This is a genomic window from Enterocloster sp. 210928-DFI.2.20, assembly GCF_020554465.1.
Classification (GTDB): Bacteria; Bacillota; Clostridia; order Lachnospirales; family Lachnospiraceae; genus Enterocloster; species Enterocloster bolteae.
On record NZ_JAJCHK010000013.1, the window covers coordinates 1 to 57,671 of the forward strand.

Genomic DNA, 57,671 nt, shown 5'->3' on the forward strand with positions numbered 1-57,671 from the left:
CATAGAATTGGGGCGGGATTTTAACAAATCCCACCCCAACTATTGACAAAGAGCCCAAAAAAACAACTGCCTGCCATAATCACTTATGACAGCCAGTTGATTTTCCACTACATTAACACCTAATCCAACCAGTGAATTAGTTGTACTTACGCTTACGAGCAGCTTCAGACTTTTTCTTACGTCTTACGCTTGGCTTCTCGTAATGCTCTCTCTTACGAATTTCCTGCTGAATGCCAGCCTTTGCACAGTTTCTTTTGAATCTGCGTAAAGCACTGTCTAAGCTCTCGTTATCTTTAACAATTACGTTTGACATCGCTCACACCTAACCTCCCTCCAGTTGTGTAATTGTGCATAATACAACTGTTTGGGTATTTTTAGCACTGCTATGATTATAGCATAAAAATACCGTACGTCAAGAATTTTTTTATAATTCTTACATTTATTTTTAAATTTTATCTGCACATGTACTATTTTGTCTGTTCTTCCACTGTCTCAACCGCTTTTTTAAGAGCATCGTCGATACCTGCCGGATTTTTGCCGCCGGCCTGGGCCATGTTGGGACGGCCGCCGCCGCCGCCGCCCACAAGACCAGCTATGGCTTTAATCAGGTTGCCTGCGTGGGCGCCCTTTTTCTGGGCGGAATCTGTGGCTGTAGCCATAAGGTTTACCTTGCCGTCCTGCTCGCAGGCCAGTACAATGACGCCTTCTCCCAGCTTGTCCTTTAACTGGTCGCCTAAGTTTCTCATGCCGTTCATGTCCACTCCGGCCACCCTGGCTGCCAGAACCTTAAGTCCGTTTACTTCCTTGACCTGGCTCATAACATCTCCCAGGGAGTCATTGGCAAGTTTGCTCTTAAGCTTCTCATTCTCGGAGTGAAGGGTCTTAATCTCCTCCAGAAGGGACTGTATCTTGGAAGTCAGCGCGGACGGTGTTGTCTTGGCTGTCCTGGCCGCCTCCTGAAGCTCCTCTTCCACCTCCTGATAATGTTTCATAAGCCCCTCGGATGTAAGCGCCTCAATACGCCTTACACCGGCGGCAATACCAGCCTCGGAAATAATCTTAAAATATGCAATGGTGCCTGTATTCGGCACATGGGTGCCGCCGCAGAGCTCCGTGGAGAAATCTCCCATGCGCACCACGCGCACCTTATCTCCGTATTTTTCACCGAACAGAGCCATGGCTCCTGTTTTCTTGGCTTCCTCCAGTGTCATAACCTGGGTGACGACCGGAAGGGATGCCTGGATTTCCTGGTTCACCAGTTCCTCCACCTTCTTAATCTCATCCGGTGTCATGGCTGAAAAATGGGTAAAGTCAAAACGCAGCCTGCCAGCGTCCACGTAGGAACCAGCCTGCTCCACATGGTCTCCCAATACCTTGCGCAGAGCCTTCTGAAGCAGATGGGTGGCGCTGTGGTTTTTGCAGGTAAGAGCGCGGTTGTGGGCACATACAGACAGAGTCACGTTTTCTCCCACCTGGAACATGCCTTTTGTCATAACGCCCACATGGCCTACCTTGCCGCCCTGAAGGTGTATGGTGTCTTCAACCTTAAAGGCGCCGTTTTCATTGGAGATAACACCTGTATCTCCCTGCTGGCCGCCCATGGTTCCGTAGAACGGGGTCTGCTCCACGATGATGGTACCCTTCTGTCCGTCTGTAAGGGCCTGTACCAGCTCTTCTTCCGTGGTCAGGACCGTCACCCTGGAATCAGCCGTCAGCCTGTCATAACCAATAAATTCAGTGGTAACAGAAGGATCGATGGACTGGTATACAGTCACGTCCGCACCCATGTAATTGGTAGTCTTGCGGGCCTTTCTGGCCTTTTCCTTCTGTTCCTTCATGGCGGCGGCAAAGCCGTCTTCATCCACGGTGCAGCCTCTCTCTTCCAAAATTTCCTTGGTTAGATCCAGAGGGAATCCATAAGTATCATACAGTTTGAATGCATTGGCTCCGGAAAGACACTTGTTCCCGGTTTTCTGCATTTCATCCTGCATCTCACCCAGGATGCTCAGTCCCTGGTCAATGGTCTTGTTGAACTTTTCCTCTTCCTCAGACAGTACCTTGAATATCATGGCCTGCTTTTCTTCCAGCTCAGGATAGCCGTCCTTGGACAGCTCGATAACGGTCTCAGAAAGACCGGCCAGGAACCTGCCTTCAATCCCCAGCTTTCTCCCATGACGGGCAGCACGGCGCAGAAGGCGGCGGAGCACATAGCCCCTTCCCTCATTGGAAGGCATGATTCCGTCTGAAATCATGAAGGTACAGGACTTGACGTGGTCTGTGACAATACGCAGAGACACATCTGTCTCATGGTCCTTCTGGTATTCTGTATGCGCAAGCTGGCACACCCTGTCCAAAAGCGCTTTGTTGGTGTCAACGGTAAACAGGGAGTCAACGCCCTGAACCACCACAGCCAGACGCTCCAGCCCCATGCCCGTATCAATATTCTTATGCTCCAGCTCTGTATAATGGCCATGTCCGTCATTATCAAACTGGGTAAATACATTGTTCCATACCTCAATATAGCGGTCGCAGTCGCAGCCCACCGTGCATCCGGGCTTTCCGCAGCCAAAGGCCTCGCCTCTGTCGTAATATACCTCTGAACAGGGACCGCAGGGGCCTGAACCGTGCTCCCAGAAATTGTCCTCCTTGCCGAACTTGAAAATACGCTCAGCCGGAATCCCGATTTCCTTGTTCCAGATGCCGAAGGCCTCATCATCATCCAGGTACACGCTGGGATACAGCCTGTCCGGGTCCAGTCCCACCACATCGGTCAGAAATTCCCATGTCCAGTGGATGGCTTCTGTTTTAAAATAATCCCCAAAAGAGAAATTACCCAGCATCTCGAAGAAGGTGCCGTGACGGGCTGTCTTTCCTATATTCTCAATGTCGCCGGTGCGGATACACTTCTGGCAGGTGGTAACCCTGTTCCTGGGCGGAATCTCCTGTCCTGTGAAATATGGCTTCAGGGGAGCCATACCGGAATTGATTAAAAGCAGGCTGTTATCATTATGCGGCACCAGTGAAAAGCTTTTCATTGCCAGATGGCCCTTGCTCTCGAAAAATTCAAGGAACATCCGGCGCAGCTCGTTCACGCCGCGGTACTGTGGTTCTTTCACTTTATTTTCCTCCATATCATTGCTCTAATTACATAACCGTCATTTTACCATAACGCTATATAATTATCAAGACCGTCTTAACAAAAAAGAGAGGGAAAACCAATGATTTTCCATTGTTTTTCCCTCTTTCCCGCAATTCTCGATTCCGGTCATACGGACCGTTCTTTCCATATTTTCTCCTGTTACGGTGATGCCGGTTGAGAAGAATCCTCCTCTTCATAGAACACCCCGTTGGCCTCCTCATAGCGTCCTGCCAGTTCATAAGCCCTGTCCCTGGTCAGACTGGCCAATGTGGCCGCATAGCTGATTCCCTCCATGGATCCGCTGTTCCTGCCTGAACTCTCCGCCGCCCTGGCATCCCGGTTCTTAAGCCATTCCTGCTGCTCAGAAGCCAGCTTTGCAGCGTCCTCCTGGGACAGCATCTCCATAAGCGCATTGTAAATGGAATTCAGTTCACCTTCCCACAGCTTAAGTTCTGTTTCCGCCGAGGTCTTGATGGAATATACATTGGAGTCCGTTTCCTCCTCCCGCATCTTAAGAATCTGGGTATCCAAATCTTCCAGGCGTTTGCGGTAGTCTACTATGAGACTCACCTTATATTCCCTGGTCCTGGATCCTGTAAGAGGGGAAATAGGCATATTCTCTTCCGAAGCAGCGGCCCCCTCACCGGCGCCACCCGCAGTATCCGAAGCCATTGTTTCCCCAGCGGCATCCGCCATTGCAGGAGCTGCCTGGCCGGACGAAAAGGGCTCTGCTGCTGCCTTTGCTGCAGGAGCCTTTGCGTATGCTGCATCTCCGGAATCTGCACCTTTCGGAGCTGCGCTTGCAAGGCCTGCATCTCCTGATGCCGTGTTTCCCGAAGCTGTATTCCCCGGCCCTGCATCTCCCGTCATCCTGCGTTCCGCAGGTGTTGCGGGTGCTGCCCTGCCTGCTGCCGCCATACCTGTATCCGTTCCGCCTGCCTCTGTATCCTGCTGTCCCAAAGCCGGGGCAAAGGAAGGCGCTGCCGCCGTGTCTTCTGCCCCTGCTGTAATCTCAGCCATCATGGCCGCCCCCTGGCTGTTCACATAGTATTTGGTATAGTGGGTAACACCAGTTCCTATGAACAGGATACAGCCAATCACAATCCATATCCGTTTATCTTTCATCGCAACACATCCCTGCCATAATCTTGTATTTACCTTATCACAAAAAAGGAAGAAAAGAAACACGAAGATAAAAGGAGTAATAGATTGTAAGAGATATGTAAGAAAATCAGGAACAGATACAAATGCAAAAAAAGCGCTGCATCCCCTTTTTTCCATGTAATCCAGGGTTAAGCAGCGCCTTCTGCTTTTAAACTGCATCAGGGTAAAGCTTATTTATGCCTCCAGCCCCTGATCTGTCATCAGATTCCCACCATCTGCCGCAGAGGTGGCCAGAGCATCGCATTTCTCATTTTCAGGATGGCCTGCATGTCCTTTTACCCAGATGAATTTCACCTGGTGGGGTTCCTTTGCCTTTAACAGGCGTTTCCAGAGGTCGATATTCTTTACCGGCCCGCTTTTCCCGCGGTTCCATCCCTTTGCCACCCAGCTGTCAATCCAATGCTGGTTAAATGCGTCTGTCAGGTATTTGGAATCCGAATATAATTCCACCTGGCATGGCCTGTTTAATGCCTCCAGCCCTACAATAGCAGCCATCAGTTCCATCCGGTTGTTAGTGGTGCGTACATACCCGCCGGACATGGTCTTCTCATGAAGCTGGCCGCTGCTGTCCGTAAAATGAAGCACTGTCCCGTAACCGCCCGGACCGTCAGGATTTCCCCTGGCAGAACCGTCTGTGTAAATCTGTACCTTCGTCATGTGTCAATATCTCCTGTCAGTAACATTCTATCTGTCCCATTTATCGCACAGGGCAAGAATCTGTTCCGTAAAACGGGTCAGGTCCTTATTAGCGCCGCCCTCGTTGCGGTGAATCACATCCAACAGCATCTTGCCAGCATCCACCAGCCTGGTATAAACACCGCTGGCCCTGCGTTTGGCGGCAGTTTCCTTCTCAATGAGAACGCCCTCTGTCTCTTTAATCCAGAAGCCCTTTATAAGGTCAAACTGGGAACCTGAAAAAGGCGCCCTGGCTGTGAGTTTCAGCTGGGTATTCAGCACATCCGAGAAGGATACGCAGGATTCCTCGCTTCCGTGAACCACAAAAACATAATCCGGCTTTTTCTCAAACGCGGATATCCAGCTGATAAGCCCGTCCCTGTCCGCATGGCCGCTGATTCCATCCATGGTTTCTATATGAGCCCGCACATCAATTTCCTCACCGAATATCTTCACGGTCTGAGCCCCGTCCTGCAGAATTCGTCCCAGGGTTCCCTCGGCCTGGTATCCCGCGAACACAACGGAGCACTCCGGCCTCCACAGGTTATGTTTCAGATGGTGGCGTATACGGCCCGCATCACACATGCCTGCCGCTGATATGATGACCTTGGGCGTCATGTCAAAGTTTATGTTCTTGGATTCCTCACTGGTAATGGAGAGCTTCAGTCCCGGAAAATCAATGGGGTTGATTCCGCGTTCCACCAGGGCTTTTGTCTCCTCGTCATAGCACTCCAGCATATTGTCCTTAAACACATGGGTGGCTTCCACGGCCAGAGGGCTGTCTACATAGACCTCGAAGCTGTCATGGCCGGCCACAAGCCTTTCTTCCTTAATATGGCGTATCAGATACAATAACTCCTGGGTACGTCCCACTGCAAAGGCCGGTATGACCACGTTGCCCTGCCGGTCCAGAGTCTCCTGTATGATTCTGGCCAGACTGTCCACATGGTTTACATCCTTTTTATGATAGCGGTTTCCGTAGGTGGATTCCATAACAACATAATCCGCCTCCGTAATATACTGGGGATCACGGATCAGAGGCTTATTCTTATTACCAATGTCGCCGGAAAATACAATTTTTTTCTTGCTGGCGCCCTCAGTGGCCCATATCTCAATGGAGGCAGAACCCAGCAAATGTCCCACATCCGTAAAACGCAGGGTCAGATTGTCATTGAGCTTAAATACCTGCCCATAAGCCACACCTTCAAAATGCTTAAGCACATCCTCAGCATCCTGCATGGTATAGAGGGCTTCCACCTCGCCCCGGCCTGCACGTCGCGCTTTCCGGTTTTTCCACTCAGCTTCCATCTCCTGTATGTGGGCGCTGTCCTTAAGCATGATGCTGCACAGGTCGGCGGTTGCATAGGTGGTGATAACCTGGCCTCTGAATCCCCTGGCATGAATCCACGGAAGCATGCCTGCATGGTCAATATGCGCGTGCGTCAGAAGCACATAGTCAATTTCATGATACCCCACGGGCAGCTCCGCATTCTGGTATATGTTATTTCCCTGTTCCATACCGCAGTCTATAAGCACCTTGGTATTTCCCACCTCCAGAAAATGACAGCTGCCCGTTACCTCATGGTCGGCCCCGATAAATGTAAGTCTCATCTGCATTCTCCCCTCTGAGTATAATATAGTCTTGCCCCACAGAATATTCTGTCAATTATGGCTACAGTATATCATATTCCCCATAAGAATGCAAATCGTATTGCAATATTTGCACAATTTTCTGAGAATCGTCCTTCTCCCAACACGCATTCTATTATTGCTGATTTTAAATAATAATGCATATCATACCGCCATTGCTGTCATTGATAATTTTCTGCAGAGTATCCTGCAGCTTCAGCTGGCAGTCCTCCGTCATCTGGGACACCTTGGCCTGGATACCGTCCTCCACAATCTGTTCAATGGATTTTCCGAAAATATTGGTATTCCAGATTCCGTCGTCGCTCTCCCTGGCATTTTCCTTGATATAGGCAATCAGATCCTGGGCCTGCTGCTCGCTTCCCACAATCGGAGCGATCTCTGTCTCGATATGGGCCTTAATCAGGTTGATGGACGGTGCTTCCGCTTTCATCTTCACCCCATACTTGTTGCCGTGTTTGATGACCTGCGGTTCATCCAGCACGATTTCCGAGCGTTCCGGTGTCACCACTCCATATCCCTTTAACCGCACCTGGGTCAGAGCGTTCTGCACTTTTTCATATTCCTTCTGCATATTAGCCAGGCTGCTCAGGGTCTGCATGAGCTGGTACTCCCCTTCAATGGGCAGTCCCACATAGTCGCTGAGAATCTGGTAATAGTAGCTGTCATCCATATCCACCTGGACACCCACCCTGCCGTCCGCCATCTGCATATTTTTGACATTCATGGATCGTATGGTATCCGTATGCTGCTGTTCCAGTTCCCCGGACACATCCTTCATGTGTGTTACTTTCTGGATTACATTCCTGGCCGCCTGGATCACCTGGGCCTTAAGCCAATGGGTGGAAGGCAGGATCTCCAGCCATTTGGGAATATGGAAATCCATCTCAGTCACCGGAAACTCCTTCAGGACGCGCTCCAGGATATGGAAAACATCCTCCTTCTTGAGCTGCTCGCAGTTTACAGGCAGCACCGATACCCCATATGATTCAGACATTTCCCTTGCCAGCCTGGCAGTTTCGTCGGAATAGGGTTTGGTGGAATTTAAAAGTACCACAAATGGTTTGCCCAGCTTTTTCAGCTCGTCAATGGTCTGCTTTTCAGCTGCTATGTATCCGGGGCGTTTAATTTCCCCAATGGTGCCGTCTGTGGTTACAACGATTCCAATGGTGGAATGATCATTGATAACTTTTCTGGTTCCGATTTCCGCAGCCTGGGTAAACGGAATGTCATAATCAAACCACGGCGTCTTCACCAGTCGCTCCTCACCGTTTTCCACATGACCCGCTGCCCCGTCTACCATGAATCCCACGCAGTCTATGACCCTTACCTTGGCTTCAATACCGTCTGCCAGATTAATGCTGGCCGCTTCTTTAGGAATAAACTTGGGCTCTGTGGTCATGATGGTCTTGCCGGCCGCGCTTTGAGGCAGCTCATCCCGGCTCAGGTTGCGCAGGTTCTCATCCTCCATTGCAGGGAGCACCAGCAGCTCCATGAACCGCTTTATGAAGGTAGATTTGCCTGTGCGGACCGGCCCTACTACGCCTATGTAAATCTCTCCGCCTGTTCTCGCCTGAATATCCTTGTATACATTAAAATTGTCCATAAATATACCCCCTTGCTATGCTTTTATAGTATATGCAGGGGGGTATGAGTATATGACTGGTACAAAATCACCATGTATCAGGTCTATTCACGCAAAATCAACAGATAAAATCAGGCCGTCATCGCCGTACATTATATATAGCATATCTTACCAGGGGTGTCAAGGAACGAAGCAGGGGTTATCCGCCCCTGCTCCTTTCTCATATCCATGATTCATTTTTACATAATTCTTCCTGCCAGTGGACTATTATTACCTTTATTCGCTGAGATAAGCCTTTTTTACCTGATCATTGTTCATAAGCTCCTTTGCGTCTCCGCTGAGAGCAACATTGCCCGTCTCCAGTACATAGGCCTTATGCGCAATGGAAAGAGCCTTCTTTGCGTTCTGTTCCACAAGAAGCACGGTAGTCCCATCCCCGTTTATCTTCTGGATGATATCAAAAATCTCATTTACATAGATTGGTGAAAGTCCCATGGAGGGCTCATCCATAACAATCATCCTGGGGTGGCTCATAAGAGCCCTTCCCATGGCAAGCATCTGCTGCTCGCCGCCGGACAGGGTGCCTGCAAGCTGGTTCTTGCGCTCCTCCAGACGCGGGAAACGCTGGTATATCATCTTCAGAGTGGCTTCTATCTCTTCCTTGTCTTTTCTTGTATAAGCCCCCATTTTCAGATTCTGCAGCACCGTAAGGGTGGCGAACACCCGCCTTCCTTCCGGCACATGGGCGATTCCCATGCCCACCAGTTTATAGCCGGGAACCCTGGTTATGTCGGTTCCCTCATATACGATTTTTCCTGTCTTCGCGCTGATAAGCCCGGTGATGGTGTGCAGGGTTGTGGTCTTTCCCGCACCGTTGGCACCTATCAGAGCCACGATTTCTCCCTGGTTCACATCAAAGGAGATTCCTTTTATGGCCTGGATTACACCGTAGTATACTTCCAGGTCCCTGACTTCAAGCATAGCCATATTATACGCTCCTCCTATTCACCAAGATATGCTTTGACAACTTCCGGATTGTGAAGCACTGCGCCGGTCTCGCCCTGGCACAGGACCTGTCCGAAGTTGAGAACGGTCAGTTCTTCGCAGATACCGCTTACAAGCTTCATATCATGTTCAATCAGAAGGATGGTCATATCGAAATTATCCCTCACAAAACGGATGGTATCCATAAGCTCGGCTGTCTCATTTGGATTCATTCCCGCTGCCGGCTCATCCAGGAGAAGGAGCTTTGGCTCCGTGGCCAGGGCCCTGGCTATCTCCAGCTTTCTCTGCTTTCCGTAGGGGAGGTTGGAGGCTTTGTAGTCGCACTCTTCGTCCAGTCCGAATACCTTGAGCAGCTCCATGGCTCTCTCGTCCATTTGCTTCTCCACCTTAAAATAGTTGGGAAAACGGAAAATTCCGGCTGTGGTGGAATACCTGTAATGATTGTGAAGACCTGCCTTCACATTGTCCAGCACCGACAAATCCTTAAACAGACGGATGTTCTGGAAGGTCCTGGCAATACCGGCCTGGTTTATTTCCGTGGTTTTCCTGCCGGTAATGTTGACTCCTGCCAGCTCAATGCTTCCTGCATCCGGCTTATATACGCCTGTCAGCAGATTGAAAATAGTGGTCTTACCGGCTCCGTTGGGACCGATGAGACCGTAAAGCTGTCCCTTTTCTATGCTGATTTGAAAATTATCAACTGCCTTAAGGCCGCCAAAAGATATGCTTAAATTCTTAACTTCAAGTAATGCCATCTTATGCTGCCTCCTTTGCGGGTTTCTTATCTTTTCTGCTGAATTTTTCCGCCAAACGTTCACGCATCACCACAAACTGGGGTGCGGAGTTGAACAGCATGGCCAGAATCAGCACGATTGCGTACATAAGCATACGGTAATTGCTGAGTCCGCGCAGCATCTCCGGAAGGAGATACAGGATGACCGTCGCAATGACGGAACCGCGGATGTTTCCGATACCGCCCAGTACCACGTACACCAGAATCATGATGGACATGTTGTATCCGAAGTTCTTGGGCAGGGCTGTCAGGGTGGTCAGATTGTGGGCATACAGCACACCGGCAATACCTGCAAGTCCAGCGGAAATGGAAAATGCCAGCAGCTTGTACTTGGTGATATTGATGCCGATGGACTCCGCTGCAATGCGGTTGTCCCGGATAGCCATGATGGCACGGCCTGTGCGGGAGTTCACCAGATTCATGACAATGAACAGGGTGATAAGCACCAGGATAACACCTATGGTAAAGGTGGCTGCCTGGGGCGTTCCCGTAATGCCCTGGGCGCCCTTTATCAGGATTTCCCCACCCTCTCCCAGCTTTAAGGACATGGAATCCTTAAAGGAGATATGGAAGCCGGAAGCGTCCCGTCCCAGATAAACAGCATTGACCAGGTTCTTGATAATTTCACCAAAGGCCAGGGTCACAATAGCCAGATAATCACCTCTCAGGCGCAGCACCGGGATTCCGATAATGACGCCGAACAGGGCCGCTGTAACGGCTCCGATGAGGATGGCGATGACCATTCCAAGAGTCGGGTCAATGGCTCCCTTCATGCACTTTGAAAACAGGGCGCCGGCAAAGGCTCCCACGCACATAAAGCCTGCGTGTCCCAGACTCAGCTCTCCCAGGATACCCACGGTCAGGTTCAGGGACACAGCCATGATTACGTAGATACAGAAAGGAACAAGAAGTCCCTTCATAAGGCTGGATATATGCCCTGTTCCCACCAGGACCTGCATGATGATATAGGCAGCCACCACCATGCCGTATGTAATCATATTATTTATGAATGTCTTTCGTTTTGCGTTGCTCTTCATACCGGCACCTACACTTTCTCATTAATCTTCTTGCCCAGAATACCGGTAGGCTTCACCAGAAGCACGATAATCAGGACGGAAAACACAATGGCATCTGACATCTGTGAGGATATGTATGCCTTGGACAGAATCTCAATGACACCCAGCAGGATACCGCCGATGAAAGCACCCGGAATGGATCCGATTCCTCCGAATACAGCCGCAACAAAGGCCTTGATACCCGGCATGGAACCAGTATAAGGTGTAAGGGACGGGTAAGCGGAGCAGAGCAGCACGCCCGCTATGGCCGCCAGCGCGGAACCGATGGCAAATGTAAGGGCAATGGTGCCGTTTACATTGATTCCCATAAGGGTAGCCGCCCCCCTGTCCTCGGAAACCGCCAGCATGGCCTGTCCGGCCTTGGACTTGTTGATAAAGGCAGTGAGTCCAATCATGATGACGATACAGGAAAGGATGGTGACAATGGTCTCCCCTGTAATGGTCATCTCTCCTCCCGCCAGTTTGATGGCAGGCAGGGTCACCACGGAGGTGAAGGATTTGGTATCTGCTCCAAAGATAAGAAGGGCAACGTTCTGCAGCAGGTAGCTGACGCCGATTGCCGTAATGAGAACCGCAAGGGGAGAGGCGCCGCGCAGGGGCTTATAAGCAATCCGTTCAATGGTCATGCCCAACAGCGTACATACGGCCACCGCAAGGAGCACTCCCGCCATGGGCGGCAGTCCCATTGTGCTGACCGTGACAAATACCACGTAGCTGCCTATCATAATAACATCGCCATGAGCGAAATTCAGCATCTTGGCAATGCCGTAAACCATTGTATATCCAAGTGCGATGATGGCATATACACTGCCCAGGCTGATGCCGTTAATTAAATAGTTAATAAAGCCCATACCTACACCTCTTCGTCTGAAGTCTTTTTTAGTTTATCGCTATAAAGCGACAGATTATTCAAAATTATATCATATATCGTTACTATAAACAAGAGGGTTGTCATAGTGACAACCCTCTGTTGGGTTTTCTGGTTGGTTCTGGCCGGATTTAAAAGGCGGCAGATTACATTGCAGAGTAAGCTCCGTCCACTACCTTAACAGCCTTAGGCGCCTTGTGAGGCTCGCCGTCCTCAGTCCAGGTCATGCCCTCGCCGGTCAGGCCGTCTAATTTGATATTCAGCATGGATGCCTTTAACGCGTCACAAATCGTGCTGGCGTCTGCATCAGGAGTTACATTGGCGTCCTCAATAGCAGCCTTGATAGCGTAGATTGCATCGTATGCGTCTGCTGCAAACTGTACCGGAACCTCGTTGTAAGCAGCCTTGTAGCTCTCAACAAACTTAACGGTCAGGTCATCGGTAGCATCTGCCGCGAATGGTGTCAGGAGCATAAGTCCCTCTGCCAGCTTGGTGTCAAAGTTCTGAACCTGAAGGATACCGTCCATGCCGTCGCATCCGAAGAACTGCGGTGCAAAGCCCATGGTGCTGGCCTGCTGAAGGATCAGGGAAGCCTCGGTATAGTAAATTGGCAGGAATACCAGCTCAGCGCCTGCATCCTTGGCCTTCTGTAACTGGGTGGAGAAATCCTTGTTGCTGTCAGCGGTAAATGCCTCGGCTGCAACAATCTCAATACCCTGGTTTGCGGACTCTTCCGCGAACTTCTCATAGATACCGCTGGAATATACGTCGGAGCTGTCATAGATAACAGCAACCTTGGAAGCCAGCTTGTTCTCGCCTATGTACTTAGCGGATGCAGCGCCCTGGTCCGGATCGGAGAAGCAGATACGGAATACGTTGGGGTTAGCCGCACACTCTACAGCGGAACCGGATGGTGTAATCTGGAACATGTTGTCAGCTGCTGTCTTATCTGCAACTGCGATACATGGAGCGGAGGTAACCGTGCCCATCAGCACCTGCATACCCCAGTCCTTTAATGTATTATAAGCATTGACAGACTTCTCTGCGTCATGCTCGTCGTCCTGGAAGTTGAATTCAATCTGTGCGCCGTTTATTCCTCCGGCCTCATTGATTTCCTTTACTGCCAGCTCTGCGCCGTGCTGTACAGCCACGCCGTACACAGCCGCACCGCCGGTTACAGGGCCGATGCCGCCAATCTTGAACACGCCGCCTGCCGCACCTGCGTCAGCTGCTGCGGTATCTGCTGCCTCGCTTCCCTCTGCTTTTGCATCTGCCGCAGTAGTCTCTGCTGCTTTTGTGGTCTCTGCCGTATTGGAACCGCCGCATGCTGTCAATGACATAGCCATAACGGCTGCCAGGCCCAGACTTAAAAATCTCTTCTTCATAATTAGTTCCTCCTCTTGCCTTTAAAATATAAAGCTTTCTATATTATAGGTAGTCCGAATGGGTTTGTCAATCGTTTCATGAAAATTATGGTTTATTTTCGACGATATACCGAAAAATTAGAGCCAAAGCAGGTATAATCCGCCAAAAACAGGCTATTTTTTAGGGGAAGGCACCATTTCTGGTTCCCTTCCCCTATTTTTTATTCTTCCGACCACTCCAAATCTGAGTTTTCGATACGCTTATCCCTGAGCATCAGCTCCAGAACCGCTTCCTTTGCAGGCATGCCTCCGAACAGGATGGCATTGACCTGTTCCACAATCGGCATGGACACCTTGTACTGCTGCGACAGCGCCAGAGCCGCCTTGGCGGAATACACACCCTCCACCACCATCTTTACCTCTGCCATGGCTTCCTCCATGGTATAGCCCCGGCCAATCAGGATGCCTGCCCTGCGGTTGCGGCTGTGCATGCTGGCGCAGGTCACAATCAAATCCCCTATGCCTGTAAGTCCGGCAAATGTCTCCATCCGTCCGCCCATGTCAATGCCCAGGCGGGATATCTCCGCGATTCCCCTGGTAATGAGGGCAGCCTTGGTGTTGTCGCCGTATCCCAGACCGTCGGCCATACCGGCGGCCAGGGCAATCACATTTTTAAGGGCGCCTCCCAGCTCAATTCCCAGCACATCAGGGCTGGTATACACGCGGAATACCTCGCTCATGAAGATTCCCTGGACAAATTCAGCCACGCTGCGCTTATGGGCGCCGGCCACACATGTAGTGGGGAGGCCCCTGCTCACTTCCTCCGCATGGCTGGGCCCTGAAAGGACCGTCACCTCAGCCTCCGGCAGCTCCTCCTCAATAATCTGGGACAGGGTCATGAGGCTCTTCTCCTCGATTCCCTTTGCCACGTTTGTTATCACCTGGCCCTGCTTTATGTAGGGCTTCATCCTTTGTGATGTCTGCCTCACAAAAACCGAGGGAACAGCCAGTACCAGAAGGTCCTTATCCCTCATAGCCTCCTCAAGGTCATCCGTAAGCCCGATTGCTTCCGGGATCTTTACCTCAGGAAGATTGCGGTGGATACGTGTCTCCTTTAGTTCCGCTATCTCCTGCGGAATGGCGGACCATATCTGTACCGTATGTCCATTGCCGTTAAGTAAAACTGACAGGGCTGTGCCCCATGTGCCTGATCCGATTACACCGATTGATGCCATAACCTCACCGTCCATTAATTGTTTTTTTACTGTCCTTTGTATACTACTCTGTCTTTTTCTTAGCGCCTACCTTGTTCTCCCTGCCCTGTACCAGTCTGACGATATTCGCCCTGTGCCTCCAGAAAGCCATGGCCGCTATAACCGCAGAAACAGCGTAGAACTGGGGTCTGGCCTCGGGTGCCAGCCCGTAAGCCCCCAAATGGCCGAAATAGATGTTCCAGCACAGGAAAATAGCGGACACCACCAGGGAGCCCAGGGACACATACCTGGTCACCGCCACGATAAGAACAAAGGCCAGCAGGCAGACAGCTGTCAGCCGCCAGTCCAGCGAAAACATGATGCCTGCTGTTGCCGCAATCCCCTTACCGCCTTTAAACTTAAGATAAAAAGGAAAATTATGGCCCAGTATGACGCCGAAGCCCGCACAGAGTATCAGCACATAGATATACCCCGGCTGGGACCGGAAAAGAATCCTTACCAGGAAGCAGGGTATCACCGTTTTCAGGAAATCACCCATGAATACAATGAGACCTGCCTTTACTCCCATAACGCGCAGGGCATTGGTGCTTCCCGAATTGCCGCTGCCGTGCTGGCGTATATCAATTCCCTTGGACCTGCCGTAAATGAAACCGGTCTGGAATAAACCAAAGACATATCCCATGGCCAAACATATAATCTGTTCCACTCCTTAATCCCCCTTTCCTTACACCTACTGCTCTTTTCCTTTTCGTTCCCTGACAAGGAATTTTAGGGATGTCCCTTTAAAGCCGAAGGCATTTCTGATCTGGTTCTCCAGATACCTGGTATAAGAAAAATGCATCAGTTCCTTGTCGTTTACAAAGATCACAAAGGTTGGAGGCTTTACCGCCACCTGGGTCATATAGTAAATCTTAAGCCGTTTTCCCTTGTCGGAAGGTGGCTGCTGCATGGCCACTGCCTCTGTCATGATTTCGTTGAGAACGCCGGTGGCCACCCTCAGGTTCTGGTTCTGGCGCACCACGTCAATCATCTCAAAAAGCTTGGTCAGACGCTGTCCTGTTGCCGCGGATATAAAGAGATATTCCGCGTATGGGATGAAGGACAGGACCTCCTTGATTTTTCTGGTATATTCGTATATGGTCTTGTCCGTTTTCTCGATGGCATCCCATTTATTTACGGCTACAATGATTCCCTTGCCTCTCTCATGGGCGATTCCGGCAATCTTGGCATCCTGCTCCGTGACGCCTTCCGTGGCGTCTATGACCACAACCACCACATCGGCCCGTTCCACGGCGGACACGGTACGGATAATGCTGTAGCGCTCCAGTTCTTCCTTTATCTTGCTCTTGCGGCGCAGGCCGGCCGTATCTATGAATACATAAGGGGTGCCTTCATGGATAACCTCCGTATCCACCGCATCCCTGGTAGTGCCTGCTATATCCGACACAATGACGCGGTTCTCGCCCACAAGCTTATTAATAATGGAAGACTTTCCCACATTCGGCTTGCCTACCACAGCAATTCTCGGACGCTCGTCCTCTTCTTCCTCCATCTGCTCCGAGTCAAAGTGCTTCACCACTTCGTCCAGCAGATCACCAATTCCCAGCCGCGAAGCAGCCGATACAGCGACAGGCTCTCCGATTCCCAGATTGTAAAACTCGTAGACGTCATTGCCGTACTTGGCAACGCTGTCCACCTTGTTCACAGCCAGCACCACCGGCTTGTGGGATTTGCGCAGCAAATCAGCCACCTTTGAATCCGAATCCACCAGTCCCTGACGCACATCCACGATAAAAATAATCACATCCGCAGTAGAAATGGCAATCTCCGCCTGCTCCCGCATCTGGGAAAGGATGATATCCTTGGAATCCGGCTCGATACCTCCGGTGTCAATCAGCGTGAAATTCATATTCAGCCAGTCGCAGTCCGCGTAAATCCGGTCCCTGGTCACGCCCGGCGTGTCCTTTACAATGGAAATGGTATCTCCTGCTATGACATTAAACAACGTAGACTTTCCCACATTGGGCCTGCCTACGATTGCAACTATTGGTTTACTCATGTTTTTATAACCTCCTCATTCATGACCTTCCGTCACATCTGCCTGCGCACAATCCGGTATTCATCATCGGACTGGTAATAAGGACATGCGCTAACAGTACCTCTTAAAAAGCGCCCCATCTCATCCTCGTCCAGATTCACTTCACAGATATAGTAATCATTTTCCTCATCATATACGTAATTGCCGCAGCACTCACAGCTGGTCTTTTTGTTCTTTCCAGGTTTCATCTGAATCCATATCCTTTAACACAAATTCTTCGCATCCGCTTGATTTTACTATACCGGACCTGACTTGTAAAGCACTTTCTTATTAACCTCTATCATAGCAATATAACTTATTTTTGTAAATGCAAAGTTAATTTTCTAAAAAATGTTTGTGGAAATGTCTTGTTTTTTTTGACGAAATAGTATCAACCCCTTGACCCGGTCAAAGGGAAATGGTATAAATCATATGTGATATTCCCAAACAAATGATGATTCCAAAGGAGCAAAGCTATCATGGCTAACAATTTTGTATTCAAAGATTCCCTTCCCGTAGCGCCTTTAAAAATCGCTGCACTGGAAAGCTGTAAGGATCTTGCAGCCAAGGTGAACGACCATATTGTACAATTCAGGCGCAATGATATAGAGGAACTGATGCGCCGCAAGGAGGACCTTCACTACCGCGGGTACGACGTGGATTCCTATCTGCTTCACTGCAGCTGTCCCAGATTCGGAACAGGCGAGGGCAAAGCTGTCATCAATGAATCCGTAAGGGGCACAGATGTTTTTGTCATGGTGGATGTGATGAATTACAGCATTCCCTACACGGTAAGCGGTTATACCAACCACATGTCGCCGGACGACCATTTTCAGGATTTGAAGCGGATTATCGGGGCCTGCTCCGCAACCGCCCACAGGGTCAATGTGGTCATGCCCTTCCTATATGAAAGCCGCCAGCACAAGCGCAACAAACGCGAATCTCTGGACTGCGCCATGGCTTTAGAGGAACTGGCAGCCTTAGGCATGGAAAACATCATCACCTTTGACGCCCACGATCCCCGGGTACAGAACGCCATTCCGCTGATTGGCTTTGACAATTTCATGCCCACGTATCAGTTTGTAAAGGCCCTCTTTTCCCATGATTCCAACATCCGCATTGACAAGGAACACTTAATGGTGGTCAGTCCGGACGAGGGAGCCATGAACCGCGCCGTATACCTTGCCAACAACCTGGGTGTGGATATGGGTATGTTCTATAAACGCAGGGATTATTCCCAGGTAATTGGCGGCCGCAATCCAATTGTGGCGCATGAATTCCTGGGCTCTTCCGTAGAAGGCAAAACCGTACTTATTATTGACGACATGATTTCCTCCGGCGAAAGCATGCTGGACACCTGTAAGGAGTTAAAGGAACACAAGGCTGACAAGGTCATCGTCTGCTGCACCTTCGGTCTCTTTACCAACGGCCTTGAGAAATTTGACGAGTACTACCATCAGGGATATCTGGATTATGTCATCACCACCAACCTGAATTACCGTACCCAGGAACTGCTTAACAGGGAATGGTATCTGGAAGCCGACATGAGCAAATACCTGGCCGCTGTCATCAACTCCCTGAACCATGACCGCTCCATCAGCGCTTCCCTCTCTCCCACGGAGAAGATTCAGAAGCTGGTCCAGAAGCATCAGAACGGCGGATACGAGTATTTCCAGAGGCTTGTATAACCCCCTGCCACCATGCAGAAAATTTAACCCGGAAATCAATATTCAAAAATGCACAGTCCACGGCAGCGAAATGCCCGCCGTAAGGGACTGTGCATTTTTTATGTTTCTCTCTATGGTCACACCAGGTTCCAGGCAGCCGGGTCCGCGCCCTTCTTTTCCAAAATGGGATCTGTCCCCTGTTCCTTTACCAGTTCATACTCTTCGCCGGTAAGCAGCATCATCCACAGCAGGTTCACGGGCTCGTCCATGAACATGGGATAGGCAGGGCCTTCCTGTACGCCGCACAGGCCAGGGCTCAGAAGCAGAACACCTTCATAGCCTTCCACTCCGCTGCAGGGAATGGTATGGCCGTGTCCCAGCCAGCCCAGTTCCTTCCATGGCAGGGACGCCTGGGCCGCTGTATAGTTAAGCATGGCCATAATGCCTTCCTGGCTGCATCCCTTGGGAAAAGCCACTCCCAGTTCCATGCGGCGGTATTTCCATGTCTCATCCTGAAAATACTGTTCCACCTTTGGCTGGGCCAGGGCCCCGTTTCCAAGGGTAAACGCATACTGGCTGCCCTTTCGTTCTCCTGTCACCAGAGCCTTTGGCGGAAATCCGCCTCCGTCAATGGCATAATACTTTTTGTGGGGACCAAAAAATGCTTCCATGGCAGCCAGCTGTTCCTGCTGCATGGTCTCAAAATATCCTCCCCTCATAATGTCCCAGTACATCCGGCTGCGCTCCATCCGCTGTTCCAGAACAGGCAGCGCCTCCTGAAGCTCCCAGGCAAAGGGCGCCATACCCTTTGCGTATAGGGAATATCCCGGAAATTCCCGGCCGGCCCAGCCAGGAATAACCGCAATCATCCTGCCGTCCTCATACAGGGCTGCACCGTCTCCCTCCTCAAACCAGACCAGGGACAATTTTTCCCTGTCCAGGCAGATACCCGCAGAATCATGGGTCACGTATGCCCTGGGCATACGCGGGGCCATTCCCATCTTCATGGCCTCATAATCCATATCTTCCATGGCCGGAACCCGGTTGCAGATCCAGCAGTTGCGAATCTCTGCGTTCTCGCTTCCGGGATTCACCCAAAGGTAGAAATAGACCGCCTGTCCGTTGTCCTCCACAACAGCCTGTATGCTGCATACAGGAGACCACTCCTCCAATAATACATCCATATTGCCCCTCTTCCTTTCTCCTTCGCAGACCTCACGCTACTTAAGGCACAGAAACGCTGCCAGGTTTCCCCGCTCCTCCCCCACTTTCCGGTGTGAAAAGAGATAATCGCTGTTGCACATGGTGCAGATGTTAGTGATATGGATATTCTCCTGGTGTATGCCTGCCTCGCGGAAAATGATTTCATTGGCCTTCCACAAATCCAGCTGATACTTTCCGGGCCTTTTTCCTTGGCAATACAGCGCTTCCCGGTGTTCCGGCCCAAAGGCCTCCCTAAATTCCTCCACCACTTCACCGCCCACTTCAAAGCAGTCCCGGCAGATGCTGGGACCCACACAGGCAATCAGATCCTCCGGCTTTGTGCCGAAGGCTTCCTTCATGGCATCCACCGTCACCTGGCCCATGCGCTTAACCGTTCCCCTCCATCCGGAATGGCTGAGCCCAATGGCCCTGTTTACCGGATCCAACAGGTACAGGGGCACACAGTCCGCATAAAAGGTCACCAGGGTAAGCCCCGGCACATCGGTAATCAGACCGTCGATGTCCCTGTAATCCCGTTCCCTTACAACACCCTTTCCCGCATCCTCCAGCGTCACCCGGCGCAGGTTGACCGTATGGGTCTGGTGGGACACCACCATGCGGTCCCGCTCCACTCCCAGGGCGGCTGCCATACGCGTAAAGTTTTCCAGCACATCCTCCGCTGCGTCTCCTCTGCTGTAAGAGAAATTCATGGTGGAAAACTTTCCCCTGCTGGCTCCTCCCATGCGGGTGGAAAAACCATTGACGGCCAGCCCGGTATCATCCAGCGCCTTAAATGAGAGATAGGGAACGCCTGCACTTTCTTTTGTATCAAATACGCGGGACTTGTTCTTATAGCTCCAGTTTATATCCATAACACCATTGCCTCCTTATATTCAAAATGCATCCTGTATCAGCTCAATGTCACTGCCCAGGATTCCCACCACGTCAAACCGGCAGGGCACGTCCCCGCCCATTCCATGGCTGTACAGATAAAAGGCCGCTGCCCGCCGTATGCGCTCCTGCTTCCTTGCGTCAACAGCCTCCGCCGGGCTTCCCATGGTCAGCCCGGAGCGGTATTTTACCTCTGCAAAAACAAGGTACCTGCCATGGCGGCAAATCAAATCAATTTCTCCCTGGCGGCACCGGAAATTCCGCTCCAGCACGCGGTAACCCTTACTTGTTAAAAAGGCAGCCGCTGTTTCCTCATAATGGCTGCCTGTCTGTCTCTTATTCATATGTATCCGCCTGAACAATATTCCTGATAAAGCTTCTCCTGTGAATAGGACAGGGCCCAAGCTCTCTGATGGCAGCAATGTGGGCCGCCGTGCCATATCCCTTGTGTTTGGCAAATCCATATCCGGGAAATAATTCCTCGTACTCAGCCATCATATGGTCCCTGGTGACCTTTGCCAGGATGCTGGCTGCCGCTATGGACAGGCTCTTTGCGTCCCCTTTAATAATAGGCACCTGCACCCCCTCCAGCCCGGGAATGGTGACAGCGTCGTTGAGAAGCACTTCAGGCTTCACGGAAAGCCCCTTCACAGCCTCCCTCATGGCCTCATAGGTGGCCTGAAGAATATTGATTTCGTCAATCCGGGCAGGAGATGCCAGGCCCACATTCCATGCTACAGCCTTTTCCTTTATCTCTAAAAACAGTTCCTCACGGCGTTTCTCCGACAGTTTCTTGGAATCATTGAGATACAGGATACGGCATCCCTTGGGAAGCACTACGGCTCCTGCTGCCACCGGTCCTGCCAGGGGTCCCCTGCCCGCTTCATCAATACCGCAGATATAGGTGCAGGCATCATACTCCTTCTCATATTCCGCCATGGCCTCCAGACGGGCCATCTCCTGCTCCAGCTTTTCTCCCTTTAGTACCCTTGCAGCCATTGTCATTCCACCTTGTCCTTTTGATTCTCCGGCTCCTCCAGCGTGATCCGCCCCAGCTTGCCTGCCCTGAAATCATCCAGAAGCAGGGCTGCCGCCCTGGACACATCCAGATCCCCGCCTTTTAACAGGCAGGCCCTGACCCTGGCTATTTCCTCCAGGATAACGGCAGCTTCCTTTCCCTCTGTTTCCAGGCCAAACCGTTCTGCCAGCACCTGGGGATAACGCTTTTTCAAAAAGCGTATAAGCTCGCAAGCCAGCTCATCTTTGTTGAGAATCTGGTCATTGATGGAGCCGATGAGAGCCAGCTTCAGGCCCACCTGCTGATCCTCAAACCTGGGCCACAGGATTCCGGGGGTGTCCAGAAGCTCCAGCGTCTTATTCAGGCGTATCCACTGGTTTCCCTTGGTGACGCCGGGCTTGTTGCCGGTCTTGGCGCAGGCCTTTCCTGCAAAGGAATTGATGAAGGTGGACTTGCCCACATTGGGAATCCCCACCACCATGGTACGTATGGGACGGTTCAGAATGCCCCTGCGCCGGTCCCTTTCTATCTTTTCCTTACATGCCTCCTGGATGACGGACTGCACCTGCTTAAGTGTTCCCTTGTTCCTGGCGTCAACCTTCACCACGTGAATGCCCTTGTCCTCAAACCAGGCTGCCCAGCGGGCATTCTGCCGCTCGTCCGCCAGGTCCGATTTGTTGAGAAGCACCATCCTGGCCTTGCCCGCGCCCAGGTCATCTATGTCAGGATTCCGGCTGGAAAGGGGAACCCTGGCGTCTACCAGCTCGATTACCAGGTCAATAAGCTTCATATCTTCCTTCATGGCCCGTTTTGCCTTGGTCATATGACCAGGATACCACTGAATGTTCATATTTGTAAACTCCTGTTCTATCTTGAATGGATGAAGTCCAGTTTCAGAAGGGGAAATATCCTGAACCAGACCTTGCCCTGTATCTGCTCTCTTTTTACATTTCCAATGTTGGGGAAACGGCTGTCCTCACTGCTGTCCCTGTTATCTCCCAGGAGAAAATACTCATTGTCCTCCAGCTTAATGGGAGTGTCCGCCCTTCCTGCCAGGGACACCTGTTCCAGGCCGTCCTCCGCGTTTAAAAGCTCGCCGTCAATGAATATATAGCCGCCCTTAATCTGCACGGTCTCACCGGGCAGACCGATGATCCGCTTCACATTCTTCTTGTGGTCCTCGCGCTCAAATACCACGATGTCAAACCGTTCCGGCTTTCCCACATCATAAATCAGGCGGTTCACCAGGACCACATCGTCCGCATCTAAAACCGGCTGCATGGAACCGCCTGACACAGGCACCTGAGTACAGAAACCGTAGACCAGGAACCAGGCACTGGCCAGGACCAACACCACATTGACCGTCCAGCGGACTGCTTTTCTCAGCCACGCCGTATCCTCATTCACATAAAAATCCATGTACCCACACCTATCTTTTAAGGCATTTCCCGGACTGCTTACGGGTATGCCGCCTGCTTAACAAAATAGAGTTTGCATCTGCAAACTCTATTCTCACTTCCACTACCTGATTATTTAACTAATTCTTTAACCTTGGCAGCCTTACCAACCCTGTCTCTTAAGTAGTTCAGCTTCGCTCTTCTTACTTTACCCTTACGTACAACCTCTACGTTGTCAACGCTTGGGGAATGTAATGGCCAGGTCTTCTCAACGCCGATACCATTGGAGTTCTTCCTTACGGTAAAGGTCTCTCTGGCTCCGCCGTTCTGTCTCTTAATGACAGTTCCCTCGAAAATCTGGATTCTCTCGCGGTTACCCTCTTTAATCTTGTTGTATACCTTAACGGTATCGCCAACGTTAAAGCTGGGTACGCTTTCCTTCAACTGGGCTGCTTCAATGTTCTTAATAATATCGTTCATCGTGTGAACCTCCTTCATCTATTGGATGTTCTTAATACGCCGGCAGTAAATCAGATTCACCACTCACAGTAACAGAGGACCATCTATTTCTTGTCACAACGACTTATTCTAGCATATATTGTCCCAAAATGCAAGCATTTTATGAGCTGTTTCGCCTTGATTTCGCCTTGGTTCTATTCCTCTTCTTTTTCTCCGGGAAGGATGTACAGATGAACCTTGTCAATACGGTTCTTTTCCACCTGTTCCACTACCAGGCGCACATTGCCGCACATCACCTCTTCGCCCTGGGAAGGCAGATGTTCCAGGCGGTCAATCACAAGCCCCCCCACAGAATCATAGTCCTCAGAAGACAGTTCCAAATCCAGGATGTCATTGAGGTCATCCAGCTTCATGGAACCTTCCACCAGATACTGGCCGTCTCCCAGATCCATCAGCTCCTCTTCCTCATCCTCGTCATACTCATCGCGTATATCGCCCACGATTTCTTCCAGGATATCCTCCAGGGTAATCAGACCTGCCGTGGCGCCGTACTCATCCAGAACAATGATGATATTGTTGGGAGACTTCTTAATCTCCATCATCAGCTCGGATAGCTTTTTAGATTCAAAGGTATAAAAAGGCTGGCGCAGGTAATCCGACACGCAGAAGGACGCCTTGTCCTCCACCAGCAGCAGGTCCTTAATATTGATGATGCCCACCACATTGTCCGTTGTTTCCTTATAGACCGGAAGCCTGGTATAATGCTCCTCTCTGAATATCTGAATCAGATCATCATAATCAGCCTCTATGTCAACAAACACCATGTCGATTCTGGGCACCATGACATCCTTTGCCACGGAGTCTCCCAGGTCAAACACATTGTTGATCATCTCACGTTCTTCCGACTCAATAACACCCTTTTCATGGCCCACGTCCACAATGGTCCTGAGCTCGTCCTCCGTAATGTCGTCATTCCTCTTATCAGGGTCCACATGTAGAACCTTGAGGACAATCAGCGACATCCAGTTAATAAGGACAATCAGAGGGGTCAGCACAGTCATCAGAATATGAATCATATGGCCTACCCGCAGGGAATACCGCTCCGCATCCAGGGTTGCCATTGTTTTAGGTGTTATCTCACCAAAAATCAAAATTAAAAGCGTCAGTACGCCGGTCGCGGCTCCAGCGGCTTTATTTCCAAATATTTCCGTCACCAGCACGGTAAGCATGGATGAGGCCGAAAGATTCACCACATTGTTGCCGATTAATATGGCACTGAGCATCTTTCCCTGATTCTCAGACAGCTTCATCACCCACTGCGCAGACTTGCTCCCCCCTTCTGCCAATGTCCTGATACGGATTTTATTGACGGTTGTGAGGGCAGTCTCCGAAGACGAGAAAAAAGCGGAAAGTCCCAGTAAAATGATAATGATAACGACACGTATGGCAATACTGTCACCCGATGGGTCCAAAAAAATCAACTCCTATTATTTCATATTTTACAGTCCCAGAAGCCCGGAACGTATGGGCCGTGGCCTGTAATGTGTGTATTTATGTGGATAGTTTCAGAGAATTGTACAATATTATTGGGGGATTGTCAATATGGAAGGATTCGCGGGGTGGGGGCAGGGGAGAGAAAAAAAGGGGGTATCGAGGAAAAGCAGCGGGAGGGGACGGGGAGTCTGGACTCATGGTTCCTTCGGGGGCTGTCTCTAAGCCGGGAACGGAAGCTGCGCGAAGCGGGGAAAATATGCGGCTGGTGGGGAGATACGTTCCTCTCACGGCCGGAAACACCTCCCCCTCCGCCCATCATCCCCCCGCAAGCATCCCCATCACTTTAAAGTACCCTTGCAGCTCCCCAACCGTACAAGCCTTCTCAGCCAGCAATTTCTTTGCCGCAGCCATTGCCTTTCGTTTGGTGCGGCCGGCAGAGGCCTCATCGTTCAGGGATTTTACATACTGGTCTATAAGCTCCTCCAGGATTTCCAGGTCGCCTTTTTCCCGGCGGAGGGAATCCAGGTATTTTACCTCCTTCATGGTCAGGGCGGCATGTTCCAGCAGGTCCGGGCGGCGCTCCAGGGTGCGTTTTATGGACTGCTGCCTGCGCCACTCCTCAATATTTTTATGGTGGCCGCTTAAAAGCACCTCCGGGACTTCCATTCCGCGGAATACCTCGGGACGGGTGTATTGGGGGTATTCTAACAGGCTGTCATGGAAGGATTCTTCCTCAGCCGAGGCGTCGTTGTTCAGAACCCCCGGCACCAGACGGGAGATACAGTCAATCATAACCATGGCGGGAAGTTCCCCGCCTGTGAGGACATAATCTCCCACGGAAAGATAATCCGTGGCAATCAGCTCCAGGGCGCGCTCGTCGATTCCTTCGTAATGCCCGCAGAGAAAGACCAGATCCTCCTCCTTTGCCAGCTCCTCCGCTATGGTTTGGTTAAATACCCTGCCCTGGGGCGTCATATAGATAAGCCTGGGCTTCCTGCCGATGCGCCCGCACAGGGCCTCGTAAGCCTCGCACACAGGCCCCGGCTGCATAACCATGCCTGCGCCGCCGCCGTAAGGGGCGTCGTCCACATGTCTGTGCTTATCCTTTGAATAATCCCTGATGTCAATGGCTTCCACAGATATGGTCTTGCTCTCCATGGCCCGCCCCGTTATGCTGGTTCCCAGTCCTCCCATGACCATGTCGGGGAACAGTGTCAGTATGTGAAAATTCATCCGGTCTCCTTCCAGCGGTTTTTAAGCTTTGTCTGAAGGCGGTACAGGGTGTTCATGGCATCAAGAGGCGTCATGGTGGACAGCTCCAGACTGTCCAGCTCACGTATGATATCGTCATCCTTTACCGTATCAAAGAAGGACAGCTGCTGCAGGTCCACCTCATCCGGCTTCGGCACCGCCTTGTGCTGGGTTATGTTGGAACTGATTTCCGCAATTTCCTTTGCCCTGGCCGTGATGTCCGCATCGCTTAATTCTTCCGCGATTTCTTTTGCCCTGGCTATAACGGAATCCGGCACGCCGGCCAGCTTTGCAACCTGGATGCCGTAGCTCTTATCTGCACCGCCTCGGACAATCTTGCGCAGGAATACGATGTCGTCTCCCTGCTCCTTTACCGCTATACAATAATTTTTCACCCCTGCTATGGTGCCTTCCAGCTCTGTCAGCTCATGGTAATGGGTGGCAAACAGTGTCTTGGCTCCCAATAGCTTGGAATTGCTTATGTGTTCTATTACAGCCCAGGCAATGGACAATCCGTCAAAGGTGCTGGTTCCCCTTCCGATTTCATCCAGTACCAGAAGACTGTTTCTGGTGGCATTGCGCAGGATGTTGGCCACCTCTGTCATTTCCACCATGAAAGTGCTCTGTCCGCTGGCCAGATCGTCGGAAGCCCCCACCCTGGTGAAAATACGGTCGCATATGCCGATATCAGCCTCCTGGGCCGGCACAAAGCTGCCCAGCTGGGCCATAAGTACAATCAGGGCCACCTGGCGCATGTACGTGGATTTACCCGCCATGTTGGGGCCTGTGATAACGGACAGCCGGTTCTTTCCATTGTCCAGAAAGGTGTCGTTGGCCACAAACATGTCGTCCCGCATCATCTGCTCCACCACGGGATGGCGGCCGTTCTTAATCTGAATCACGCCCTTGTCGTTGATGGAGGGCTTCACATAGTTGCGCCGGGTTGCCACCACGGACAGGGAACAGAATACGTCGATTCCAGCTATGGACTTGGCCGTCTTTTGAATGCGGATGACCTCTGCCCCGATTTTGTCCCTGACCTCGCAGAACAGGTCATACTCCAGGGACACCAGCTTTTCCTCCGCGCCCATGATGATGTCTTCCAGCTGCTTTAATTCATCGGTGGTAAACCGCTCCGCGTTGGTCAGGGTCTGCTTGCGGATATAGTAATCCGGCACCTGGTCCTTGAAGGAGTTGGTCACCTCAAAATAGTAACCGAATACCTTGTTGAATTTCACCTTCAGGGTCTTAATGCCTGTCTTTTCTTTTTCCTTTGCCTCCAGCTCCGCCAGCCAGTTCTTACCCTCTGTCTTGGCATGACGCAGCTTGTCCGCCTCCTGGTTGTAGCCGTCCTTTATGATACCGCCTTCCCTGACCGTAATGGGCGGCTCCTCCACAATGGCATCCCCTATAAGCTGGAAGATATCCTGAAGGGGATCCAGCTCCCGGCCCAGCTCTGCCAGAAGTTCGCTGTTAAACTCTCCCAGTATCCGTTTGATGTAGGGAAGCATTTCCAGAGAGCTTCTGAAGGCAATCAGGTCCCTTGGATTGGCTGTCTTATAGCTGATTCGCCCTATCAGACGCTCCAGGTCATAGATGGGATTTAAGTACTCGCATATCTCTTCCCGGGAGATATAGTTCATGTTCAGCTCTTCCACCGCGTTCTGGCGCTTGATGATTTCGTCTCTGTGAATCAGCGGCTGTTCGATGCAGGCGCGAAGCAGCCTGGCTCCCATGGCTGTCTTTGTCTTGTCCAGAACCCACAGCAGGGTGCCTCTCTTCTGTTTTTCCCGCATGGTCTCCACCAGCTCCAGGTTCCTTCTGGTGGATGTGTCAATAACCATGTACTGTCCGGTAGAATAGGGGGTGATGGTGGTAATGTGCTCCAGGGTGCTCTTCTGGGTCTCATAGATATACTGCATCACGGCGCCGGCGGCAATGATGCCTGTGGCATAGTCCTCCAGCCCCAGTCCCACCAGGGCTCCCACCTTAAAATGCTCCATCAGGATACGGCGGCAGGATTCCTCACCGAAAAAGCGGCTGTCCAGGGCAGAAATAACCACCTGATAGCGGTTTTTCAGCTCGTCCATATCCACGCCCGACATGTAAAAGGCATTGTTGCAGATAATCTCAGACGGGGAAAATTTGTTGATTTCGTCAAACAGTTCCCGGTCCGAATCCACCTCAGTCACCATGAAATCCCCGGTACTGATATCCGCGGTGGATATTCCGTAGATTCCATCCATATATACAATTCCCATCAGGTAATTGTTCTTTGTCTCATCCAGCACCTGGGAGCTGGTTATGGTTCCCGGAGTCACCACCCGGATTACCTCACGCTTCACCAGGCCCTTGGCCTGCCTGGGATCCTCCATCTGCTCTGCTATAGCGACCTTATATCCCTTCTGGACCAGGCGGTACAGGTAGGAATCCAATGCGTGAAACGGCACCCCGCACATAGGTGCCCGCTCAGAAAGACCGCAGTCCTTTCCTGTAAGGGTTATCTCCAGTTCCTTTGACACTGTCAGGGCATCATCGAAAAACATCTCATAGAAATCTCCCAGACGGTAAAACAGGACACAGTCCGGGTACTCCTTCTTTGTCTCCATATAATGCTGCATCATGGGAGATAATTGTGACAAATCTATCAAAATGCTGACCTCTCTTCTCTAGTATGCTTGTTTATTCTTGTTTTATCTTAATTTGCCGGTTATTGTTTGTCTGGTTCTATTCATTTTCCTTATCAGCTATATGTCCCATATAATAAAAGCCCTTGCTCTCCTGCAGATACACCGGCACCAGCCTTCCAATCATGGATGCATCTCCCGGGAAGTGTACCACTGTATTGTTGGACAGGCGGCCTGTCATAAGCCCCGGCGCATGGTCGTTCACCTCTTCCACCAGGACCTCCTGGACTGTCCTGACATCCCGTCCACACACCTCTGCCGAGATATCCTGTACTTCCTTTAAAAGCCTGTCAAACCGCTCCTTCACAATTGCCTCCGGCACCTGATCTTCCATGGCTGCCGCCGGTGTGCCGGTACGCTTGGAGTAGATGAAGGTAAAGGCGCTGTCAAACCCCACCCTTCTCACCACATCCATGGTCTCCTCAAAGTCCTCATCTGTCTCGCCCGGAAATCCCACAATGATATCCGTTGTCAGTGAGATGCCAGGCACTGCCTTTTTAATCCGCTCCGCCAAATCCAGATACTGCTCCTTGGTATAACGCCGGTTCATAACCTTCAGAATCCGGCTGCTGCCGGACTGGAGGGGAAGGTGCAGATGACGGCATATCTTTTCAGACCTGGCCATGACCTCTATGAGTTCGTCGGACAGGTCCTTTGGATGGGATGTCATAAAACGGATCCGCTCAATTCCGTCTATCTTCTCCACTTCCTCCAAAAGCTGCGCAAAGGTCATTGGATTGTCCAGGTTCTTTCCATAGGAATTTACATTTTGTCCAAGGAGCATGATTTCCACCACTCCGTCCGCTGCCAGCTTCTGTATTTCCTTAATGATTTCTTCCGGCCTGCGGCTGCGCTCCCTTCCTCTTACATAGGGTACAATGCAGTAGCTGCAGAAATTATTGCAGCCAAACATAATATTGACTCCCGACTTGAAAGGGAACTTGCGTTCCACCGGCAAATCCTCTACGATCTGGTCCGTATCCTTCCATACATCCACAACCATCTTCGTTTTTCCCTGCTTCTGTCCGCCCTGGGTCCGCCGCTCCAGGCACAGGGATACCAGTTCCGCCAGCTTGAAGATATTGTGGGTTCCGAAAATCAAATCCACATAGCGGTAGCTTTTCCTGATTTTCTCCACTACTTCCTCTTCCTGCATCATGCAGCCGCACAGGGCTATCATCATGTCAGGATGCGTCTTCTTATAGGCCCCCAGCTGTCCCAGGCGTCCGTAAACCCGAAGATTGGCATTTTCCCGCACCGTACATGTATTATAGAGCACAAAATCCGCTTTCTCTGATTCTACAGCCTGGTAGCCGATTGTCTCCAAAATCCCCAGAAGCTTCTCCGAATCCCTGGCATTCATCTGGCACCCAAAGGTGTTGATGCAGCAGGTAAGGGGACGTCCCAGCCTGCGGGAAAGTTCGGCCAGCTGTCCCTTCGCCCGCTCCATGAAGTACTGCTGACGCTCCGGCTCCGCGGCAGGGGGGTCCTGGTTTATGGCTGTTTCTGCATTTTTTATGTTGTCAATGGTATCTCTGGATTCTTCCATTTATCTGCTCCTTAGCTTCTATGAATTTAGCTTCTATAATTTAAATAGTTCTGTTCGGATATTGCTTTCTTTCCCGAAACGCATAGCAGGCCGGGCCTTTTGCACGGTCCAGCCAATTGCGATTAACAGTATGAATTTTACTTTAAAATGGTTGGGAAGTCAACCGGGTATTCAAGCATGGCTGCAAAACATCCCGTTTTAAATATCTTGACAAAATACCAGCTTACTGCAGGTTAACCGCTATGGCGATTGCTATTGCAACGGTTCCCATAAGGAAGAAAAACGCCTGCATCTTAATCTGGAATTTTGCCCATTTTCCCCAGTCAATCCTGGCAACACCCAGGACGCCGATCAGACTGGCGGAAACCGGTGTGAACGCATCCACAAATCCGGCTCCCATCTGGAAAGCCAGTACCGCTACCTGACGTGTGACGCCTACCAGGTCCGCAAGGGGCGCCATGATGGGCATGGTCAGGGCGGCCTGTCCGGAGTTGGAGGTCACAATCAGATTGAAACAGCTCTGGAACAGGTACATAAACAGCGCTCCGATAAACGAAGGCACTCCTGCAAGCGCATTACCAATGGTATACAAAATCGTATTCAGCGTGGACGCCACATTTGCATCGGAGCCGCCCAGCACAAGAAGAATTCCTTTGGCCATACCTACCACAACCGCGGTTCCAGCCAGGTCAGCCACACCGCTCTGGAAGGCGGACGCCATACCGTTGACCGTCATATCATTGAGCTTAAAAATGACCGCGGTCACACCGGCCGCAAATCCCATCACAAAGAACTGGGAGGCGATTTCCGGAATATAATACCCTTCCTGGGTAACACCCCAGATAATCCAAACCAGGACAGCCAGCATCTCCAGAAGAATCAGCTTATGGCCCAGGCTGAATTCCCTCTCCTCCTCCGAAACAGAGTCCATTCTTCCCCTGAAATAGGCATCACTCTCATAGACAACGGAGTGGGCCGGGTTCTTACGTATCTTTTCAGCGTAAATCATCATGTATCCTGCGGAAAGCAGAGTCACAATCACCCACATGGCCAGACGGAAGCCGGCGCCGGACAGAACCGGGATTCCCGCTATGCCCTGGGCCACCGCCACAGAAAAGGGACTCATCCATGAAACTGCATTGCCCACCTGGGACGCCACGTAGGTAACAGTGATGGCCACAATGGAATCATAGCCCAGCGCAATCACAAAGGGCACCATAATCATGGAAAAGGGAATGCACTCTTCTGCCATTCCAAAGGTGGCGCCTCCCAGGGAAAACAGGATAAATAACAGCGGCAGGGCCAGACGTTCCAAGCCCTTTGTCTTTTTGATGAAGGCGTAAATACCCGCATCAATGGCCCCTGTCTTCATAATGATTCCAAAGGAACCTCCCACCACCAGAATCAAGGCGCAGATTCCAACTGCGGAGCCGGAACGGTCCCCTGTCACCAGTCCCTCGAACACATAGTTGAGAAAGCCAAAACCGCCGAAATCCTCTGTGCCCCACACCTTTGCCGTCTTATGAAGCTTCTGGCTGGTATCATAGATGGATTCGCCGTACTGTCCGTACAGCACATCATCTGTCAGCCCCAGTTCATCCAAATCCTCCTGGGTCCACTCAGAAGAATCTGTTTCAAGAAACGCATCCAGCTCTGCGGGGTCAACACCCAGGGATTCCATCAGCGCTTCATCCCCGCTCATGGCTGTCAGGTTATCCTTCACCGCTTCCCGGTCCAGACGGTAGCTGTAGCGGAACGTGTCCGCCATCAGCACGGTCTTGGTCTTTACCGCACCGTTGGAATCCGTATATTCTACCTTGTGGGTGCTGAATTTTCCCGCTGGTACTAAAAATGTCAGCAGCCAGCACAGGAATATGGCAGCAAATATAATTGCATACGTATGGGGTGTCTTCATCTTTGTATAATCCCGCTTTGGGGTACCGGTATTCTTTTTCTTGTTAAATGGCATGGTTCATATCTCTCCTTATGATATAAATTTTAAGGCCGCCCTGTGTACATGCGGCCTGTCTGACATGCCCTTCCATTTTACCCTAACGCTTGAAAATTAACAATATAAATTTCGTATATCTATTCCTGCTCTTCCCCGTCATCCCCATATTCCTGTTCCAGTCTGTCTGCCCGCTTCTTTTCAATCCTTACTATCACCACTCTTGTGAGCAGGAATACCACGACAAAGGTCAGCACCCCCGAGACCGCCTCTTTGGCATCCAAGGTTCCTGTTTTCGAGGTTCTCCAGAAAACCAGGATGAATACCAGTGCGCCCACTGCCACGGAGACAAGATTGCGCCTGACACGATGTTGCTGGCTGCCGTATCCCGGCCGGTACAGGCTGAACTTCAGCTGCCTTGCCCTAACATACTGATACAGGGGGGCCAGAATCAATATGACATATTCAACCACGCAGTCCCGGATTCCTTTTCCCATCAGCAGAACCTTAACCGCAAATGCCGCCGCCACAAACAGATACATAAGCATGGCCATCTCACTCATTATTTTATTTCTTACCTGTGTTGTTCTCTCGTCCATCATATCAGAATTCTCCTTCCTTTTCCTCTGACTTCCATATCTCCTGCTATTCCTCCCAGAACAGCTCATCCAGTGTCTTGTGAAGCGCCTTGCAGATTGCCAGGCAAAGATTCAGCGTAGGGTTGTACTTCCCCGCCTCTATCATCCCAATGGTCTGGCGGGTCACCCCTACCAGCTCAGCCAGTTCTTCCTGGGATAAATCCATACCGGCCCTGGCTGCTTTCATTTTCAGGTTTTTCACTGCCATCCATCCCTCCTTACAGGTATCGCGTTTAAACACATCAGCAGCATTTTATTAGCATTTTCTCGGGCCGTTCGGCCTTTTACTCGGATTACCTCGGATTGCAATTCCTTCGCAATTCCTTCGGCCTCAATTGTAAATCAAAACGCAACCTATTTGATTTAAAATCTAGTGAATAGTTACAAATACAACATATATACCAGAAGGTTGCATTCTGGCTTACAAAGAAGATTGGTAGTGCTTGATTGACCGAAGGCATTACCAGTCTTTTCCGTTTCCCTAAAGTAATTGATTCCTATATCCTAAAAGAGTTGGCGGCAGAACGGAGGATATTGGATGTCTAAATTTTTTACTTACGAAGACAGGCTCAGCCTGCAAAAATATTTGAAAGATTCCCTGTCATTTAAGGAGATTGCACGCCGCATGGATAAAAATCCAACTACTATCTCCAGGGAAGTGCGTAAATACAGTTCACCCGTTGCCACTGGGTATCCCGGATTTCCGTTCAATGCCTGCAAAAGCAGATACGCCTGCAGGAAGAAAAAGATCTGTGGAAAAGAATGCACCCGTAAATCAGCTGCCTACTGCAAGCTCTGTCCGTCCTGTAATGCGAACTGTACCGATTTCCTGGAAGAAATCTGTATGGCAAGATTTCGGATTCCTTATACCTGCAACAGCTGTCAAAGCATTGGCAAGTGTACACTTCTGAAAACTATTTATGAAGCAGAGCGTGCTCACATCCGGGCGCATGAAAACATTTCCGCCTCAAGAAGTGGTCTTTGTGTTTCCGAGGAGGAAATCAGCAGGCTTAACAAAATCATTACACCTCTTGTGGAACAGGGGCAATCCGTCAATCAGATCTATATCAATCATCAGGATGAATTGATGTGCAGCGAAAAGACGATCTATAACTACATAGATGCCTGTCTGTTTGATGTCAGAAACATTGATCTGCCAAGGAAAGTGAAATTCCGGGAACGATACAAAAAGCCGGAATTCAAAGTTGACAAAGGCTGCCGTATTGACCGCAATTACAAAAATTTCTGTGAGTTTCTTGAAAAGACTCCTGATACGAACATTGTGCAAATGGACTCTGTTATCGGAGAGAAAGGAGGCAAGTGCCTTCTTACTATACACTTTGTGGAATGTAGCTTTATGCTTGCTTTTCTGCGAGATGCGAATACTTCAAAATCAGTAACCGATATCTTTCATCTTCTGCACCAAACACTTGGGGATGACCTGTTTAAGAAACTGTTTCCCGTAATTCTGACCGATAACGGAAGTGAATTCTCAAATCCCAAGGCCATTGAGTATGGGACAGAGCCATTTACGGGCTTAAGAACCCGTCTGTTTTATTGTGATGCCGGCAGTCCATATCAGAAGGGAGCGATCGAGGTAAATCATGAACTGATACGCCGGATTCTGCCGAAAGGGACAAGCATGCAAAACATAACACAGGATGACGTCAGTTTAATGATGAATCACATCAATTCATACAAAAGAAAAAAGCTGAGCAATCGTAGTCCCTACGAAACCTTCAGCTTTTATCATGGAGAGGAGGTTTTAGAGAAACTAGGATGTGCTCCGGTAGCCCCCGGAGACATCATGCTAAAACCAGGACTTCTCAACAAATAATAAAATTGCATGCCGCCAACGTCTAATCTGTCTAAGGAATTAGGGGTGGATTCTCCGATTACAAAAAAATCGAGAGGGAGTCGACCTCCCTTTGGCATACACATATTTATTATCATACGATAATAAAAGCAAAAAAGCAAACTGCATTTCGGTTACAAAAATGGCTTTTGACTTACAAAACATGCTTTTCGAATACAAAAGTGGCTTTTCGATTACAAAGATTCAATTGTCAATTACAAAGATGGCCTCTCAATTTACAAAGTGGCCTCTCGGCCTACAAGTGACCCGCAATTCCTTCGGCCTCCGTCTTATATTACATATTATAAATTATATCGTTCTAAATGTAAAGTATATATTGCATTTTGTTTATTACATTTTCCTGTTCTCAGCAGGAAACCTGCATGGGGGCTGACGGTATCCTTGGCATTTCCTTGTACTTCTTAGGAGGCACACCCAGTACCTTCTTAAATGCCCGTGAAAAATAATATTGATTGTCATATCCCAAATACTGGGCCACCTGGTATATATGCATGTCTGTATTGCAGAGAAGATAGCAGGCCTGCTCCATCTTCATGTTGATGTAGTAATCCATTGGCGCACACTTGACACATTCTTTAAAAACCGCGTTGAGATAGCTCTCCGACAGCCCTGCTTCCCTTGCAATCCGGGTCAGTGTCAGATTCTCCTGCAGATGATCCTTCATATAGGTTATCACACGATTCAGATATTGGCTCTTTGCTGTCCTGCATCTTCTCTCCAAAGCAATCTCCTCTTTTCCTGGTTTTTTGATTTCTTCTGATTTCTATTATAAAAAAACAATGGGATTTATCCTTGAAAATCATGCGCAGAAAAGGGAATATATTGAGTTTTTTATTCAAAAATGTTATAATTCATGGGATATAACCAGACAATATTGAGATTAAACAGAACAGATACTTTAAAAAACGTTCCAAAACCGGAACATACGCAAAAGGAGTCCGCGGCCATGCCTTCTAAAATCCAAATCATCACCAACGAACACCAGGAAGAGCTAAAGGAGCACGGGACCTATGAATTTCCCGTCCTTGTCAGCGACGAGGCCCTGTCCAGGTTCTACACCAGCTCCTTCCAGTGGCACTGGCATACGGAAATCGAGCTTACCCTCATCACAGAGGGGACTATGGTATATCAAATTAATGACCAGATCTTTTATCCCAGGGCCGGACAGGCGCTCTTCGGCAACTCCAATACCATGCACACCGGGCGCATGGAAAACGGCCGTGACTGCAGGTACATCTCCATTACCTTCCACCCCAGACTGCTGTACGGCTACCAGGGAAGCCGGATTGCCAGCCGGTATACGGACCCTCTGATGGAAAACGCCGCCCTGCCGGCTGTCTGCTTCGACCTGTCGCAGGAATGGCACGGGGAAGCGGTCGGGCTTCTGGAGGATATTATACGCATCGACAGTCTGCGCTATGATACCTATGAAATGGACATCCAGATGGACCTGTTCCGTTTCTGGAAACTTTTATACCTTCACTGCCGCCCTGACCGGGAACCGGCACATACGGCGGGCAGGAAGAACCAGGAACGGATTCGTCAGATGCTCTCCTTCATCCATGAAAACTATCAGTCTGATATCACCCTGGATGATATTTCCCGCCACATCCATATCTGCAAAAGCGAGTGCTGCCGGGTCTTTAAGGGTTACATGAAGGAATCCCTGTTTGAATACCTGCTAAAATACCGCATTGAAAAGAGTATTCCCGATGTGCTGGAGGGAAAGCTGACCATGACCGAGACAGCCATAAGGGCCGGCTTCACCGACCCCAATTACTTCTCCAAGGTGTTCCACAAGATAAAGGGCTGCTCTCCGAGAAGCTACCGGAAAACCCGGTCCTCCCCGCTGCCGTGATTCCGGTCTCCCGCACCGCCGCCCGGCCCGGGCCTCTGCACGGCCTTGGTGACTCCGGTCCGTTTCACCTTGTCAATGCCGCCCGACATGTGGGGAATCCGGTTCCCCACAAAAACAGCCCTCTGCACGCAGTCCTCCCCATACCGTTTTCTTATCTCATCCACAGCCGTGTCCAGCCTGGCGTATTTATCATGGAGTCCCCTGTCAAAAAGCTGATACTGATAATGGCCTTTTGGGCTGACCTTGCTTGTATGGACCCCCATCTGGCGGATGGGAGAATGATTCCACAGGCGGTCAAACAGGCTCCGGGCCGCCTCATAGATTTCCAGGGTGGTATCTGTAGCCGAAATCAGGGTGGTCTGACCGGATCCATGGCGAAATTCCCTGTCCGTGATGGAAATACCCACGCAGGCAGCTTCCATGCTGTCAGCCCGCAGCCTGGCGCACACGGTTTCCGTAAGGGATAATATGACCTGTTCTGCCGTCTCCCGATCCGTCACATCTGACGGCGTGGTCATAGAATTGCCGTACCCCTTATTCTGCGGAAGCTCTCTCAAAAATGGAGACACATCTCTTCCGTTGGCATAATTCCAGATAAACTCCCCCTGTTTTTTTAGATGCCTTTTTAACAGTTCCAAATCCGAGGCAGCCAGAGCCCCTATGGTCCTTATTCCCAGCGCTCTCAGCTTTCTCGCGGTGGCCGGCCCCACCCAGAACAGTTCGTTTACAGGCAGCGGCCACATCTTCCTCTCTATCTCCCAGGTAAACAGGGTGTGGACCTGGTCCGGCTTTTGGAATTCAGAAGCCATCTTGGCCAGCAGCTTGCTGTCCGACACACCGATGTTCACAGTAAAACCCAGCTCCCGGCGTATTTCTTCCTTCAGCTGGTGCGCAAACGCTGTGTGCGTTCCCCATAATCCCATTGTGCCCTCCACCTGGCAGAACGCCTCATCTATACTGTACTGGTGAACATAGGGAAAATACTTCTTAAGCAGCTCCACAAGAGCGCTGGAGCAGCTCACATACAGGCTGTAGTCCGGAGGTACGATTACAAGCCCCGGACATTTGCATCTGGCCTCTGCCAGTGTTTCCCCTGTCCTGATTCCATACCCTTTGGCAGAGGAGGATTTCGCCAGCACAATGCCATGCCGTTCTGCCTCGCTTCCTCCGATGACAGAGGGAAGGTCCCGCAGATCCAAATCCTCCCCCAGGATACAGACCCTGTATGCGGCTGTCCAGCTCAAATAGGCGCTGTTCACATCCACATGGTACCATACCTGCTCTTTTTGGCTTCTCATGACAGTGTCCTGAAAAATGACCACTTATGGGTAGATATGCGGTATCTCAGCTCAATAAGACGTCTCTGGCCCTCTGCCACGGCCCAGCACACAAAGCTGATATGCTCCATGCCGCAAAACTTCTCTTCCCTGGAAGAGACAATGCTCTCAATCTTCACCGTGATGATTCCGTGCTCCTTATTCTCATACCGGAACCAGAGGGGCGTCATATCTCCCAGGGTGCTGCAGGCGCCAAACATCTGTATGGGTATATTTAAAGCCGCCACTGCTTTCACCTCCTGGTTCCAATATATCAGAACATATGTTCTGTTTCAAGTGGTAATTGCTGGGAGCCGGTTATTGCGCCGGCCAAATCATCTATTGAATCGTAAAACGGTTCTTCTCATATGAAATCACCCCGTCCCTCTGCATTCTGGACAGCTCCGCCGACAGCGCGCTTCTGTCCACGGACAGATAGTCCGCCATCTGCTGGCGGTTAAAGGGCACTGTGACGGTACGGCACCCCTGCTTTACGGATTCCTGGGACAGGTACACCATGACCCTCTCCCGCAGGGATTTGGGCGTGATAATATCCATTTTCTTCGTAAGCATCAGGTTTTTCCCGGCCAGCACATACATCAGGCTCCGTATCAGACGGTTGTGGAAGTCACAGCTGGATGAACAGGTGGTCAGGATGCGGTTCACGTCCATGAACAGGATTCTGGAGCGTTCCGATGCCTGCACATCCACCATCAGGGGTTCCCCCTTAAGACATGCATACGTCTCCCCGAATATCTGCCCCCCGCCTATATTCTCAATGATTTTCCTGTTTCCCCACACATCATCCTTAATGATGTTCACCGCCCCTTCCATCACCACCCCCAGACGGCCTGTCACATCACCGGCCCTGTATATATAAGCATCCTTCCTATAGGTCCTCTCTTCCGCTGAAAGGCATGTAAGCATGGCCTCTATTTCATGCTCCCTGATTCCCTGAAACAGCCTTGTTCCTGCCAGCAAATGAATATCCATATTTTTCTCCCTTATCGTTGTTTCAACAACTTACTTGTTGTTGAAATTATATTATACTTTCCCCATACCGTCAAGGGCAGGCAGAACATACCGCCTGCTCACACATATTTACGAGGAGGATATATCATGGAACACAATATGTTTTGTTTTCAATGCGAACAGACCGCAGGATGCAGCGGATGTATGGGAAAAGCAGGTGTGTGCGGCAAGACAGCTGCCACTGCCAGGATTCAGGATGAACTTACAGGAACCCTCATCGGCCTTGCCAGGGCGTCAGAAGGAAAAGACCGCTCTCCGGAAGCAGACCGCCTGATCGTAAAGGGACTGTTTGCCACCCTTACCAATGTAAGCTTTGATGACAGCGCCCTGAATGAGCTTCTTGCGGAGGCCGGACGCTTAAAACATTCCCTGTCCCCCATGTGCGGATCCTGTACGGCAGATTGCAGCCGGACAGAAGATTTTGACATGAACAGGCTCTGGTCAGAGGACGAGGATATACGTTCCCTTAAATCCCTGATTCTTTTCGGCATGAGAGGAATGGCAGCTTATGCGTACCATGCCATGGTGCTGGGCCATGAGGACAGAGGAGTCATGGACTATTTTTATAAGGGGCTGTCTGCCGTTGGTTATGACAGCTATACGGTTCAGGATCTGCTCCCCATTGTCATGGAACTGGGCGCCGTAAACCTGGACTGCATGGCACTGTTGGACAGGGCCAACCGCCAGGCCTTCGGCATCCCGGCTCCGGCACAGGTAAGCCTTACCGTGGAACAGGGACCCTTTATCGTCATTTCTGGCCATGACCTTCACGACTTAAAGCTTCTGCTGGAACAGACCCAGGGCCGGGGAATCAACATATACACCCACGGGGAAATGCTTCCCGCCCACGCCTACCCGGAGCTCAGAAAATACAGCCATCTGAAAGGCAATTTCGGAACCGCATGGCAGAATCAGCAGAAGGAATTTTCGGACCTTCCCGCCCCTGTGCTTTTTACCACCAACTGCCTGATGCCGCCCAAGCCCTCTTACTCTGACCGGGTATTTACCACCGCCCTGGTGTCCTATCCGGGCATCGTCCATATTGACGGCCGCAAAGACTTCTCTCCAGTCATCCAAAAGGCCCTGGAGCTTGGCGGCTTCAAGGAGGATGTGACTATCCCCGGAATCAACGGCGGCACCAAGGTTACCACCGGATTTGGGCGGGAAGCTGTTCTGGCTGCTGCGGGCACCGTGGCACAGGCAGTCAGACAGAACAGGCTGCGCCACATTTTCCTGGTAGGAGGCTGCGACGGAGCCCGTCCCGGCAGGAATTACTACACGGACTTTGTAAAGCAGGCGCCTGAGGACACCCTTATTCTGACCCTGGCCTGCGGCAAATACCGCTTTAATGACCTGGAGCTTGGAACCCTGGCCGGCATTCCCCGCCTTCTGGACATGGGACAGTGCAACGATGCATTCGGCGCCATCCAGGTGGCCGCAGCCCTGGCAGAAGCATTCGGCTGCCAGGTCAATGACCTTCCCCTTACCCTGGTTCTGTCCTGGTACGAACAGAAAGCTGTCTGTATCCTTTTAAGCCTGCTGCATCTGGGTATCAGGAACATTTACCTTGGCCCCACCCTTCCCGCCTTTCTCTCTCCGGCCATACTGGAATATCTGACCGAGCAGTTTGAAATCCATCCCATCTCCACACCGGAGCATGACCTGGCCGCGATTCTCGCCTGAAATTCCGGCCGTGAACAGGGACCTGTACGCCGCACCGGCATACAGGTCCCTGTTTTATTGTTCCCTAATCTTGATAAATACGTATTCCTTATCCCCGGATTTCTCCTGGCAGTAGCGATACCCCAGACGGTCAAACCCCTTAAGCCCCTCCGCGTCCCGGACGCCCCGCTCCGCCATAAACCGGACCATCTCTCCTCTGGCCATCTTGGCCTCGGTGGCTTTCACCTTTACCTTAAGACCGCCTGTTCCGTCCTCTGCAAGGGTTCCGAACACACAGGTCACATAATCAATATGGGCTTCCAGATAGGGTTCCACTGCCCTGCTGTATTCTTTTGAGGCCAGATTCACAATCAATGTCTCATCCGCGGCCAGTTCCCGGCAGATAGAGCTTCCCCAGTAGTCATAAAGGCTTTTGATACCTGACGGAAGCTCCACCTTTGCCTGCATCTCCAGGCGGTACGGCACGATGCCGTCCAGGGGCTTAAGGATACCGTAAAACCCGGACAGAATGCGCAGATGCTCCTGCACATAATCCCACTGTCCCTGCTCAAACACCCCAGGCGCCATGTACTGATACTGGATTCCCTCGTAGGATAAGAGGGCCGGGGTCAGGCGCCTTTCAAGGTCCATCTCTTTAAAACGGCCGTAATTAAGCAGAGCTATCTTTTCATTGCACTGCCACAGCTTCCTGGCCTGGTCTAAGTCCAGGCCCTGTATGTATCTCTTCAGTTCTTCTGCCCTGGAAAGGAAACAGGGAAGATTCGCCCATTCCAGCTCGTCTTCCCTGATATTCATTTTCTTGGCAGGCGATATGATTATCTTCATCCTGTCTCTTACTCCGTTTTCTCTTATTCCACTTTCTCTATCTTTGGAAAATACGTAAACAGCACCTTGGCTATAATCTTGTCCTTCTCCACAAACTGGTTCTTCCAGAACCGGGCATCCAGGGAATTGTTCCTGTTGTCTCCCATCATGAAGTAGCATCCCTCCGGCACTGTATAGGGACCGTAGGAGCCTTCCATTGGTTCGGGAAGGTAGGGTTCGTCAAGGGGCGTGTCTGAATCATTGATATAGACTTTTCCGTCCACCACGCTCACGGTTTCACCGGGAAGCCCTATGACACGCTTTACGTAGTAGATTTTTCCCGTTGGATCGTCCGGGAAATGGAAAATCACCACATCCCCTCTCTCAGGGTCGCTGGTCAGATAGGACAGCCTGGATCCGATGACACGGCTCTTGGACATGATGGTATTCTCCATGGAGCCGGTTGGCACACGGCTGTTGGCTATGATAAAGTTGTTAAGGACCAGGGCGATGATGACCGCTGCCACGATAATCTGTATCCAGCTGATAATCTCCTTTTTCCAGCTGAAGGGTTCTTCCTCCTGCTGTTTCCTGCTCCTTTTCCTGCTTATTTCCTCTTCGAGCATATATATTTCCTCTTTTCCTGCATTCTGTCTGACAAAGCCGGGAACAAATGTAAAATGTCCCGGCTCCTCTGTAGCTGTAATCAGCGAATCTGTCCATCTCCGTAAATAATATACTTGGTAGTGGTCAGTTCCTTAAGGCCCATGGGGCCTCTGGCGTGAAGCTTCTGGGTGCTGATGCCGATTTCTGCTCCGAAACCGAATTCCTCACCGTCTGTAAAGCGGGTGGAAGCATTGACGTAGACAGCCGCAGCGTCCACCTCATTTAAAAATGTCTGGGCATTGAAATAATCAGAGGTCACGATTGTTTCCGAGTGACCTGTATTGTAGGTATTGATATGGCGGATGGCCTCATCCACAGAGTCCACCAGCTTTAAGGACAGGATATAATCCAGGTACTCCCTGCCCCAGTCCTCCTCGGTGGCTCTGACAAAGGAAGGTTCAATGGCACAGGCGTCCTCGTCTCCCCGGATCTCCACCTGCTTTTCCTCCAGCTTCTTCCTGAGAAGGGGCAGGAATTCCTTTGCAATGCTCCTGTGCACCAGAAGGGACTCGCATGCATTGCACACGCCGATTCTCTGGGTCTTGGCATTGAAGATAATGTCCAGGGCCATATTCTGGTCCGCGGAAGCGTCCACATATACATGGCAGTTGCCGGTGCCCGTCTCTATGACAGGGATGGTGCTGTTCTCCACCACGGTCTTTATAAGTCCCGCCCCTCCTCTGGGGATGAGCACGTCAATGTACCTGTTCAGGCGCATCAGCTCCCTGGTGGTATCCCTGCTGGTATCCTCAATCAGCTGGACCGAATCCTCGGGCAGGCCGGCGCTTGCGAGTCCGGCGCGCAGGCACCGGGTAATGGCCATATTGGAATGAAGGGCGTCGCTTCCGCCCTTTAAGATAACCGCATTTCCTGATTTGAAGCAGAGGCCGAAGGCGTCTGCCGTCACATTGGGGCGTGCCTCATAAATCATGCCGATAACCCCCAGAGGCACACGCTTCTGCCCAATCTGAAGGCCGTTGGGGCGAAGCTTCATGGACAGCACCTCTCCCACAGGGTCCTCCAGGGAGGCCACCTGCAGCAGGCCGTCCGCCATGGCCTGAACCCTGGCCGGCGTCAGCTTAAGACGGTCCAGCAGTCCCTGGCTCATGCCGCCGGACCTGGCCTTCTCATAATCCATAGAATTGGCCTCCAGGATTTCCTCCTCGCCTTCCAGCAAAGCCCTGGCCGCTTCCTCCAGTCCCATATTCTTCTCCCTGGAGCCCAGGGTACCCAGTACACGCGATACTTCTTTGGCACGGCTGCCTATTTCATTCAATGTCATCATAATCTCCCCTTCACAATGCATCAGACTTCCTTGATTCCGCCATGTTTCTTTCCCAAATCCGTGATGGAGCCGTCCGGCTCCTTGATGGATATGTTGTTCAGGTTATTGCGGAGGCTTCCCCGTATAGCTGCAACGTACTCCTGGCGCAGCCGGGCCTGTTCCTCCTTCTCCTCCTCTGTCAGCCCCACTGACTGGGACTTGTGGTACAGTTCGTTGATGCGGTCAATCCTTGACGCGTCCATACATTCACCTCTTTCAGGGCCTGGCGCCCGGCCGGGCGCCTTCCCTAGTATTCATTGTTCAGATAATGCATCAGGTCAAAATCCAGATTGGTATGGGCCAGGAACAGGGTTCCCTTTTCCTTTCCCGACATGATGTCCAGTATGACATCCACCTGGTCTCCGTTGGCTATGACCATATCGGCTCCGCTGTCCGTGGCAATCCGGGCCGCTGCCAGCTTGGCCGACATTCCCCCGGTACCCACGTCGCTGCCCGACGTATCCTTGCCCATACGCAGGAATTCCGGCGTAATTTCAGGCACCAGGCTGATAAATCCGGCCTCCGGGTTCTCCCTGGGGTCATCTGTGTAAAGGCCGTCTATGTCAGACAGCAGGATGAGCAGGTCTGCCCCGATCAGAGCCGCCACAATGGCTGACAGCCGGTCATTATCACCGAAGCTGTCCACATATGGAATCTCCGAGGTGGATACCGTATCGTTTTCATTGACAATGGGTATGGTTCCCAGGTTTAACAGCTCGTCAAAGGTATTCTGGGCATTGTACCTGGAAGAATCATTGACCATGGTGTCCTTTGTGAGAAGGACCTGGGCAGCTGTCTGGTTGTATTCCGCAAACAGCTTCTGGTAAATCATCATGAGCCTGGCCTGGCCCACAGCCGCAAAGGCCTGCTTCTCAGCAAGGGTATCCGGCTTCCTGTGACGGCCCAGGGCCTGCCGCCCCGCCGCAATGGCGCCGGAGGACACCAGGACCACGTCCTTTCCCTGTCCCCGCAGGTCGCTGACAACCCGCACCAGCTTTTCTATCTTCATCAGGTTCACTTCCCCTGTCTGAGCATGGGTAAGGGAAGATGAGCCAATTTTAATCACAATCCTCTGTTTATCCGCAAGATTCTGACGTTCCTGGGTTTCCATGATATACTCCTTTATCTCATCAAACGATTCCTGTTTATCTTACACCAATTTACAGGTCACGTCAATTTCTATGTTGTAAATGTTCCTGTCATGTTTTAGCCACTGTCCGGGACGGACGTAAGGGGCTGTACCTGCGGATAATCTCTTCTGCCGTCTTGATTCCGTCCATGGCTGCCGAGGTAATTCCCCCTGCATAACCCGCTCCCTCACCGCAGGGAAAGATTCCCTTTACAGGGCTTTCCATTCCCTGGTCCCTGGGAATGCGGACCGGGGACGAGGTACGGCTCTCAATACCAGCCAGGATGGCATCCGGCCGGTCAAAGCCGCGAATCATGGTTCCAAATCCTTCCATTCCTTCCATGAAAGCCCGGGACAATGGTTCCGGAAACAGCTCCCTGAGATTGGCAAAGGCATACCCGCCCCTGAAGGCGGGATTCACACCGCCAAATCCCTCTGAGACACGGCCTTCCTTAAAATCACCGTAGAGCTGTATCGGTATGTTTCCCTTTCCCAGGCAGAAAGCGGTCTCCTCCAGGCGCCTCTGGAACCGGATTCCTGCCATGGCATCCCCAGGCGCTTCGCAGCCCCGGTCTGTTCCGGCTCCAGTCTCCATCCCGCAGAAATCTTCCGGCGTGACCGTAACAATAATGGCGCTGTTGGCATTTTCCCCTGCCCTGTCATGATAGCTCATGCCGTTGACCGCCAGGCGGCCCGGCTCAGAGGACGCATTGACCACGTAGCCTCCGGGGCACATGCAGAAGGAATAGACTCCTCTTTCGTCAGAAGCCTTCCATGTAAGCTTGTAGCTGGCCGGCCCCAATTCACCGCATTCCTTCATGCCATACTGGCTCTCATTGATCAGCGTCTGGGAATGCTGTACCCTCAGTCCCACCGCGAATGCCTTTGGCTCCATGGGGATTCCTCTGGCCAGCAGGGTCTCAAAGGTATCCCTGGCGCTGTGTCCGATGGCCAGCACCACTGTCTCCGCCTCAAGAACCTGGCTGCCGTTGACAACAAGGGCTTTTATGCGCCTGGATTCCCCCGGCTCCCCCTCCGTCACAAAATCCGTTACCTGGCTTTGGAAAAGGACCTGGCCTCCCAGCTTTTCAATCTCTGTCCGTATGGATTTGACAATGCGGCTTAATACATCGGTTCCGATGTGGGGCTTATTCACATACAGGATAGACGGGTCCCCGCCGAACTCTGTCAGTATGCGCAGCACTTCCCTGTTTCTTCCAAAGGTATCCTTTACAAGGGTGTTAAGCTTTCCGTCAGAAAATGTTCCTGCCCCGCCTTCCCCGAACTGCACATTGGAGGACGGGTCAAGCTGCCCTGTTTCCCAGAACCGGGCCACCCGGTCCGTCCTCGCGTCCACGTCCTCCCCCCGTTCCAGAAGTATGGGCATGTACCCCTTTCTGGCCAGCATAAGGCCGCAGAACAGTCCGGCCGGGCCGGTGCCGATAATGACAGGCCGGCCCGCCATACACTCAGTACCCGGCTCAGGAAGCCGGTAGGGTGCTTCCTTATGGACCGCCACATTCCGGTCCTTCAGCCTGCGCACCAGCTTTTCCTCCTTCTGGAGTCCGGCCTGCCTGATTCCTATGTCCACCACGTAACTGTACCATATATCCGGCTTCTTTCTGGCGTCCACGGACTGCTTGACGATGGTAAGCTTCTCTATCTCCCCTGACGGAACACGCAGTACCCTGGCAGCTTTCTCCAAAAGGCTGGCCCTGTCGTGTCCCAGGGGCATTTTTAACTGATTAATACGAATCATTTTCTGTTCCTCTTTCCGTCTGGGGCAGGGGCATATGCCCCATGTGCCGCCGCCTTATTTGCGCCTGCCTCATGTTTCCCAACGGAATGTCCTCCCGCCGCATGTGTCCCCGCTATCATACCGCTGGACCAGGCAAACTGCAGGTTGTATCCGCCGCAGATTCCATCCACATCCAGCAATTCTCCCGCCAAATACAGATTAGCATGAAGCCTGGATTCCATGGTGGCGGCATCCACCTCACCGGTGTCCACCCCGCCGCAGCACACCTGGGCATTGGCAAAGGGATTCACTGACATGACAATGGCTTCATAGGACTTTATCTGTCCCAGAAGCAGTTTCAGCTGTTTTGGGGACAGATCCCCGGACTTCTGGGACGGTTTAATGCCTGCCAGCTTAATGAGAACCAGGGCCAGCTTCTTGTTCAGCAGACCTGTAAACAGTTCCTCCACCGTCTTATGGCCCAGAAGAGACGCGCGCTTTTTAAGCAGGCCAAAGGCCTCACCGTCATCCCAGGACGGCATAAAGTCCACCAGGGCTGTGACCCTCTTACCCTGGTCCAGGGCCCTGGCCGCAAACCGGCTGACCTGGAATACAGGGATGCCGGACAGGCCGTAGTCTGTCAGCTGCAGCTCTCCCCTGTCCCGGGCCAGCAGTTCACCGGCCGCCATGAGCTTTACCCCGGCCTCCGTACGGATACCCGCCATCTGCCGGTACAGGTTTCCCTGGCACCGCAGCTGCACCAGGGCGGGAAGGGGTTTAATTACCCGGTGTCCCAGTCTCCCTGCCAGCTCATAGCCGCTTCCGTCTGAACCGGTGGACGGAGCTGCCTTGGAGCCGGCTGCCAGAATCACTGCGTCCGCGTCCAGTATGCCCTGGTCTGTATACACTTTATAACGGACGTGACCGCCGCCGGCCGCCGGCTCTATCTTCTCCACACGGCACGAAAGAAGCACCGCCACGCCCAGTCGCTCCACCTCGCTGCGGAGCACGTCTAACACAGCCGATGCCTGGTCCGAATTGGGATAAATATATCCGTTTCTGTCCTTTGGCTCTATTCCAAGACCTTTAAAAAAAGCCAGGGTCTCATCCACCCCAAAGCCCCGGATAACTTCCATGGGAAACTCCTTCCGGCCGCAGCGGTAACAGTCCGCCTCCATCCGCAGATTGGTCAGGTTGCACCTGCCGTTGCCCGTGGACAGGATTTTCTTTCCCACCCGGTCCATGTGCTCCACAATGGTCACATGGGCCCCGTTCCTGGCCCCGCCAATAGCCGCAGTCAGTCCCGAGGCCCCGCCTCCTATGATGACGATTCGTTTTCTCATGATTGTTCCAAAGCTCCTTATCCTGCTCTTAATGCTCTTAAGTTTACACCCCATTTTATATGTTTTTCTGCCACATTTCAACTGTTTCCTGTTATTTACGGCACCGGACTGCCAAAAGACCGCCCAAACAGCTGCCTTAAATCCTGGTATTCGCAGAAAGGACCGGATTCCCAGTGCGGAAATCCGGTCCCTTTTATAACATTGCCTTATGCCCTTCTGATTCTGCATGGAATGGCTTTAAACGCAGGAAATCCGGATATATCATCCCTGATTTCCATGCTGTTTACATCGTTGATATTGCCCTCTCTCCACGCCTCTGAATGATAGCTGCTGCCGCCTCCCGAAAACACATGTATGGTTCCGGGATGCATGGGCGTGATTCTGGCCCGGAAACGCTTTGTCCCAAAGGCAGTTTCCACATCCACCTCACACCCGTCTTCTATTTCCAGCCTCGCTGCATCCAAAGGGTCAATATCTGCTGTGGGATACGGGTCCAGAGCTGCCAGAGCCTCTATATTGGGGCCAAAGGAGCTGTATCTGACAGGGCTCCTGTTGCCACAGGTCATAACAAACTCAAATCCGGCTTTTAATCCCGGCTCCTCACTTATATCCTTATACACAGGATATCCTGTATACCCCATATCCTCCAGCACAGTGGACGATATCTCAAATTTTCCTGATGGGGTGGGAAATCCCTTCCGTCCATCGGATCTGAGTCCGCCTGTCTCATATTTCCTGTAGATCCGCTTATTTTCAAATACAATGCCCTCCGGGTGCTCCTTCAGACGTTCCAACAGGGACTCCCTTCCCTTAAAGGCTTGTCCATAGAGTTCTTCCTTATTTTTTGGGAAGGCATCCGGCCTGCCCATATATTCCGCCAGCTGCTGGTAAATGAACAAATCCGCCTTTGCTTCTCCTACCGGTTCGATTATCTGTTCCCTCAGCCGTATACCGCCCGGATATTCACAAAATGAATCATTTTCCCACAGCGTGGTGGCAGGCAGCACCACATCCGCATACTTTGCATCCTCAGTCATGAACCGGTCCAGGACCACCATAAAATCCAGCTTCTTATATACCTGGCGCCACAGTTTTTGTTCCGGATAGGAAATGGCAGGCGATGCCGCCCGGATCAGAAGTCCTCTTACCGGATAAGGTACATCGTGAAGCACCGCATTGGGGAATTCCATGAACTGTCCGCATCCGGTCAGTCCATAAAACACAGGATATTGTTCCGCTCCCAAAGGCATGATTTCCTGCTTTGTGGCAGGTTTCCTGGTGGGTATTCCAGTGCCGTTAATATAAATGCCGCCTTCCACATCCACCTTGCCTGTTATTGCCCACAGAATCTGGATGGCACGGTTATTCTGCACCCCGCTCAGCTGATACTCCAGTCCTGTATAGGAAACAAGGGATATTTTTTCCGTTGAAAGGAACAGACGTGTAAGCTCTTCTATTATCCGGACCGGTATACCGCAGCACTTTGAAAGCCGGTCAACCGAAAGGGTTTTAAGATATGCTTCATATGCCTCAAATCCCCTGGTATAGTTCTTCACAAATCCTTCGTCGTACAGATGCCTCTCCAGGATCAGCTTTGTCATGGCCATTGCAAGAGCTCCGTCGGATCCTGGTATGATTGGCACCCACATATCCGCCATTTCTCCCATTCCTGCCCTGCATGGGTCTATGACAACCAGCTTCGCGCCCCGCTCTTTCGCCTCCAGGATTGCCCGATAGGCAGACAGCGGGCCTGAATCCGTCTTTGGATTTTTTCCCCAGCAGAAAATAATTTCACTGTGTCCTATATCCTTTACCAGCACGGCCTCTGTCACACCATAGGTGGTCATGGGGGTAAATACGCAGGAGGACGTATTGCAAATGGAACCCGGCCCCATATCATTGGGTGAGCCGAACACGCGAAACAGGCCCGCGTTTGCCCTCATGCTGTCCTCCAGACCGCTCCCGCCATAATAGCTGGCCAGTGCCTGGGGGCCATAATTCCTGATGATGTCCAAAAAACCACGGGAGGCACATGTAAGGGCCTCATCCCATGTGGCGCGGCGGAATCTTCCTTCCCCTTTTTCCCCGCACCGGATCAGAGGATGCAGTATCCTTTTTTCACTGTACACAATCTCCGGCGATTTCTTTCCCCTGGGACAGACCCTTCCCCTGGGGGATTTAGAATCAGCCTCCACTTTTACAAGCCTTCCGTGCTCCAGGGTTGCCACAATATCACATTTATTGTGGCACATCCCGCACACCCCTCTTTTTTCCATCCCCATAACACCCCTTTTATACAAGAAACGTTTCCTTTGCTTCCTTTACCGCAAGGCCGATATCTGCTTTGATTACCTTTTCCATATCAAGCCCCATATCCCGTGCATATTGGTCAAACTCGTTCTCCGTACAGAAGAAATTCATGGCGTTTCAGCACGAACCCGCCCAGTTAGAAATTTCCTCCAGACAGAAGGAGAGCGCATATAAGCCTTTGGGCCAATGTTCCACACACTCCCCGCCTTTCATTTGCACACAGACATCATTTCCACATACACAGCAGGATGAATGAATCTGCGTATCCTCATGAAACGTAAACGTGGCCCCTATGGCGTCAATGGCACACATGGCCCAGAATTCCCTTCCGCCGGCAAGCGAGACGCGGTGCGCAGTGGGTAGCGCGGATACAGGATAAATAAAGTTGATATTCCCTTCCTCATCCGCTGAAAAACCGTCCCTGGAGTGAAGGACATCTAAAATATCCTGAAATTCATGCCTTCCGGAAAGGGTTATTCCCTCTAGCGCATCATACCCGTCCTGTTTCATGTGAAATGGCCTCTTATTATCAATAATAAAATTCATGATAGCAATGCGTACCTCATTTTGCTTTTCATTGAACTTTGCCTGAATATTCTGTCCCAAATTCATGCATCCTCTCTTGTACTTGTTTCTCACTTAATGTTTATGGTCACTCTGCGCCGCAGTGGTCTCTGCCGCTTTCTCAGCCGCCTGCTCCGCTGCCTTTTTATCACGCGCTTCCTGCTCTGCCTTCAGCTGGGCTTCATGGCCTTCCGCCGCCTTTGCCGCATCCTGTGCAAGCTGTTCGTCCGTGATATGGTCAATTTCCATTGCCTTTTTCAGCCACTCCTCGTACTCCATTCCCAACGGGAAATTCCCGTCCAAATCAATAGACTGGGCAAACACCTCAAAGCTTCCCAGACTGGCCTTTTCCACCCACTCCGGTTTACAGAACTCTTCCAGTGTGTCAAGGCTTGTCCGCTGTTCCGGGTCAATGTTAAACTTATCATACTGGGCAAAACGGTTTTTAATGTTATCCTCGCTGAATTCCCATGTAATGGTGCGTCCTTCTTTTACACACTTCATGTACATGGTCCTCAGTCCGACGATCTGCGTGGTTCCAAATGTATCCGCAAAAATCATGGATGCGTTGTACGGGTGGAGATACATATACTGTATAGCCAGTCCGTGAGCCAAAACAAGTCTCTTGGCCAGTTCTTCATGTTCCTTGGCGAAATCCTGCTGCATTGCATATACGCAGCACATACCCCATCCTGTTTCCTTATCAGAGGAGATATCAGCTCCCCATCCTGTACACATAATATGTCCGATACCTTCGGACTCTGCCTGTGAGGCATAGGGGTCTCAGCAGGTAAAGGCCGCCAGCTGCCCTGCCTTCATTGCTATCAGCGCGTCAGAGGAGCCCATGGAAATGGCTTCATATTCCCCGTCTGCCGGGTCTGGAGACAATCCCAGCTCCTCTGCCCAGGTATGCCACTCCGGACGGTATTTAACACTCTCGCCTCCGATGGCAAGTTTCTGTCCCTTAAGCTGCTCCGGGTCAGTAATGTCATTGCTCACAACCAGATACCGGGAACCTCCCAGGTGATTAGCCGCCGCCATATATAGCGGGGCTCCGTTTTTGGACGCGTCAATGGCGCTGTCAATTCCCAGATACCCTACATCCATCTCCCCTGAGGACATGGCCTCCGCGATTTTGCCTGTCTTTGTAATGTTTACCTTCAGTCCCAATGCATCGTAAATTCCCGCGCCCTGTCCCACAAGTGCCGCCACCATGTGGTCACAGTTGTTATATCCCATTTCCACCACAAAATTCTTGTCCGTAGCCGGAATCTCGCCAAGTACATCCTTATATTTGGCAACCTCCACAGCAGGGTCATAATCAGTGGAAACGGTTACACTGGTCTGAGTACTGTCCTTGCAGCCGGCCAGTGCCGTTACCAGCACTCCGATTGCAAGGGCACTTGAAAATACCCTTTTCTTTTTCATATGTCCGCTCCTTCAATCATAAAGTATCAGTCAACTTTCCATTTCAAGAGGATTGATTCAACCAATAACATCCCCTTGTCAATCACAAAGCCTATCAGTCCCGCAATAATCATGTACGCCATCATGACATCCGTCCTCATACGGCCTTGCGCCTCTACCATACAGTAACCGAACCCGGCACTCGTCGCGATGAACTCCGCTCATATGACGGACATCCATCCTGCGCTGATGGCCAGTCTTACGCCGGTAATCACTCCCGGTAAGGCGCCCGGCATGATTACATCCCTGATTACATCCCACGTGTTTGCGCCCATGCTCCTCACCGCGTGGTAATAGTCCCGGCTGATATCCTGTACTCCCGCAATTGTATTCAGGATAAGGGTAAATACCCCGCTGAACGCAATCATAAAAATCGTGGGGCCGTCCCCCAGACCAAACCACACAATGGAAAGGGGAACCCAGGCCATAATGGGCACCTGGCGCAGGGAATTGATAAATGGCGCTATGGCTTTCATGAGTTTAGGGGAATACCCCATTAACAGGCCTATGGGAAATCCTATCAGACAGGCATACAGTACGCCTGTCAGCACACGTCTCATTGTTATTCCTATATTGCGCAGGACATATAAATCCCGAAGGCTGTCAAACACACTGTAAACCACACTCTCTAATGTGGGAAATATAAAAAAGTTGTTTGCCATGTGGGCGCCAAAAAACCATATGACTGCTATCAAGGCCACGGCCGCAGGCGTGTAGTAATTAAAGCCTTCCCCTGACAGCTTTTTCCAGTTTCTCCTGTCCTGTCTTTTGACTCCCACAATCATTCTGCTGACCTGCTTTTCCTGACTGTTAAGCTTATGTTTTTCCTCCATTTTTTCACCTCCTCACTGGTAATCTTTTCATAACGATATGAGTTTACCATGGCTTTTCAGAGAAGTATAATAGTTAATCTCTATTTACCTTTCATTCCCCATAGAATAATTAAATCCCCCTTCCCGTACTGTCCTTCACCACATTTTTATGGATTTCTCCGCCCATAAACAATGCATTTATCTATGCTTTCAGGCCCATCCATACTATATTTCTATACGTGTTTATTTCAACCATTTATTATGTTATAATTCCTGCGAATGGAAAAAAATACAAGTAAAAAGGAGGAAGCAGACATGAACAAACCATGTATTGAATATATTTGCGCATGTGCATGATGCGAGGTTTATATAGGGTTCGTTGAATCCTTAAGGAAAGAATACGAAGGAAGGCTGGAAGTCGTCATATACAAAACCGGCAAAGATTTCGATTATATCAAAAAGTACGGCGCGGTAACCAAAAGCATGCTGGTTATAAATGAATCCAAGGCCATTAAGAAATTAAGCCGTGAATCCATAACCGCGGCATTTGAGGAGGCAATACAATCTTGTTAAGTGAATTCGCTGCATTTATCTACCACGTCTGTTACTCCGCACTTAATATGCTGAACAGCGCCTCTGTCTGGATGGTCATAAGCTTTGCCATAGCAGGAGCTTTACATGAATTCCTGAGTCCTGAAAAGATGAAAAAGAGCTCTATCTGTTCGTCCAGAATTTCCGGTGTATTCTGGGTCACTGTGTTCGGCATGCTGATTCCCATATGCAGCTGCGGAACCATCCCCCTGGGAATCAGCCTGTACTATTCAGGTGCATATCTGGGACCCACGCTGGCATTCATGACATCCTCCCCCATGATAAATCCCATTGCAGTGATTCTCTGCTGGGGGCTTTTAGGAAAAGAAATTACTATTATATATGTAATTACCGGATTTGTGGCTCCCATGCTTATCGGAATGGCTGCAAACAGATTTGGAGGAAGCGAGCTTCATTTGCCTGGAATCGGGGAACAAGACGGCCAGCCAGCCATCCTTCTGGAAGAGGAAGCGGTCTCCTTTAAGGACAAGCTGCTGTCCGGGCTTAAGTGGTCCTTTACCGAACTGTCGGTCACTGTGTGCAAGTATGCGGTAAGCGGAATGTTGATTGCCGGCCTGATTTTTAACATATTCCCCCAGTCAGCTGTGCAGACGTATCTGGGGAATCCGGGAATCATCTCTCTTTTTGGAATCACGGTGGTGGCCGCTCTCATGTATGTGTGCGCGGTGGGACATATTCCCTTTATAGCGGCCCTTGTGGCCAGCGGAGCCGCACCGGGAGTTGCGATTACATTTTTAATGGCCGGCGCCTCCACCAATATCCCGGAACTTCTGACCATCAACCGGACCATCGGAAAACGCGCCATGATTATGTATTTTTTTATGGTGACAGTGATTTCCAATATTGTGGGGTATATCACAAACCAGCTTCTCATGCCTGGATTTAAGCCTGTGCTGGATTATGACGCCTCGCAAAAAACAATCCGTGCTGCCAACAAACTGATTTTCACCGCGCCCCTGTGGCTGAAATACCTCTGCAGCTTTGTCCTGATCGCCTACGCATGCGTGGCCCTGGTGCGTATCATAAAAAAACAAATTGGCAGCCAGACAGCTGAACTTATTTAGGAGACGAGTGATGACTAAAAAACCAACAAGGCTGGCTCCTTATAAACGGATCGCACTGTATACGGTCCTCCTTTTATCCGTCTGCCTCCTTGCCTTTTCCGCCAGCAGATATCTTCAGAAGCAGGCAGAGGAAAAAAACTCCGGCAGGCGCAGGCTGGCATTTGCCCCTGCCGTGGAAAAGGACAACGAGGCTCTGCTTGCCTTTAAAAAGGAATTCCCTGACAGAGAAATTTATCTGGCCTGCCAGGAAGATGTGACGGATGACGGGATATCCGATCTGTTAGTCATATATAAAGAGGGCTCCCTGGTCCGCTTTGTAACCGCCATGGGCCAGGACGGCGGCGGTTATGTTTACACGGATCCCATTCCGGCTCCCATTGAAAACCAGGGCATACAATTTAAAAACATAGACCACGAAGGAGAGATGGAGTTCATTATCTCCGGAGAAAAAAACGGACAGGCCGGATATGCCATCTACCGCATCATTGATGGACAGCCAAAAGATCTATTCGGCGATGGCATGGACAACTGCTGCTGAAAGGAGCATCCATATGAATACAACCAAAAAAGCCTTACTGTGTACGGCAGTCATCCTTACAGCCTGTTTTCTCGGGATATCCCTTTTTCCAAAGGATAACTCCGGAGCAGACCAGGGCCTGCTTCGCATCGGTGCCGGGGACGATATATCCGGTTATCTGATGGATGAAACCTTAAGTCACTGCGGCAGCACGGTCCAGGGAGAAAAGGCAGTCGAATCCTTTGAATTCAACGACTGCTGAAACAATACCGCACAATGGGCTTTACGCTCAGAGGAAATTGACATTGCATTTTATTGCAGTCATATGGCATCCCATCTGATTGAGGACACGCGGTTCATGATATACGCCCCTGTCATCATGAACTCCGATGTGCTGATTTACAGCATCACGGATATGGAGCAGATATCCCACATAGGCATCAGCCAAGGCCGGAAACACCTGTCAAAGATGGTGTCGGAAGCCTATCCGCAGATCACGGAAATCTCAGAAATCAGTCCAAGGGTTCTGGGCTACTCCCTTGAAACAGGGCAGATTGACGCCGCGGTTATGGATATCACCAAAGCAGTCCTGGTGCCTGGCACGTCCATTGCCCCCATATCAGATGAGGATTATATCTCTTATGTCCTGGTTGTACGAAAGGATGTGGTGGACACAGATCCCTTCAGGAAATTTGTGGACGCCTATAACAAAACAGTCCGGGAATTAAGCCGGACCGGAAAATTTTCTGAGGATATAAATGCTGGAGGGGTTCTTCCTGATTCCGTCCACATTAAATTTCTGGAGATTTAAAAGAAAGAAGGAAGATAATTATGTCTATTACTGTGCAGGAACTGAGCAAGAGTTTTGAGAACAAACGCGGAGCCAAGGAGCGGACCGTTGTTTTGTCAGACATCAGTTTTGAAGTCAGGGACGGGGAATTCGTCTCCCTGTTGGGTCCCTCCGGCTGCGGAAAGACAACCACGCTTACCATCATAGCCGGTTTTCAGCCGCGGGACAGCGGAAAAATTTTTGTAAATAACCGGGAAGTGACAAAGCCCGGTCCTGACCGCGCCTTTGTATTCCAAAACTACGCTCTTCTTCCATGGCTGAAGGTGGGTGAGAACATTCTCTATCCCATGAAAAAAAGAAAAATTCCAAAAGCGCAGCGTGAACAGCGTCTGAAGGAACTTCTTGAGATGGCGCAGCTTCAGGATTATGCCAACTACTATATCCATGAGATATCAGGCGGAATGAAGCAGCGAGTGGCTCTGCTGCGCGCGCTTGCCTGCGACCCTGAGGTTCTGCTCTTAGACGAACCCCTGGGAGCAGTGGATTTCCAGATGCGGCAGCTGCTGCAAAAACAGCTGGAGCAGATGCTTCAGGCAAAAAAAACCACGGCGCTAATGGTCACCCACGATGTGGACGAGGCAGTCTATCTCAGCGACCGTGTCATCGTCATGTCCAGGGAAAAGGGAAAGATACTGGCCGATATCGCCATAGACATTCCCCGTCCCCACGACAGGACCAGCGAAGTCTATCACCATTATATGGACGAACTTACCCATGTGCTCAGTTCTGCCTTAAACGGCGATGTAAAGAACTCTGAGGATGAAGATCTTTTGGACTTCATCCAGAAAAACGAGAAAAAGGGACATCTGGCCACCGCGTAGACCGCAGCCTGCCGCGCAGGCTGGCGATTGCGGCATAGCCGTATCCCATCAGCTTGTATACTCAGCTTGTATACGATTCCAAATAATGGTATACATCCATCATGGACGGAAACCATATGCCCTCCATCAGCTTCTCCCTCTCCTTTTCCGGAAAATCCGTGACAGGAATATGGGTATAGAGGCAGATGGTGCTGCGGTCGCTGCAGAATACCAGGAGAAAGCCGGACTCCGACACAAGATAGTATTCTTCTGCCGGAGAAACGCTTTCCAGTATTGGCTTTACCTGTTCCTGGTTCATGGCGGCCCTGTCATCCACATCGTTGACTGTCTCCGTCTCAATGACCGTATTGGGAACTGCCTGTTCCTGCCTGACGCTATACCGGGTAATTCCATACGCAACAATGAGACACACAATGGATGTGACTGCAAACAGGGCAAAGCAGTATAATAACTTCTTCATGCACTAACCTCCTCGCCGGCCCAGGCCCCGCCATGCCGGTCAGCATGGCGCCGGACGCCGCTTTAAGGTTAGTATCTGCTTTCTTATTCTGTTTTAATCATGCATTCTCAAATTTTTCCTGATAAATACAACAAACATACAACAAACATGCCCTTTTGTCTCTTATCCCAGAAGCCGGAACCGGTTCAAAAGACGGACCAGTCTCCTTCCTCCCGGCATTCCCTTTAGCTCCTCCTCCTCCACTGCCCTGAACCTTACAAGGAGCACGGCATAGACCAGGATGGCCACTGCCACCGAGGGGAACACCACAATGGCCATACCCATCCTGCCCCTCATCAGCTGGTCAGGAAGCAGGGCGTAAATGCCTCTGTATACCCCATAAGCGGCCGCTCCCATGAAGCCGGCGCATATTGTGGGCAGGATGAGCGTTCTCTTATATTCCTGCCTGTATCTGGCAAACCTGGCAATGGCATGTCCGTTTAACAGACACATCACAAGGGCAAATATAATATTGGCAAACACCACACTGTAAATTCCCATCTTAAATACCATAAGGAACACTTCCAGCACCGCCACATGAATGACCAGGGCAATGACGGCATGGCGTATGGGCACG

The 57,671-nt window shown here is 51.0% G+C and carries 55 protein-coding genes (1 of these 55 running past the window's edge); 9 read left to right on the plus strand and 46 right to left on the minus strand.

Going from position 1 to position 57,671, the window contains the following annotated elements; translation table 11 throughout:
- Positions 1-136: 136 nt before the first annotated feature.
- The 15 genes from rpsU to LI015_RS13225 all read right to left on the minus strand — a co-directional run bounded on the left by rpsU (position 137) and on the right by LI015_RS13225 (position 16,816).
- On the minus strand, positions 137-313 hold the full coding sequence (rpsU, locus tag LI015_RS13155) for a 30S ribosomal protein S21 (protein ID WP_003504099.1): 177 nt from the start codon (positions 311-313) through the stop codon (positions 137-139).
- Positions 314-467: 154 nt separating this feature from the next.
- Positions 468-3,116: an alanine--tRNA ligase gene (gene alaS / locus LI015_RS13160; RefSeq protein ID WP_002567511.1), complete on the minus strand. Its 2,649-nt coding sequence runs from the start codon at positions 3,114-3,116 to the stop codon at positions 468-470.
- Positions 3,117-3,298: 182 nt separating this feature from the next.
- Positions 3,299-4,264, minus strand: a complete 966-nt coding sequence (locus LI015_RS13165) for a lysozyme inhibitor LprI family protein (RefSeq protein WP_002567510.1) — start codon at positions 4,262-4,264, stop codon at positions 3,299-3,301.
- Between the two features lie 213 nt (positions 4,265-4,477).
- Positions 4,478-4,960 carry a ribonuclease HI gene (rnhA, locus tag LI015_RS13170; RefSeq protein WP_002567509.1) on the minus strand — a complete coding sequence of 161 codons (483 nt, stop codon included), beginning with the start codon at positions 4,958-4,960 and terminating at the stop codon, positions 4,478-4,480.
- A gap of 27 nt (positions 4,961-4,987) precedes the next feature.
- A complete protein-coding gene (locus LI015_RS13175; protein WP_002567508.1) occupies positions 4,988-6,595 on the minus strand; it encodes an MBL fold metallo-hydrolase RNA specificity domain-containing protein in 1,608 nt (535 codons plus the stop codon).
- Positions 6,596-6,755: 160 nt separating this feature from the next.
- Positions 6,756-8,231 (minus strand): stage IV sporulation protein A, encoded by a 1,476-nt coding sequence (spoIVA, locus tag LI015_RS13180; protein WP_002567507.1) that lies wholly within the window; start codon positions 8,229-8,231, stop codon positions 6,756-6,758.
- 255 nt (positions 8,232-8,486) lie between these two features.
- Positions 8,487-9,197, minus strand: coding sequence for an ABC transporter ATP-binding protein (locus LI015_RS13185; protein ID WP_002567506.1), 711 nt, complete (start codon positions 9,195-9,197; stop codon positions 8,487-8,489).
- Between the two features lie 14 nt (positions 9,198-9,211).
- Positions 9,212-9,970 carry an ABC transporter ATP-binding protein gene (locus LI015_RS13190; RefSeq protein WP_002567505.1) on the minus strand — a complete coding sequence of 253 codons (759 nt, stop codon included), beginning with the start codon at positions 9,968-9,970 and terminating at the stop codon, positions 9,212-9,214.
- Between the two features lies 1 nt (position 9,971).
- Positions 9,972-11,045 (minus strand): branched-chain amino acid ABC transporter permease, encoded by a 1,074-nt coding sequence (locus tag LI015_RS13195; protein WP_002567504.1) that lies wholly within the window; start codon positions 11,043-11,045, stop codon positions 9,972-9,974.
- Positions 11,046-11,053: 8 nt separating this feature from the next.
- Positions 11,054-11,935, minus strand: coding sequence for a branched-chain amino acid ABC transporter permease (locus LI015_RS13200; RefSeq protein WP_002567503.1), 882 nt, complete (start codon positions 11,933-11,935; stop codon positions 11,054-11,056).
- 163 nt (positions 11,936-12,098) lie between these two features.
- Positions 12,099-13,337 (minus strand): ABC transporter substrate-binding protein, encoded by a 1,239-nt coding sequence (locus LI015_RS13205; protein ID WP_002574512.1) that lies wholly within the window; start codon positions 13,335-13,337, stop codon positions 12,099-12,101.
- Positions 13,338-13,537: 200 nt separating this feature from the next.
- On the minus strand, positions 13,538-14,551 hold the full coding sequence (locus tag LI015_RS13210) for an NAD(P)H-dependent glycerol-3-phosphate dehydrogenase (protein ID WP_002567501.1): 1,014 nt from the start codon (positions 14,549-14,551) through the stop codon (positions 13,538-13,540).
- Positions 14,552-14,594: 43 nt separating this feature from the next.
- Positions 14,595-15,236: a glycerol-3-phosphate 1-O-acyltransferase PlsY gene (gene plsY / locus LI015_RS13215; protein WP_002567500.1), complete on the minus strand. Its 642-nt coding sequence runs from the start codon at positions 15,234-15,236 to the stop codon at positions 14,595-14,597.
- 24 nt (positions 15,237-15,260) lie between these two features.
- Positions 15,261-16,589: a ribosome biogenesis GTPase Der gene (gene der / locus LI015_RS13220; RefSeq protein ID WP_002567499.1), complete on the minus strand. Its 1,329-nt coding sequence runs from the start codon at positions 16,587-16,589 to the stop codon at positions 15,261-15,263.
- A gap of 32 nt (positions 16,590-16,621) precedes the next feature.
- Complete coding sequence (locus tag LI015_RS13225) at positions 16,622-16,816, minus strand: DUF6472 family protein (RefSeq protein WP_002567498.1); 195 nt, start codon at positions 16,814-16,816, stop codon at positions 16,622-16,624.
- Positions 16,817-17,086: 270 nt separating this feature from the next.
- Here LI015_RS13225 and LI015_RS13230 point away from each other — a divergent pair, with 270 nt between their 5' ends.
- Complete coding sequence (locus tag LI015_RS13230; protein ID WP_054354479.1) at positions 17,087-18,295, plus strand: ribose-phosphate pyrophosphokinase; 1,209 nt, start codon at positions 17,087-17,089, stop codon at positions 18,293-18,295.
- A 116-nt stretch (positions 18,296-18,411) separates the two neighbouring features.
- Here LI015_RS13230 and LI015_RS13235 read toward each other — a convergent pair whose 3' ends face one another.
- The 14 genes from LI015_RS13235 to LI015_RS13300 all read right to left on the minus strand — a co-directional run bounded on the left by LI015_RS13235 (position 18,412) and on the right by LI015_RS13300 (position 33,017).
- Positions 18,412-19,458: a suppressor of fused domain protein gene (locus tag LI015_RS13235; RefSeq protein WP_054354478.1), complete on the minus strand. Its 1,047-nt coding sequence runs from the start codon at positions 19,456-19,458 to the stop codon at positions 18,412-18,414.
- Positions 19,459-19,494: 36 nt separating this feature from the next.
- Positions 19,495-20,349 (minus strand): peptidoglycan editing factor PgeF, encoded by an 855-nt coding sequence (pgeF, locus tag LI015_RS13240; RefSeq protein ID WP_054354477.1) that lies wholly within the window; start codon positions 20,347-20,349, stop codon positions 19,495-19,497.
- A gap of 21 nt (positions 20,350-20,370) precedes the next feature.
- The gene (locus tag LI015_RS13245; protein WP_054354476.1) at positions 20,371-20,712 is read right to left on the minus strand and encodes a YraN family protein; all 342 of its coding nucleotides are present in this window, start codon (positions 20,710-20,712) and stop codon (positions 20,371-20,373) included.
- Positions 20,705-21,367 (minus strand): ribonuclease HII, encoded by a 663-nt coding sequence (locus tag LI015_RS13250; protein WP_002567493.1) that lies wholly within the window; start codon positions 21,365-21,367, stop codon positions 20,705-20,707. The genes LI015_RS13245 and LI015_RS13250 overlap by 8 nt, the downstream gene beginning before the upstream one ends.
- A 2-nt stretch (positions 21,368-21,369) precedes the next feature.
- Positions 21,370-22,236, minus strand: coding sequence for a ribosome biogenesis GTPase YlqF (ylqF, locus tag LI015_RS13255; RefSeq protein WP_054354475.1), 867 nt, complete (start codon positions 22,234-22,236; stop codon positions 21,370-21,372).
- A 17-nt stretch (positions 22,237-22,253) separates the two neighbouring features.
- A complete protein-coding gene (gene lepB / locus LI015_RS13260; protein WP_002567491.1) occupies positions 22,254-22,805 on the minus strand; it encodes a signal peptidase I in 552 nt (183 codons plus the stop codon).
- A 110-nt stretch (positions 22,806-22,915) separates the two neighbouring features.
- The gene (rplS, locus tag LI015_RS13265) at positions 22,916-23,263 is read right to left on the minus strand and encodes a 50S ribosomal protein L19 (RefSeq protein ID WP_002567490.1); all 348 of its coding nucleotides are present in this window, start codon (positions 23,261-23,263) and stop codon (positions 22,916-22,918) included.
- 173 nt (positions 23,264-23,436) lie between these two features.
- Entirely contained in the window at positions 23,437-24,714 is a 1,278-nt protein-coding gene (locus LI015_RS13270) for an HlyC/CorC family transporter (RefSeq protein WP_227125338.1), read from the minus strand.
- Between the two features lie 337 nt (positions 24,715-25,051).
- On the minus strand, positions 25,052-25,969 hold the full coding sequence (gene trmD, locus LI015_RS13275) for a tRNA (guanosine(37)-N1)-methyltransferase TrmD (RefSeq protein ID WP_128132506.1): 918 nt from the start codon (positions 25,967-25,969) through the stop codon (positions 25,052-25,054).
- Positions 25,966-28,611: a DNA mismatch repair protein MutS gene (gene mutS, locus LI015_RS13280; protein ID WP_007037329.1), complete on the minus strand. Its 2,646-nt coding sequence runs from the start codon at positions 28,609-28,611 to the stop codon at positions 25,966-25,968. Before mutS ends, trmD begins: the two co-directional genes overlap by 4 nt.
- Positions 28,612-28,714: 103 nt before the next feature.
- Positions 28,715-30,223: a tRNA (N6-isopentenyl adenosine(37)-C2)-methylthiotransferase MiaB gene (gene miaB, locus LI015_RS13285; protein ID WP_117565879.1), complete on the minus strand. Its 1,509-nt coding sequence runs from the start codon at positions 30,221-30,223 to the stop codon at positions 28,715-28,717.
- 223 nt (positions 30,224-30,446) lie between these two features.
- Positions 30,447-32,192 carry a putative basic amino acid antiporter YfcC gene (gene yfcC / locus LI015_RS13290; protein WP_054354473.1) on the minus strand — a complete coding sequence of 582 codons (1,746 nt, stop codon included), beginning with the start codon at positions 32,190-32,192 and terminating at the stop codon, positions 30,447-30,449.
- Positions 32,193-32,311: 119 nt separating this feature from the next.
- Positions 32,312-32,773, minus strand: a complete 462-nt coding sequence (locus LI015_RS13295) for a DUF6773 family protein (protein ID WP_054354472.1) — start codon at positions 32,771-32,773, stop codon at positions 32,312-32,314.
- A 43-nt stretch (positions 32,774-32,816) separates the two neighbouring features.
- A complete protein-coding gene (locus LI015_RS13300) occupies positions 32,817-33,017 on the minus strand; it encodes a helix-turn-helix transcriptional regulator (protein WP_002567483.1) in 201 nt (66 codons plus the stop codon).
- 330 nt (positions 33,018-33,347) lie between these two features.
- On the opposite strand from LI015_RS13300, the gene LI015_RS13305 reads away from it, so the two are divergent.
- Positions 33,348-34,646 carry an IS30 family transposase gene (locus tag LI015_RS13305; RefSeq protein WP_227125340.1) on the plus strand — a complete coding sequence of 433 codons (1,299 nt, stop codon included), beginning with the start codon at positions 33,348-33,350 and terminating at the stop codon, positions 34,644-34,646.
- A gap of 385 nt (positions 34,647-35,031) precedes the next feature.
- On the opposite strand, the gene LI015_RS13310 is transcribed toward LI015_RS13305, so the two are convergent.
- The gene (locus tag LI015_RS13310; RefSeq protein WP_054354471.1) at positions 35,032-35,406 is read right to left on the minus strand and encodes a helix-turn-helix domain-containing protein; all 375 of its coding nucleotides are present in this window, start codon (positions 35,404-35,406) and stop codon (positions 35,032-35,034) included.
- Positions 35,407-35,631: 225 nt separating this feature from the next.
- Here LI015_RS13310 and LI015_RS13315 point away from each other — a divergent pair, with 225 nt between their 5' ends.
- Positions 35,632-36,543, plus strand: a complete 912-nt coding sequence (locus tag LI015_RS13315; RefSeq protein WP_002567481.1) for an AraC family transcriptional regulator — start codon at positions 35,632-35,634, stop codon at positions 36,541-36,543.
- Here LI015_RS13315 and LI015_RS13320 read toward each other — a convergent pair.
- From LI015_RS13320 to LI015_RS13330, 3 genes are all read right to left on the minus strand, one after another.
- A complete protein-coding gene (locus LI015_RS13320) occupies positions 36,510-37,841 on the minus strand; it encodes a DNA polymerase Y family protein (RefSeq protein WP_227125342.1) in 1,332 nt (443 codons plus the stop codon). The genes LI015_RS13315 and LI015_RS13320 overlap by 34 nt on opposite strands.
- Positions 37,838-38,107: a hypothetical protein gene (locus LI015_RS13325; RefSeq protein WP_002567479.1), complete on the minus strand. Its 270-nt coding sequence runs from the start codon at positions 38,105-38,107 to the stop codon at positions 37,838-37,840. The genes LI015_RS13320 and LI015_RS13325 overlap by 4 nt, the downstream gene beginning before the upstream one ends.
- Positions 38,108-38,198: 91 nt before the next feature.
- Entirely contained in the window at positions 38,199-38,852 is a 654-nt protein-coding gene (locus LI015_RS13330; RefSeq protein ID WP_118018828.1) for a Crp/Fnr family transcriptional regulator, read from the minus strand.
- Positions 38,853-38,978: 126 nt separating this feature from the next.
- Here LI015_RS13330 and hcp point away from each other — a divergent pair, with 126 nt between their 5' ends.
- A complete protein-coding gene (gene hcp / locus LI015_RS13335) occupies positions 38,979-40,574 on the plus strand; it encodes a hydroxylamine reductase (RefSeq protein WP_227125344.1) in 1,596 nt (531 codons plus the stop codon).
- A 54-nt stretch (positions 40,575-40,628) separates the two neighbouring features.
- On the opposite strand, the gene yaaA is transcribed toward hcp, so the two are convergent.
- From yaaA to saoP, 11 genes are all read right to left on the minus strand, one after another.
- Positions 40,629-41,399 carry a peroxide stress protein YaaA gene (gene yaaA / locus LI015_RS13340; protein WP_002567476.1) on the minus strand — a complete coding sequence of 257 codons (771 nt, stop codon included), beginning with the start codon at positions 41,397-41,399 and terminating at the stop codon, positions 40,629-40,631.
- 23 nt (positions 41,400-41,422) lie between these two features.
- Positions 41,423-42,004 (minus strand): signal peptidase I, encoded by a 582-nt coding sequence (gene lepB, locus LI015_RS13345; protein WP_195334564.1) that lies wholly within the window; start codon positions 42,002-42,004, stop codon positions 41,423-41,425.
- An 80-nt stretch (positions 42,005-42,084) separates the two neighbouring features.
- Positions 42,085-43,326, minus strand: coding sequence for a glutamate-5-semialdehyde dehydrogenase (locus tag LI015_RS13350; RefSeq protein ID WP_038281995.1), 1,242 nt, complete (start codon positions 43,324-43,326; stop codon positions 42,085-42,087).
- 23 nt (positions 43,327-43,349) lie between these two features.
- A complete protein-coding gene (locus LI015_RS13355) occupies positions 43,350-43,571 on the minus strand; it encodes a DUF896 domain-containing protein (RefSeq protein ID WP_002567473.1) in 222 nt (73 codons plus the stop codon).
- A gap of 44 nt (positions 43,572-43,615) precedes the next feature.
- Complete coding sequence (gene proB / locus LI015_RS13360) at positions 43,616-44,479, minus strand: glutamate 5-kinase (protein ID WP_002567472.1); 864 nt, start codon at positions 44,477-44,479, stop codon at positions 43,616-43,618.
- Positions 44,480-44,567: 88 nt separating this feature from the next.
- Positions 44,568-46,256 (minus strand): NAD(P)/FAD-dependent oxidoreductase, encoded by a 1,689-nt coding sequence (locus LI015_RS13365; protein WP_227125346.1) that lies wholly within the window; start codon positions 46,254-46,256, stop codon positions 44,568-44,570.
- Positions 46,253-47,632 carry an NAD(P)/FAD-dependent oxidoreductase gene (locus tag LI015_RS13370; RefSeq protein ID WP_330628613.1) on the minus strand — a complete coding sequence of 460 codons (1,380 nt, stop codon included), beginning with the start codon at positions 47,630-47,632 and terminating at the stop codon, positions 46,253-46,255. Before LI015_RS13370 ends, LI015_RS13365 begins: the two co-directional genes overlap by 4 nt.
- A 152-nt stretch (positions 47,633-47,784) precedes the next feature.
- Entirely contained in the window at positions 47,785-49,854 is a 2,070-nt protein-coding gene (locus LI015_RS13375) for a molybdopterin-containing oxidoreductase family protein (RefSeq protein ID WP_227125348.1), read from the minus strand.
- 16 nt (positions 49,855-49,870) lie between these two features.
- On the minus strand, positions 49,871-50,500 hold the full coding sequence (gene saoL / locus LI015_RS13380; RefSeq protein ID WP_264468411.1) for a MerB-like organometallic lyase SaoL: 630 nt from the start codon (positions 50,498-50,500) through the stop codon (positions 49,871-49,873).
- A gap of 27 nt (positions 50,501-50,527) precedes the next feature.
- Positions 50,528-51,880 carry an ABC transporter substrate-binding subunit SaoX gene (saoX, locus tag LI015_RS28370; RefSeq protein WP_302324931.1) on the minus strand — a complete coding sequence of 451 codons (1,353 nt, stop codon included), beginning with the start codon at positions 51,878-51,880 and terminating at the stop codon, positions 50,528-50,530.
- A gap of 26 nt (positions 51,881-51,906) precedes the next feature.
- A complete protein-coding gene (saoP, locus tag LI015_RS13395; RefSeq protein WP_264468415.1) occupies positions 51,907-52,704 on the minus strand; it encodes an ABC transporter permease subunit SaoP in 798 nt (265 codons plus the stop codon).
- 342 nt (positions 52,705-53,046) lie between these two features.
- On the opposite strand from saoP, the gene saoT reads away from it, so the two are divergent.
- From saoT to saoA, 5 genes are read left to right on the plus strand one after another with little or no spacing between them, the layout of a single operon-like run.
- Positions 53,047-53,304 (plus strand): thioredoxin-like (seleno)protein SaoT, encoded by a 258-nt coding sequence (gene saoT, locus LI015_RS28240; protein WP_264468410.1) that lies wholly within the window; start codon positions 53,047-53,049, stop codon positions 53,302-53,304.
- Complete coding sequence (saoE, locus tag LI015_RS13400; protein WP_119205922.1) at positions 53,298-54,407, plus strand: efflux transporter SaoE; 1,110 nt, start codon at positions 53,298-53,300, stop codon at positions 54,405-54,407. The genes saoT and saoE overlap by 7 nt, the downstream gene beginning before the upstream one ends.
- Positions 54,408-54,417: 10 nt before the next feature.
- Positions 54,418-54,945: a Cys-Cys-COOH (seleno)protein SaoC gene (saoC, locus tag LI015_RS13405; RefSeq protein ID WP_119205923.1), complete on the plus strand. Its 528-nt coding sequence runs from the start codon at positions 54,418-54,420 to the stop codon at positions 54,943-54,945.
- 13 nt (positions 54,946-54,958) lie between these two features.
- A complete protein-coding gene (gene saoB / locus LI015_RS13415) occupies positions 54,959-55,735 on the plus strand; it encodes an ABC transporter substrate-binding (seleno)protein SaoB (protein ID WP_311144034.1) in 777 nt (258 codons plus the stop codon).
- A 20-nt stretch (positions 55,736-55,755) separates the two neighbouring features.
- The gene (gene saoA, locus LI015_RS13420) at positions 55,756-56,595 is read left to right on the plus strand and encodes an ABC transporter ATP-binding protein SaoA (protein ID WP_119205924.1); all 840 of its coding nucleotides are present in this window, start codon (positions 55,756-55,758) and stop codon (positions 56,593-56,595) included.
- 61 nt (positions 56,596-56,656) lie between these two features.
- Here saoA and LI015_RS13425 read toward each other — a convergent pair whose 3' ends face one another.
- Positions 56,657-57,055 carry a hypothetical protein gene (locus LI015_RS13425; protein WP_002567468.1) on the minus strand — a complete coding sequence of 133 codons (399 nt, stop codon included), beginning with the start codon at positions 57,053-57,055 and terminating at the stop codon, positions 56,657-56,659.
- Positions 57,056-57,217: 162 nt separating this feature from the next.
- Positions 57,218-57,671 carry the end of a putative polysaccharide biosynthesis protein gene (locus tag LI015_RS13430; protein ID WP_002567467.1) on the minus strand. The gene runs 1,244 nt beyond the window's last position, so 454 of the gene's 1,698 nt are visible here — the last part of the coding sequence; its start codon lies beyond the right edge, outside the window; its stop codon occupies positions 57,218-57,220.

What these genes read in the sequence shown, in the direction of transcription:
- spoIVA (WP_002567507.1), bottom strand. Translation starts at nt 8,231, where the DNA reads ATGGACAATTTTAATGTATACAAGGATATTCAGGCGAGAACAGGCGGA.
- LI015_RS13365 (WP_227125346.1), bottom strand. Translation starts at nt 46,256, where the DNA reads ATGATTCGTATTAATCAGTTAAAAATGCCCCTGGGACACGACAGGGCC.
- ylqF (WP_054354475.1), bottom strand. Translation starts at nt 22,236, where the DNA reads ATGAACATTCAGTGGTATCCTGGTCATATGACCAAGGCAAAACGGGCC.
- LI015_RS13165 (WP_002567510.1), bottom strand. Translation starts at nt 4,264, where the DNA reads ATGAAAGATAAACGGATATGGATTGTGATTGGCTGTATCCTGTTCATA.
- hcp (WP_227125344.1), top strand. Translation starts at nt 38,979, where the DNA reads ATGGAACACAATATGTTTTGTTTTCAATGCGAACAGACCGCAGGATGC.
- lepB (WP_195334564.1), bottom strand. Translation starts at nt 42,004, where the DNA reads ATGCTCGAAGAGGAAATAAGCAGGAAAAGGAGCAGGAAACAGCAGGAG.
- LI015_RS13185 (WP_002567506.1), bottom strand. Translation starts at nt 9,197, where the DNA reads ATGGCTATGCTTGAAGTCAGGGACCTGGAAGTATACTACGGTGTAATC.
- trmD (WP_128132506.1), bottom strand. Translation starts at nt 25,969, where the DNA reads ATGAATTTTCACATACTGACACTGTTCCCCGACATGGTCATGGGAGGA.
- LI015_RS13320 (WP_227125342.1), bottom strand. Translation starts at nt 37,841, where the DNA reads ATGAGAAGCCAAAAAGAGCAGGTATGGTACCATGTGGATGTGAACAGC.
- LI015_RS13245 (WP_054354476.1), bottom strand. Translation starts at nt 20,712, where the DNA reads ATGAATAAGAGACAGACAGGCAGCCATTATGAGGAAACAGCGGCTGCC.
- rnhA (WP_002567509.1), bottom strand. Translation starts at nt 4,960, where the DNA reads ATGACGAAGGTACAGATTTACACAGACGGTTCTGCCAGGGGAAATCCT.
- pgeF (WP_054354477.1), bottom strand. Translation starts at nt 20,349, where the DNA reads ATGGATATAAACTGGAGCTATAAGAACAAGTCCCGCGTATTTGATACA.
- LI015_RS13375 (WP_227125348.1), bottom strand. Translation starts at nt 49,854, where the DNA reads ATGGAAAAAAGAGGGGTGTGCGGGATGTGCCACAATAAATGTGATATT.
- LI015_RS13425 (WP_002567468.1), bottom strand. Translation starts at nt 57,055, where the DNA reads ATGAAGAAGTTATTATACTGCTTTGCCCTGTTTGCAGTCACATCCATT.
- rplS (WP_002567490.1), bottom strand. Translation starts at nt 23,263, where the DNA reads ATGAACGATATTATTAAGAACATTGAAGCAGCCCAGTTGAAGGAAAGC.
- LI015_RS13200 (WP_002567503.1), bottom strand. Translation starts at nt 11,935, where the DNA reads ATGGGCTTTATTAACTATTTAATTAACGGCATCAGCCTGGGCAGTGTA.
- der (WP_002567499.1), bottom strand. Translation starts at nt 16,589, where the DNA reads ATGAGTAAACCAATAGTTGCAATCGTAGGCAGGCCCAATGTGGGAAAG.
- lepB (WP_002567491.1), bottom strand. Translation starts at nt 22,805, where the DNA reads ATGGATTTTTATGTGAATGAGGATACGGCGTGGCTGAGAAAAGCAGTC.
- yfcC (WP_054354473.1), bottom strand. Translation starts at nt 32,192, where the DNA reads ATGCCATTTAACAAGAAAAAGAATACCGGTACCCCAAAGCGGGATTAT.
- LI015_RS13190 (WP_002567505.1), bottom strand. Translation starts at nt 9,970, where the DNA reads ATGGCATTACTTGAAGTTAAGAATTTAAGCATATCTTTTGGCGGCCTT.
- saoC (WP_119205923.1), top strand. Translation starts at nt 54,418, where the DNA reads ATGACTAAAAAACCAACAAGGCTGGCTCCTTATAAACGGATCGCACTG.
- LI015_RS13295 (WP_054354472.1), bottom strand. Translation starts at nt 32,773, where the DNA reads ATGATGGACGAGAGAACAACACAGGTAAGAAATAAAATAATGAGTGAG.
- LI015_RS13305 (WP_227125340.1), top strand. Translation starts at nt 33,348, where the DNA reads ATGTCTAAATTTTTTACTTACGAAGACAGGCTCAGCCTGCAAAAATAT.
- LI015_RS13350 (WP_038281995.1), bottom strand. Translation starts at nt 43,326, where the DNA reads ATGACATTGAATGAAATAGGCAGCCGTGCCAAAGAAGTATCGCGTGTA.
- miaB (WP_117565879.1), bottom strand. Translation starts at nt 30,223, where the DNA reads ATGGAAGAATCCAGAGATACCATTGACAACATAAAAAATGCAGAAACA.
- LI015_RS13300 (WP_002567483.1), bottom strand. Translation starts at nt 33,017, where the DNA reads ATGGCAGTGAAAAACCTGAAAATGAAAGCAGCCAGGGCCGGTATGGAT.
- LI015_RS13330 (WP_118018828.1), bottom strand. Translation starts at nt 38,852, where the DNA reads ATGGATATTCATTTGCTGGCAGGAACAAGGCTGTTTCAGGGAATCAGG.
- proB (WP_002567472.1), bottom strand. Translation starts at nt 44,479, where the DNA reads ATGGAAACCCAGGAACGTCAGAATCTTGCGGATAAACAGAGGATTGTG.
- LI015_RS13210 (WP_002567501.1), bottom strand. Translation starts at nt 14,551, where the DNA reads ATGGCATCAATCGGTGTAATCGGATCAGGCACATGGGGCACAGCCCTG.
- LI015_RS13175 (WP_002567508.1), bottom strand. Translation starts at nt 6,595, where the DNA reads ATGCAGATGAGACTTACATTTATCGGGGCCGACCATGAGGTAACGGGC.
- LI015_RS13225 (WP_002567498.1), bottom strand. Translation starts at nt 16,816, where the DNA reads ATGAAACCTGGAAAGAACAAAAAGACCAGCTGTGAGTGCTGCGGCAAT.
- LI015_RS13315 (WP_002567481.1), top strand. Translation starts at nt 35,632, where the DNA reads ATGCCTTCTAAAATCCAAATCATCACCAACGAACACCAGGAAGAGCTA.
- LI015_RS13355 (WP_002567473.1), bottom strand. Translation starts at nt 43,571, where the DNA reads ATGGACGCGTCAAGGATTGACCGCATCAACGAACTGTACCACAAGTCC.
- LI015_RS13205 (WP_002574512.1), bottom strand. Translation starts at nt 13,337, where the DNA reads ATGAAGAAGAGATTTTTAAGTCTGGGCCTGGCAGCCGTTATGGCTATG.
- LI015_RS13250 (WP_002567493.1), bottom strand. Translation starts at nt 21,367, where the DNA reads ATGGCTGCAAGGGTACTAAAGGGAGAAAAGCTGGAGCAGGAGATGGCC.
- LI015_RS13370 (WP_330628613.1), bottom strand. Translation starts at nt 47,632, where the DNA reads ATGGGGTGTAAACTTAAGAGCATTAAGAGCAGGATAAGGAGCTTTGGA.
- yaaA (WP_002567476.1), bottom strand. Translation starts at nt 41,399, where the DNA reads ATGAAGATAATCATATCGCCTGCCAAGAAAATGAATATCAGGGAAGAC.
- LI015_RS13195 (WP_002567504.1), bottom strand. Translation starts at nt 11,045, where the DNA reads ATGAAGAGCAACGCAAAACGAAAGACATTCATAAATAATATGATTACA.
- mutS (WP_007037329.1), bottom strand. Translation starts at nt 28,611, where the DNA reads ATGATGCAGCATTATATGGAGACAAAGAAGGAGTACCCGGACTGTGTC.
- rpsU (WP_003504099.1), bottom strand. Translation starts at nt 313, where the DNA reads ATGTCAAACGTAATTGTTAAAGATAACGAGAGCTTAGACAGTGCTTTA.
- LI015_RS13230 (WP_054354479.1), top strand. Translation starts at nt 17,087, where the DNA reads ATGGCTAACAATTTTGTATTCAAAGATTCCCTTCCCGTAGCGCCTTTA.
- LI015_RS13235 (WP_054354478.1), bottom strand. Translation starts at nt 19,458, where the DNA reads ATGGATGTATTATTGGAGGAGTGGTCTCCTGTATGCAGCATACAGGCT.
- saoA (WP_119205924.1), top strand. Translation starts at nt 55,756, where the DNA reads ATGTCTATTACTGTGCAGGAACTGAGCAAGAGTTTTGAGAACAAACGC.